The sequence below is a fragment of the Streptosporangium sp. NPDC049046 genome (genome assembly GCF_040649155.1).
Taxonomy (GTDB): Bacteria; Actinomycetota; Actinomycetes; order Streptosporangiales; family Streptosporangiaceae; genus Streptosporangium.
The window spans coordinates 170,860-228,530 of the sequence record NZ_JBEZEZ010000012.1 but is presented as its reverse complement, the minus strand read 5'-3'; the positions used below and the strand labels follow the sequence as shown (position 1 = coordinate 228,530).

The window sequence follows — 57,671 nt, the reverse complement described above, 5'->3', positions numbered from 1 at the left end:
GACACCTTCGCGTCGCCGATCCCACCGGCCACCCTGGAGGGGTTGCGCCGCCGTACCCGGGCGATGAACGGACGCTGCCAGGGATTCTTCTGCGGCGCCGAGGTCAAGAAGCTGCTTGAGGAGCACTAATGACACCGCTGACACCCCCGGTGGGGGCCACGTCCGGCGACGTCACCGTCCTCACCCCGGCCGTCGTCGTCATCGGCGCCGGCCCCTCCGGACTGAGCGCCGCCCGCGCGCTCGCGCCGAAGGTCGACGGCGACGTCCTCGTCCTGGAACGGGAGAGCGCGGCCGGAGGCATCCCCCGGCACAGTGATCATCCGGGCTACGGGATCAGGGACATGAGACGCTTCATGAGCGGTCCCGCCTACGCCAGGAGACTCGTCCGGCAGGCCGAGGCCGCCGGCGCGAAGATCCTGACGAACGCCACCGTGACGAACTGGGCCGGGGAACGCGTGATCGAGGCCACCACCCCCGAAGGGCGCGTCCGCGTCGAGGCGCGGGCCGTCATCCTGGCCACCGGTGCCCGGGAGCGCCCCCGCCCGGCCCGGCTCATCCCCGGAGACCGGGCCCACGGCGTCTACACCACCGGGCACCTGCAGAACCTCGTCCACCTGCGGCACGGGAAGGTCGGCAAGAAGGCCGTCGTCGTCGGCGCCGAGCTGGTCAGCTGGTCGGCCGCGCTGACCCTGCGCGAAGCCGGTTGCCGGACCGTTCTGATGACCACCGAGTATCCCCGGCCGGACTCCTACTCCCTGTTCAGCGTTCCCGGCAGGATCCTCTTCCGGACCAGGGTCGCCACCCGCACCCGGGTGACGAAGGTGATCGGCCGGCCACAGCTGCGGGCCGTCGAGATCGAGGACCTCGACACCGGAAGGAGGCGGATCGTCGAGTGCGACACGCTCGTCCTCACCGGTGACTGGATTCCCGACCACGAGCTGGCACGCGCCGCGGGGATCACCCTGGACCCCGGCACGAAGGGCCCGCTGGTCGACAACGCGCTCCGTACCGAGCGGCCGGGGGTGTTCGCGGTGGGCAATCTGCTCCATCCGGTGGACACCGCCGACATCGCGGCGATCGACGGCGCCCATGTGGCACGCTCCGTCATCGACTGGCTGGCCGGACGGAGCGCCCCGGCCGAACAGGTCCGTCTCTTCGCCGACGCGCCCTTCCGCTGGGTGGCGCCGGAGATCTTCCGTCCCGGAGACCCGGCCCCGGCCCGACACCGCCTGCTGCTGTGGAGCGACCGTTACATCCCGTTCCCCCGGATCGTGCTCCGGCAGGGGGGACGGGTCATCGCTCGCAGACGACTGTGGTGGCCCGCGGCCCCGGGACGGGTGTTCCGTATCCCGAGCGGCATCCTGAGGGCGGTCTCCCCGGAGGCGGGCCCCGTGCACATCGGGGTGGAGGGCTGACATCACCCTCCCGCCGCACCGCTGCCGTCTCTCAGGGGACCGGCCTGAAGCGCGAACGACTACGCGAACGCGACAACGGCGTATCTCTCGTCCTGGATGGCTCGTCCCCACAGGACGGGATCGGGCAGTGGCTCGACGCGGGCGGTGTCGACCAGTGGCCGCAGCGTCGCCAGGAGACGCTCCGCCTCGACCCCGCCCGCCCACGGCATCGGCTCCGACTTGCCCTCGTAGAGCTGGTCATCACCCGGTTCGGCCGACGCCCAACGTCCCTCGATGAGAACCAAACGCCCGCCGGGACGCAGCAGACCGATCCACCGGCGCAACGCCTCCCGCGGATCGGGCAGGGTCCACAACAGGTGACGGGAGAGGACCACGTCGAAAGACGTCCCGGCCCGCGCGGGCGGGTCACTCGCGTCACCCACCATCATCGCGGCGTCGAAACCGGCTGCCGTGAGCTTGCGCCGGGCCTGCTCGATCATCAGCGGGGCCAGATCCACCCCGACCGGCCGGTGCCCCTGCTCGGCGAGCACCAGGGACAACGAGCCGGTGCCGCATCCCACGTCCAGGACGTCGGCGGGCGAGGCGGGCATCCAGGAGCGTAGGCGTTCCGCCCAGGCGGTCCTGACGGCGGGGTCGCGAAGACCGTGGTCGGCCTCCTCGTCGAAGGAGGCGGCGAAGGCATCCCAGAAAGACGCGATCGAAGCACTTGGTCCGCTTTCGGCACTCGTCATATAGTCGCCCTTCGATGTGAGGGGAAGTAAATCCCGCTGACCGGGATGGTGCTGAGTAATGATAAGTTCCGAGACTTTCGAGAAGATCAGAAGGAAAGTCGTCCCTGCTGGAGCGGTAGACAGATCGGCGGGATATCCGGAAAATCTCAATCCTTATGATCGCCTCAATGGCCGCTGGACTCAATATGTTTGGCGACTTTCCAAAGTACGTTCAGGCGCATGGAGTCGTCTATTGAAAGAAGGGGAATGCTTGCTGCTTCCAATGCAGTGCCATATGCAGCATTTACTTGATGGGGATTTAGTGCTCTGGCGAGGACGCTGAGAGAATGGCTTGTCCTCTGCGCCTGCACAGCCTCTTCCTGTGCATTCGGTGTAGCGTTGCTACGCAATGAGCCTGCCTTTCTTTCTCCCTCTGATGATTGTTCGAACAACTTTGCTTGTAGCATTTCCCTTTCTCCCTTATGCTGCTCCCCGTGATTGAGTAGCCGTAAAACATCTTCTGCCAAAGGATTTTCTGAAAGAGTTGCAGAAACAACGATAGCGACGATCATGTTGGTGATGGTCGGCGCGATGGTAGGCGAGGGGTTCGCTAGGATTCGCGCAAACTCGGGCTCGTCTAGAAATGGAGCTCTCGGATCCAGGTATTCGCGAGGGATAAGTGGATCTTGGATCGGGTTGTTTATCTGGAAGGCAAACTTTGGGGAACGTAGAAATTCTGGAGTTATGGGCTGTCCGCTTATGGCCTCTCCCAGCGCCAGGAGTCGCGCTTTAAGGGCCGGAATCGACAACTCGTGGCCAATGCCTAGTTCTGTCATCATTTGATCCAATGCCTCTGGGGCGCTTCCCGACCGCCGCTCAAGGTCGAGTAGGGTAAACGATGTCAGGACGTGACCGTCAACTGCGTACATGATGGAGCTGTCCAATTCCACGTTCCAGAAGACGCTGAAGGCGCACCCGCCGATGGAAATGGATTCCATTACGGCCTTCCTTGCCCCCTCATGGCCATTGGGCTCAAACGCTATCGCCCACTTACCCAGTGAATCGAGTTCGATTAGAGATTCTGAGTCGTCCTCTGCTTCCATTTCCTCCAACTCATCAACCGGTGCCCAAAGTCCGGTTTCCGTGTCTGCGCCGAATTTACCGGCTATCTTCTCCAGATTGTCGCCCAGACACCAGGTAAGACATAGGTCGTCAGGTAGGCCCGCTTTAATTAACTCAGCATAACTTGCATCGACAGGGTTTATCGGGTGCTCCTGTAAGGGCTAGTGCGGCAGCCGCCATTTGCTTCGTAGGCTGGGACGATGCACGTCAGGTTGATGCGATCTTGTGATGACAATCCCGTGCAACGAAAGCAGCCGCTCATCTGTCTATTTCTATCAGGCCGCCCGGATTTGCCGCTGCCAAAGTAACCGCTGGTGGTGCGCGGTATCGCCCTGTATAGCATCCCAATGAGCAACCACCGGGCAACCGTGAACTACCCGGTCGGGCTTTACCGAACCGCAGGGGGGCGATCTCGACGCTGACCTTTACAAAGGGCTCGGCGGGCGAGGAACCAGGCTGGTCGGCCAGATCACTGGACGCTGTCCGGAATCGTTAGGGTCCCTCAAGCGTCACTTATGCCTTCGGCGCCCTCGGGGCCAGGTCGCTAGGACCGCGATAGAGCAGGCGGATCCCGGTGCTTGTGCGAAGGCGACGAGCACGCAACACGCCCTGGCGCTCGCGATTGAGGAGAATGGCGGCTTCTCCGAGCAGGTCGTAGCCTATGGACCAGATCTCAATTTTGCCTTGTCCGTCGTCAGTCACGCGCAGCCACGTATCCGGGTCGGGTACCGTCCCGTACCAGGTGACCTCCTGCAAGACCTCGGTTGTGCTCCTCCATTGAAGCGAGAGCCGTATCCGCGAAGGGGTCACGAATGCCTCCCAAGCTGACCGTGACTCTGGTGTCGGCCAGTCTTCGCTGAGGGCCTGCGCAGGGTCGAGGTCGTCAATCCACTGGCGCATTTCAGCAGCTGAGTTGAATGCGGCGCCGGTGCTCATGACTGCCGATATGGCCGCGAGGCGGTGATCGAAGCCAGAGCGTATAAGGATCGAGGCTGCCCGATTCAACGTCCCGGTCTCGATTGCGGATACTGCCGTACCCAACAAGGCGTCGGACGCGGAGCTGCCTTGGGCGGTCTCGTAGACTCTGGCAGCTTCCATTCCCCAGACCAGCCGGTAGATCACGTCGGCCTCGATGAACTGCGCTATCGTGACGCGGTCACCAGGAAGGTCGCCGAGGGCCAGGCCGCGAACCCAGTGCCTCAACACCCCGCGCCAGTCGCCGAGTGTCGTCTCGGGAGCGAAGACCTCCAAAGCGAACACGATTTCGGCGATCGCCACGAGCAGGTCGGCGGCCGTCTCGTGGTCTCGCTCGATGATGGCGGCTTCAGTTTGGCCCGCCAAAGCGATGATGCTTCCAGACACCTGAGAGAGCTCAGATCCGGCATCGGCCCCTAGCCCAGCCAAGAACCAGCCGCGGCGCTGCGACGGTGTGGACGTTTCCCACAAGTGCTTGGTCCGGCTATACACCAGTCCGCGCAAGGCAGTGGCTGATGTGTCGTTGTAGCGGCGAAGTTGCCGTTCCCACAGCGAATCGCGCAGGGCATCGGCGACGACCTGCGTCGCGGCGTCGGCTGCAGTGTACAAGTCGCTGTCTCCGACGACGCTCAGAATCCCGATATCGAGCAACGCGAGGTTCGAATGCCAACTCGCGGTGGCGGCGGCCCGTTCCTCATCGCTCTCCTGGGACACGATAGGGAGGGACCAATCGGGGGCGCCGGTGAGGTATTCGAGTAAGGGCTCTACCGAAGTGAGCCTCCGCGATGCGAGCATCCTTTTCAGGAGTTCGATGCCGATTTCGATGAGTCCCGATCGCAGGGCCTTGGCGCCGCCTTCCTGCGTGAGTGCGATCCACTCCCGCCGATGCCCTTGAGTCAGCTTGAAGCTCGGATAGAGAACAAGCCCTTCGGTGTCAACGAACGCGCGTCCCGCACGCCCGATCACATTCGCGAACTCGGAACCCTTGAGCAGGTCCCTGCCGCGGCGAAGGCCGTGGAAGAGTACCGCCGACGCAGACAGGTTCAGTCCTTGGGCCAGAGTGGGTGAGGCGATAGTTACCTTCAAGCTGCCCTGCTGCAAGAGTCGCTCGATCTCGCGCCGGAAGGGACCAGGGAGCGCCCCATGGTGGATGGCCACGCCCAGCCGAAGACACCTCAATATCGGATGGTCAGCACCGAACCACTCGGCGCCGACGGCAAGAGCGTTATTCAGGTCCACATCCTCGGGCAGGACGGAGGAAACAAGGCTTCTGCTGTAGAGATCGATGATCGCGCGGGCGTACGGCTCTACGGAATTCCGCTGGGGACAGAAGACAAGGACGGTTTGGCCTTCTTCGACCAGCCGCCACGCGGTGGCGATGACGTGTTCACGTTGATCCGCCGGGAACATCTTCCTGCGCCGGCCGCTTGGCTTCTTCGCCTCGAAGTAACGCGGGATGAACGGTTGGTCGGGCCCAAGAGTGATGGTCAGCCGAGCATGGTCTCTACGCCACTCGACAAGGCCGAATCGCTGCTGCGTCGGGCGCCACTCCTCGCGGTGCAGGCCGTCTGGGTCATCATCGGTGATCCATGCGACGAAGTCGTTGAGTTCGCTTCCGGACGGAAAAACGGCCGAGAGACACAGGACGCGGCGCGTTGAAGCGTCTGGACGACGCAGGAGTCGCTGGATCTGGGCTTCGTAGCGGACCTCACGCTCGGAGGCTCCGATCATGTGGCCCTCATCTAGGACAACGAGGCCGACGTCATCGAGTACAGAGGGATCGGATCGGAGGGCGAAATCCAGCTTCTCCGGGGTTGCCACGACAATTGCGCTGGAACGCAGGTTGTCTTCGTCGACGTCGCTCGTCCCCATGCTGCCGTAGAGGGACGAGACGCGGATGCCCAAGGGCGAAAAGGTCCGTGCCAGGGCTTGCTCGGTCTGGGCGGACAAGGCTCGCAGCGGGGTGACGTACACCGTGCGGCGCCCCTGAGCAAGACACGCCAAGATCGACAGTTCGGCGATACGAGTTTTGCCAGCGCTGGTCGGCAGCGCGACGACGAGATCCCGGCCGTCCCGGAAAATTCTGTCGACGACGTGGAGTTGGGAGGGCCACAGGTCTATCTCAGAGCGTTCCCGCGCCAGGAGCGACTCAACGAAGGTGCCCCTGAGGTAAGGCCACCGTTCGACGTTGTCAGCAACTCCTGGCGGTGGTTCGTTCGGGATGTTCGTCTCAAGGCTCGTGTCGAACAGGCCGCCGAGCAGATGTCGCGTGAGCCGGTAAACCCACCACGGCCCGGGGGCGCTCACGTCCGAGGACGCTCGTTCGCCAAGCCGCAACTCGTCAAGAGCCGATTCGAGCAGGTCCCGGCTTCCAATCTCGATCGCGAACAAGGCAGCCGAGACTGCTGAGAGATAGTTTTCACTGAGGAGAAGGACGACGGGGCCGACCTGGCCGGGTGGGCTGTCTTCCTCGATGCTCTCTGCCGCGGTGAAGTTCATCAACAGAGTGTCATCGGAGAGTTGGGAGGAGGAACGCAGCGACTGGGCCCGCCGCTCGACCGAACTCAAGTCGCGCAATATGAGGTCCGCCAGTGTCTGCTCCATCGGCGCTAACCGCCCCGACAGCAGGCTCGCTTGGATCAGCGAGAACGCCCGCGCGGCGTAGCCACCGAGATGGCTGGCCGCACCGGCGACAAGTCCATGGAAGACCAAGTCTGCATCGGGCGTCGCGTTCCGGGTGGCAGCCTCAAGTGCGTAGGAACTCTGGATAAATCCCTGCTGTGCAATCACGATCTGCTCGGTCGTGTCCTCTTCCGCGGACTCCAACAGCTCAAGACTCGTGGCTAGCAATGCGTACCCGTAGTTGAGCAGGTCCGCGTCCAGAAAGGGACTGAATGCGGGTGCGTCCTGCGGCAGCACGCCCTCGCGCCGAATCATAGATTGGGCCTGTCCACGGGCTAGTAGGCGCCCGCGGAAACCGGCGTCGGTGGCTGCAGCAAGACTTTCTGCTAGATCTCGCGCCTCACGAGCCATCGGCGATCACCTTTTCGTAAGCGTTCTCAATGAACTCTTGGTGGCCTTGGACCCGAAGTGTGATCGTCAGCTGTGGTACGGCGCCCGAGTACGCCTGGAGATCTGCTGTCACATGCTTACTCGGGTCGCTGCTCGTGAAGAGGAACATCAAATGACTGACGCGGTCGGGACGGACGCCTTCCAAGAGCTGCATATCGAGCACGGCCTCGCCGACGTCACTGTCGGCCGTGGACAGGAGCCGCTCGGCGAACTGGGTGAGTGAGTGCGGAGAAGGCAACTCATCGTTGCGTGCCAGACCTTCGCGAGCCTCCACGACGGTCGGCTTGCTCAGCGTGAGGCGGCTTTTCGCCTCGGCCTTGGCGATGTGGGGCTTGCCGTCGGCGTCGAGCCTTGCCCCAAGTACGTCATCCCCCCTCATCGCCCACTCTTGATGGTCACGCTGAATGAGGCGGCTTGGTCCAACCACATACCCGCGCTCTTCGTGAAGGTAGGCCGTCGCGAGGATCTCGCCCATGTCCCCGGATCGGGCGCTTGCCTTGGTGGGAAGCTTGTTGCGGAGAAACTTAGCCACCGCATGCTTGCCGTGTCGCTCCGCGATCTTCGCGAGCGACTCGGATGCGGCGTACGCGTCCGGCAGAGTCGCGGCGAGGGCTGCAACGCCCGCAGCATCGTCGTTAGACTCGATGATGCCGGCAAGGTGGTCGCCAACGGGCACGAATGTCTTGAGGGTGCACCAAGTCCCGAAGTCAGTCATGCTTCGCCCATACGTACATTCCCCTGGGGCCTAGTGATTCCTGGACAAACTGTACCTAGAAGGCAGGCTCCATCGCGTCCAGTTGCCTTCGCAATAGGGGCGTACGCAGTTGACGTGACACCGGAAGAACGTGCCGCCGCAAGCCCTTGACGTCAGGGCTTGGTCCAAGATCGTGGCGTATGAGTGGGCCGGGGTAATTATCGATAACACCATCCATCCAGCAAAACCTTGTGTCCGGCCCTTGATGACGTGCGCCTACCTCTGCTGTCAATAGAGCTGGAGGCGGGGTAAAGATGGAAGATCAGAACGCCGGTTCGTTTGCGTAGTCCGCTGCCGTCCAAGGGTCATTTCGAGGCGGAGGCACCTTCGAGCGGAGAGTGGGCGGCGGGAGATCGCCTTCGTCCTTGGCGTACGCACCGTCGTGCTCCTCGGCGAGAGTCCCCGTGACTCTCACGAGCCTGGCCGTCCGCAGGTCGCCGACATCGAACGTGCCATCTACCGGTTCAGGGGGCGGTACGGGGGCGGCGGGTGAGTTCGGTTTGGTCGGTCAGGGCGGTGCTGAGGCGATCGGGGCAGGCGCGTTGGAGAAAGTATTTGGCTCCGGCCTTGTGTTCCTGGACGGTGAGGGGATGGTGGCGCAGGGCGATCCAGCGGCCGAGGACGGGATCGTGGTCGATGTACCAGCCGGGGAAGGTCTGGCGTAGGGCGGTGAGCGGATCGTGGGGTGGAGCGGTCATGGGGGCTCCTGTCTGGGGGACGCGGGCGGGGCCGGGTGGGCGGACCTGCCTGCGTCGCGCACCGCGTCGCACTTGCGCGGTACGTCTTGGGTGGCACGGCGGTCTTTGACCGGGGAAGGGGCGGGACCGCCGTGCCTGCTCAGGATCGGCCGGTGGTGGGGAGTTGCCGGCGTTGGACGAGCGCGGTCGTCTCGGCCTCGCGCATCTGGGTCTTCAGCCCGTCGATGGTCCGGTCGCAGATGAGCACCGGCTCGGGGGTGGGCCAGGTGGCGATGGCGTGGAAGAGACGGCTGCCGGTGCCGTACAGGACGGACCAGCCGGGCCGGGTGATCTCCAGCATCGCGGCCTCGGCTCGGGCCTCGTGGTCCCAGGTGTAGCGCGGTACGAAGGCGATGACCACCCCGTCGCGGTGACGGCCCCGGGCACGGGCCAGAGTACGGCGGATCATGCGACCACCTGCCCGGCCTGCGCTTGCGGCTGCTCCAGTGTCCCCGGCTCTTGGGTCTTCGGGGCGGGAGCCTTCTGCGCTTCCTTTTCCCGTGCCGCCTGCTCCTCCGCCTCGCGGGCGAAGGTCTCCTGGCGGTCGGTCTCGGCGCGCAACGCCTCCAGGCTGTCGCCGTCGACGGTCCGCTCGGCTCCGGCATGGGCCGCGACCTCGGAGAAGGGCTCCTTCCGGCTGGCCCACAACCGCCCGGCGTCGCTGAGGATCAACCGCCAGCCGGGGATCGTCGTCTCGGGACTGGTGGACTCGGGGTAGGCGGAACTACCATCGCTCACTGATCGGACCTCCATCTGATCAAGGGCCCGTCCGGATGCTGCCAGCGTGGGGCGGGCCTGTTTTATGAAGCGGGGAAGGATCTGGAGGGGTTCGCCGTAGCGGCCGGGTGGCCGGTACGAGGACGGGGTGACCGCCGAGCGGTTCAGTGCGCAGGTGGTTGTTCGGTTGAAATGAGTCCTACGGTGACGTCCACGGCCGAGCCGCGACGACCTGGTGAGAGCGGACCTCGACGCCGGACGCAGACGGCAGGGCATCCTCCGAGGCGACGACGCCGGTACGGCAGGCACGATGGGTGGGGCCTGCTCGGGACGACGCTGAACGGGTACCGGTGCGACCGCCCGGCCGGGGATCTGCTCGGCGGGCCGCTGAGCGGGTATCGGCGAGGTCGTGGGGACGGACGGCTCAAAGCAGGGCAGGGAACGGTCTCCGGTACGACGGACCCGCAGCCGGATGTCCAGCAAAGCACCGGAGGGCTGCGCGTACTCGTGATCGGCGGGCCGGTCGGGACAGCCGTGCGCGTAGGGGGCGTGCCCGCAGAGGGCGCACCCCATCGGCATCGGCGGCACCTCGGCGAAACAGCCGCAGCCGCTGACCACCTGCCTGTCGAGGAGTTGCACGGAGCGGTCCGCGAATGTCATGGAATCCTCACCCTGAGTTAACGGACCAAGCCGTAGACAGCCGGCGATGGCAGTGGTGTCGCATGGACACCCTCACCCCGCCTGTCACTCTTAGTAGTTAAGTGACTCCTTGCAGTGTTGCGTGCAACTTACATGATCACAAGTGCCTTGTATAAATTTGCTCGGCGTACGACGGCTGTGATCAGGCATGCTTGTCGGCATGGCTTCTGCGAGTCCCACCGTTCGACACCGCCGCCTCGGCCGTGAGCTGCGAAGACTGCGCGAGAAGGCGAACCTCACTCTGGAAGAGGTGGCCACGCCGCTCGGTTGGTCCACGGCCAAGCTAAGCCGCATCGAGAACGCCCGGACCATGCCCAGCGACACGGACGTGGCTGACCTTTGTGATCTATACGATGTGGACCCGCCGACGAAGGCTGGGTTGATCCAACTCGGTCAGAATGCCGGTCGACGTGGCTGGTGGACCGCCTACAGCGATGTGTTCGCCGGCGCCTACGTCGGCCTGGAGGCCGAGGCGACGACCATCCACACCTGGGAGCCGCTCTTGGTGCCAGGCATTCTCCAGAGCGAGGAGTACGCTCGCGAGATCATCCACGCTGTGCACCCAGAACTCGCCAGCATTGAGTTGGACCGGCGAGTAGACGCCCGAATGGCCCGGAAGATCAACCTGCTTGGCGCACGTGCGCCGAGGCTGCACGCTCTTATCGACGTCTCCGCTTTGCGCCGTCCCGTTGGGTCGCCTGGTGTCATGGCTCGCCAACTCGACGACATTCTTCAGCTCGTAGACCGACCTACTATCGTGATTCAGGTCCTACCGCTTCATGTCGGGGCACATCCGGGCCTTGAAGGTGCTTTTTCTCTACTGTCATTCGATGATGAAGATCTGGAAGCGGGCTACGTCGGATGTCTGGGAGGGGAAATCTATGTGGAGGCCCCGGACCAAGTGCGAAATCTCAAACTGTCGTTTGAACGACTTGCCCGCGTTTGCCTGTCCCCCAAGGAGTCCGCAGCGGTCATCGCTGCGGTGAGGAGCGACCATGATCTCCCCTGATCTGTCTGCTGCCGAGTTCCGGAAGTCCAGCCTCAGTGGCGGTGGAGACAACTGCGTTGAGGTAGCCACCAACCTGCCCGGCCTCATCGCCGTACGCGACAGCAAGAACCCATCCGGCCCGATGCTGACCTTCTCCCCAGCGGCCTGGAACAACTTCCTGGCCGGCATCCGCAGCGAAGAGATCTGACCCACTCACGAGTGCCGCACGGCTGAGGTGCCTCGGGCGTGCCTAGCCGTGCGGCAAGCGCAGGACCTCGTCTGTGCGTCGCGTTGCCTGCCCCATCCCCGTGCGGTAGTGGATTTGCTACACGCGCGGCGTGGAGGAGTGGGAGATTCGCGTCACCAACGAGTTTCTGGCCTGGGTCAACGCCTTGGATGAGAGGTCCAAAGCTCAAGTGGTCGACGCTATCGACCGACTGGCCGAGGGAGGTCCCGGGCTGGGGAGGGCACTGGTTGACCGGCTGGAGGGCTCGCAAGTCCACAACCTCAAGGAGTTGCGGCCTGGATCGGCGGGACGCTCGGAGATCCGAGTCACCTTCGTGTTCGACCCCTGGCGGTCGGCGATCCTGCTGGTCGGCGGGGACAAATCGGGAGATTGGTCCGGCTGGTACCGGCGGGTGATCCCGCAAGCCGAAGAGCTGTACGCGCGGTATGTGAAGGAACGGGAAGAAGAGGAGGGCCGGCGATGACGAACTTTCCCAAGTGAAGCGACGTACGCCCCGGCATTGTCGCCGACGCCGGGGGCGAGCAGGTGGTCGCCGAAGCCCGCAAGCGCAACCAGGCATACATCGACGGCCACCGCCTCGCCGAACGCCGTACCGCATTGGACCTGACCCAGCTTGAGGTGGCCGAGAGGATGGGCGTCACCAAGAGCCGTGTCTCCCAGATCGAACGTGGCGAGGTTTCCGCCGTCGAGGCCATCGCCTGTTACGTCCAGGCCCTCGGCGGCCATCTCCAGATCTCCGCCGTCTTCGGTGACGACCTGTACATCCTGCGCGGCACTGACAGCCACGCTGCGTAACCCCTGCGCACGCCGTCAATGTCAGCTTTCTCAGTCTTAACAGCCAGGCCGACCTCGTAGCCCATTACCCAGATTTCTGTTGCGCCAGGGGGATGTAGCCAAGAACCTCGGGCATGAGAGAGCCTCGCAGATCTAGCCTGAGGAGGTCGAGCCCTCAGAAAAGGCAGGGTCTTATGAGCGACGTCGTCACGGGGCACATGATCAGACGCCAGCGTGAAACCAAGGGCATGAGCACCACGGCGCTGGCAACGCGGGCGGGCTGCACAACCCGGCACATCGAACTGATCGAGCAAGGCAAGCGAATCCCCTCGATACCGCTGCTGCGGCAGATCGCCCTCGCTCTTGGCGTACGCACCGCCGTGCTCCTCGGCGAGAGTCCTCGCGACTCCCACGAGCCCGGCCGTCCGCAGGTCGCCGACATCGAACGTGCCATGTTCACCTATCGGACACTGGCCGGTGATCTCGAACCACCGGATGCCGAACAGGTCGTCGAGCGGGTCACCGCGGTCCGCGAGGCGTGGTTCACCGCGCCCAACAAGTATTCGATCCTGATGCGGAGCCTGCCCGGCATTCTCGGCGACGCCGAGCAGTTGCTGCTCAACACCCCGAGCGGTGAGGATCGTCTGGCCGCGTGCCGGGCTGCGGCGGACGCCTACATCCTCGCGCGCGGCGTGCTCAAGCACCTGGGCCGCGTGGACCTGGCGCACCTGGCCGCAGACCGGGCGATGCGCTACGCCGAGGAGAGCGAAGACCCGTTGATGATGGCCCATGCCCAATGGAATCTCGGGCAGAGCCTTCTCTCCGACGACATGCATGACATCGCCTACGACGTCGCTCGCCACGGCATGGAGCAGCTCGAATCCTCGGTCGCTGAAGGCGACGACCGCCACATCAGCGTGTTCGGCGGCCTGCACCTGATGGCGGCGATCGCGCTGACCCGCGTCGGCGATGACGACTGTGCGCGGGAGCTTCTTCGGGGACCGGCCTACGACCTCGCCCAGCGCGTTGACGAGCGGCGGCCCATGATGGGCCTGTTCTTCGGACGGACGAACGTGGCGATCCACATGGTCAGTATCGAGTACGAGACGCGGCAGCCTGCGGCGATCGTGCGGCTCGCTGAGGAGATCGACCTCACCCAGACCATCTCGACGGAGCGCCGAACCACGCATCTGTCAGAGGTCGCGCGAGCCTGCGAGGACCTTGGTGACGACGCGGCCAGTCTCGTTCACCTTCTGCGGATCGAGCGGGAGTGCCCCGAGGAGTTGGACCAGAAGCGGTTGCTGCGGGAGATGGTCTCCTCTCTGGCGCGACGTGCGAAGCCCTCCTGGGCGCCCGAGGCTCGCCACCTCGCCGAGCGCCACAAGATCCTCGTGTAGGCGAACTCTGAGTTCGTTCGCATCTGTTCGGTTGCGGACGGTGACGGCTGTTTACGGTGTGGTCAATCAGTCAGCCGGACATCCGGAGCGACAATGACCTCACGTCCCGAGCAGCGCGATGCCGTCATGGTTTGTGTGCTCGACCCCGCACGCCGCGAGTTCCCCGGCGTAGATTTCGTCCGAGTGGACGGGCGGTGGCAAACCACCGTCAACGCGGAAGTCTTCAGCGCCGGGAGCGTCGCCGAGCTGTGCGGGAAGCTGCGCCGAAAGCTCCCGAAGCTCGCCATGGAGCAGCTGTGCCGTGCCTTGGCGGGACGCGGTACTCCTACCCGGGACTCCGACGTCATGAGAACGGCCGGTGGCCATTATGTGCTGAGTCTCGCTCCCGGCCTGCTTGTTTGGAGCGTTCCAAAAATGTTCCGCTGGTTCAACACCGGTCGTATGGTCCTGTATCCCTCGGCCGACCCCGCAGGTGCAGCCGACCTGCTGGTGGAGCTGTTCGACCGACAACCGTGGTTGCGGCAGGAGCGGGAACGCCTGGAGGCGCTTATCCGGCCCGGGGGCTCCGGGCCGCGAACGCCTCGGCCTTTGGATCTGGCCGACGTCGCACGCCGGATCACCGAACGCCTCTACGCCGCCTCGACCCCCTGATCGCGCGGCGACACGTGGAGCCGGACCTCAGCGTGCTGCCACGACCCACCCCGTCGGGGGCGCGATGTCGCACCCCGGGCCGTACGCGGAAGAAGCGGTCAGGTACCCCCGACGCACTCACACGTCGCCCCGGAAGGAGGAAACCATGCCCCTGCTCGGTATGTCCGACGTGTCGGCTGGGTCGACACCATGGATCCGTGACGGAGCCTGAAGCGCGCCGCCACGGTCCCCTTCCGGGCCTCGGGAGCCCGCAAGACGCACCAAGCGGTCAGATACCCCTCGTGGGCACGAGGGGTATCGCTCTCCGGCCGCCGGAGCACCCCGGATGATTCGCAGGTCCTCCCGCCGGGGCGTCTCCTCCCGCCCGCGGTTGCTCACGTGACAGCGGAAGTAAAAGGGGAAGGCATGAAGATCGGATTCAGTTTTTGGGGTTTTCTCGGCTCCGGCATCCTCGACACCCCGGACGGCGGCCGGTTCTGGCGCCGCCCGATCATCGACGAGCTGATCAGCCGGGGCTACGAGCTCGTGCTCCTGCAATCCAACCGGGATCTGCACGAAGCGGGGCAGGTGCTGCCCTACCGGTGGGACACAGGTTTCCCGGACATCGACCTGCTGCTGTGCGAGTACCGTTGGCCGCTGGCAGGTCGTAATACCACCCCTTGCGGCACACCAGGCCATACCTGTGACCTGCACCGTCAGCAGGCGCTGCTGTATCACTACACCCACAACCGGACCACCGCGACGGTGCTGTGGGACACCGACCGGCAGATGGCCCCCGACGACCTCCTCCGGCGCATGCCGAACGTGGTCGTCTGCGACACCGCTCGCCGACCCGCCGCAGGCGCGGCAGTGCTGTTCAACATGGTCCCTGACGAACTGATCGATGAAGCCGACCCAGAGCGGCTGGCTGCCCTGCCTCGGCCACTCGCCCTGGCCTACGTCGGCAACCAGTACGACCGCGACGAGGCGTTTGGGGAGTTCTTCGCCCCCGCCGCCGCACGCTTCCCGCACCGGGTCGCCGGGAAGTGGCCGCGTACCGAGTCATGGCCGAGGGTGAACTTCACCGGCCGTTGCCCCTTCGGTAATGTGCCCGGCGTCTACCGTACGGCGCTCAGCACCGTGCTTCTGCTTCCCGACCGGTACGCCACCGTCGGTGCCATCACCCAGCGCGCGGGCGAGGCGGCGACCGAAGGCTGCCTGCCGCTCACCCCCACGACGATCGCCTGCGCCGACCAAGTCATGCCTTCGGCGCTGCACGTCGCCGATCGACATGAGGTCGTCGAACGCATCGAGTGGTTACGCAGCATCGCAGGCACGTCCGAACACGCCGAGCTGATCGACGCATGCCTGCGGTACCTGAAGCCGATGCGGGTCTCGCACCAGGTGGCCGCCCTGGACCGGATCATTACGGACCTGGCCGAGGCACGGCACTCGGCCGATGAGGGGAACTGTTGATGCTGCGGCCTGCGGTGTTCGCGGCGTTCCATGACGCCTACCGTGCGGTGCTGGATCTGGTGGTCACCACCCCCCAGTACACAATCTCCTCCCGAGGCAACCGCTCGCGCGAGGTGCTGAACGTCTCGTTCACTCTCACCGACCCACGCCGCCGCACCCCGGCCCTGGCCACGCGTCGCACCAACATCATTTTCAATCTCGCTGAGGCGTTGTGGTACCTGGCCGGACGGGACGACCTCGACATGATCGGCTACTACGCGCCACGGCTGCGCAGCCTGGCCGTAGACGGTGCGCGGCTGGGCGGCACCGCCTACGGGCCCCGGCTGTTCGCCCCGAGGGGCAGAAGTCAGTTCGATCATGCGGTCAAACTTTTGACCGCTGACCCCGACAGTAAACGCGCAGCCATGACAGTCATGCGACCATTCGAGTTCGCGGACTTGAGCAACCCCGATGTCGCCTGCACCCTCGCTGTGCAGTTCCTAATTCGTGAGGGCCGTCTGCACACCGTGGTGTTCATGCGCGGCAACGACGCCCTGCTCGGCCTGCTCTGCGACGCGTTCTCCTTCACTTTCATCGCCGAGTTCACCGCGCTACAGCTCGGCGTGCCACTGGGCACCTACACCCATCAGGTGTCCTCCATGCACGTCAACGAACCCGATTTGCCGCGCGTACAGGCGATTCTCGCTGAGCGCACCCGGCCGCCGGTGATGGCTCCCGCCATGCCGGCCACCACCACCTGGCACACCATCCAGAAGGTCTTGGACTGGGAGGAGGCGCTGCGTGCCAACCGGCGTCGCCTGAGCGCCGACGCGATCACCGATCTGCCGTTGGAACCGTACTGGCAGCAGGTCGTGCTGTTGCTGGAGGTCTACCGGCAGATCATCCACCAGCCGGACGTGCCGGTCGATGACGACGTGCTGGCCGCGCTGGACCGCTACTACCGGTGGCTGGTGGCCTGCCGCTGGCCCACTCACCTTACGAAGGACTGATCGATGGCGATTTTCTCCGACTGGTCCGCCTGGACCGTGATCCTCCTCAAACCCGACTGCCTGGTCCGCGGCCTGACCGACGACGTGCTGGCCTGGGTCGCCCGCGAGGTCCACGTCACCGCCCGCAGGGTGATCCATCCGACCGAGCAGCAGATCTTCGCGCACTATGACGACATGCTCGCCCCGGAGATCTCTCGCGAGTTCGGCCTGGACGTGCCCGCCGAGCTGCGTCGCATCTACGTCGGCAACCCAGCGATGGTCGCCCTCGGTCATGGGCCGGACGCCGCCGCTCGGGTGCGTGCTCTACTCGGCGCCACTGACCCCGCTACCGCCGGACTCGACACGATCCGCGGCCACTTCGGCACCGACAACCTGACCACGGCTCGCGCCGATGGACGGCTCATCAACAACCTGATTCACACGTCCGATCACACCGGCGTCGTCGAACGCGACTTCGGTATCTGGTACGGCCTCGACCAGCGGCACCTGCTCACCATCACCGAAGACAGGAGCACCGCATGACCGACATTCCTCACGCTCGGCGCCGCCCCCTGCCGATCCTGACATCCGAGCAGATCGCCGCCCTCAAGCCGCAGCTCGCCGACGTCATCGAGTATCGCAAGTCCGGGCTGTCGCTTAATCACATCGTCGGCTGCCCGCTGGAGTGCGGCTACTGCGTGCGGCACCTGTTCGACAACTTCGAGATGAAGACCCCGCGCGCGCTGATGAGCGACGAGGCCGCCGTCGAACTATTGACTGGCCACCACTACTTCCAGCCGCACCTGACACCGATCCAGGTGTTCAACCGGGCCACCGACCCCATGCTGCCCGTGGTCAAACCCCACACCTTCACCGTTCTGCGACTGCTGGACGAGTGCGGCCTGACCAACCACGTGCTGGTCATCACCCGCTGGCGCGTCGATCCCGACGACTGCACGATCCTCAACAGCTTCCGCAACATCAAGCTCACGGTACTGGTGACGCACTCCGGCATCGACCATCCCGGCATCGAACCGGTGGACTCGGCCATCGCCGCGGCCAGCCTGCGCGTCTTGTACGCCCGCGCCGACCGCTACCGCACGATCCTGTACTGGCGGCCTATCGTGCCGGGCCTCAACGACTCCGACGAACACCTGAAACGGGCGGTGGAGCTGTCGCAGCATGCGCACGCCACGGTGTTCACCGGCCTGTTTTTCCGCAAAGAGATCGCCGCTTACTATCGCGCTCACGGCCTGCCAGAGCCATACTCCGGCACCGCCCGTCGCAAGATCATGCCGGAGGAGTCCGAGCACCGGATCCTCAAGGCGTTCCACCGACCCGCCGACCGTGACGCGCCGTGGGGGCCGCTGTTCCGCAAGACGAGCTGCGGTGTCGCCTATGCCCACGGTGAGGCCGACTACAACGGCCACTACGGCATCCGTGAGCTGTGCGACATCTGCCCCGTCAACCAGCTCAACCTGTGCCGCAGTGCCTGGAAACGTCCCGATGAGGCTGTCGTCACTGCCCAGGCGCGCGAACTCGGCGCGGTCGGCAGCGTGGAGGTCACCAACCGCGCCATCATGGTCGAAGGTCTGGACGAGCCGCCGCGTTACTTTCTTCAGCACACTCACGGCTACCAGGTTCACGACCGCACCAAGCCACACCACTACCGCAGGCACGGCCGGGCGGACATCGGCTGGCCGGCCACCTAGGAGAGACCATGGACTTCGGTACCTGGCCTGAGCTGTTCGTCGTCGATGTGGAGGGCAACGGCGCCACCCCGCCGGATCTGGTGGAGGTCGCCGCTGTCCATATCGCAGACGGCCGACCGGTGCCGACGCTGTGCACGCTGGTACGGCCGCCGCGGCCGATCACGTCCTTCGCCACTCGCGTGCATCGCATCACCAACCATGACGTGGCCGAGGCTCCCCGCTGGGAGCAGGTCGCCCCGGCGTTCCAGACATCCCTGCAGGGGGCCTGGATCGCCGCACACAACGCGCACGTGGACTATGCGGCACTGAGCCGCCACCTGCCTGATTGGGAGCCCGCCGGGGTCATCGACACCCTTCGCCTGGCCCGCGCCATCTACCCGGACGCGCCTGGCTATGGCCTCGATGCGCTCCTGACCTATACCGCCATCCCGTTGGACGGACTCTCCGGCAGTCGGCACCGGGCCGATTTCGACGCTTACACCACTGCGCTACTCCTGCTTGATCTAGCTGGCCACTATCCCACCTGGCAGGCTCTCGCTGCGGCAGGCGTCCCCGCGGGCATGCCTGGTGCCGCCGCCCCTGACCACGAGGAACAAACCCTATGGTGACCTCTTCTATCCACCTCGGTATCGCCGGAACCCACGGCACCGATACCACCCACCTGGCCCGTCGCGTCGAGATGGAGCTGCGTGCGGTCGGCCTGACCGTGACTCGAGTTGGGGGCCTGGCCAAACGAGCCGCCGATCTCGGGTTCCCCAAGATGACCCGGCATACCCTTACCTCCACCGAATGGATTATCGCGTTCGGAACTGCCGCCGTCCTGGAAGCGGAACTGACCTCGGACGTCGTCATCGCTGACGGCACCGCGCACACCGCCTTGGCCTACTACCTGGCCGCCGTCGAGCATCGCGGCCAGTTGCCTGCCCCTGCCGATCTCGATCGCCTGACCGCCCTGACAGAGCTGCACACCAGTCGCCAGGCACTGATTCTGGCGACTGTCCTCGACCCCGCCGCCCCGTTCGACACTCCCGCTGGTAAGGATCCCGACTACTCCGACACGGCATTCCGGGCTCGTGTCGACCGGCACCTACACAAAATCCTCATAGAGCAGCGGCCCGACTATCTGCCCGTTCCTCGCCCCGAGCACGCCGTCGCGGTGCGGACCACCGTGGCTGCCATCCTCGACACGCTGGAGACGCCGTGACCACCCTCCCGCCCGGCGGCGTCATCACCATCGCCGGCAAGCGCGTCTCCCGCCTGGGCCTGGGAACCATGCGCCTGACAGGCCCCGGCACCTGGGGATTGCCTACCGACGTTGTCGTCGCCCGCACGGTGCTGCGCACCGCGAGCGAACTAGGCATCACCCACTTTGACACCGCCGACGCCTACGGCCCGCACACCGTCGAAGATCTCATACGCCGCACCCTGCACCCCTACCCGGACGAGACCCTGCTGGCCACCAAGGTTGGGATGATCCGTCCTGCTCCGAATATCTGGAAACCGCTCGGTCGACCGGACTACCTACGCGCCGCTGTCGAAGCCAGCCTGCGGCGCTTGGCCGTCGACCGCATCGACTTGTGCTACCTGCACCGGATCGACCCCGCGATCCCGCTGGACGACCAAATCGGGGAACTCGCTGCTCTCCAGAGCGAAGGGAAGATCGCCGCGATCGGTCTGTCCAAGGTGACGCCTGAACAGATCCACCGCGCCTCCCAGGTAGCGGCCATCGCCGCCGTGCAGAACTGTCTCAACCTTCACGAACCCGGAGATCCGGCCTTGGCTTACTGCGCTGAAAACGGCATCCCCTACATTCCTTATCGGCCGTTGAACGCTGGCCGCCTCGTAACCACTGCTGGCATCGACAAGTCGCTGGGGTGGCTACTGGCTCTTGGCGAGCATGTTGCCCCCATCCCTGCCACCAGCAGCCCGCAGCACCTGCACGCCTTGGTGCAGGTCACCACCGAGACCTGCGCTCAGCGCAACGAGATAGGTTAGCCAGCAGAAGAAATCGATGCCGGTGAGATCCTTGGAACGTTCGACTGGATCGTGGCGATGGTGTCGCTACGGCCCGTCCCCGCCTCCTGGCTGAGCGCGCTCAACCCGGGAGGTCGTCTGACGACGACCATCGCCGGCACCTCCCTCATCGTGTCGGCCACCAGGACCGACGACGGTGGTGCCGTGGGGCAGGTGGAGCGGGACTGGGCGATGTTCATGAAGACCAGGACCGGCGCCGACTACTCGCCTGGCCCGGCCGGCCTGACGGAGACCGCGAGTACGGCGGACGGCGAGGATGTCTCGACCGGCCGACATCCCGTGATCGACATCGAGGAGAACGCCTGGGAGCTGCGCTCCATGTTGGAGATCATGGCTCCCGGCATCGAACACGACTACCGCGAGAACGGCGACACCCGGATCGCGCTCATGGTGCACGGGGACGGATCCTGGGCACGCGCCGAGCAGACCGGCCGCGAACTCCCGACCGTGCACCAGGGCGGACCGCGACGCTTGTGGGACGTGCTCGACGAGGCCCGCGACCACTGGCTGTGGGAGGGATCGCTGCCGCTGTACGGCGCGAACGTCCGTATCGGTCCCGAGGGGACGATCCACCTGCGGCGCGGTCGATGGAAGGCCACCATCGCCTGACTCTGGAAGCTCACATCACCCCGTCCTCTTCCAGAAGGGCGGGGTGTTTTCGTGGCTCAACCAGGTGCAAGGGCGGAGCGGGTGATGTCCGTGTCCTCCGGGCGACTTCGCTGTGAACGTCTTGCTGGCAAAAAACTTGCATACTAAGTTCACAAAATTTATTCTCGACTTACTTGCCACAGCGAGAAGTGAGTGGGGCGGGCTATGAGATCTCTGCGTGACGGACGGTCGATCCACCTTCTGGACATCGAGAACCTGACGGCGTCCTCCGCGCCGACGACGGCCGAGGTGAGGCAGACGATGAACGAGTATCGGGAGCGCGTCCCGATCGGCTCCATGGACCAGTTCATCGTCGCGATGAACCCCCGCTCCATGGTGAGTGCGGGGATCGTGATCCGTGGGGCGCAGTTGCTGATCCGCCCGGGGACCGACGGAGCCGACAGCGCTCTCGCGGAGGCGGCGGTGAGCGGCAGGATCGACCTGCGGTTCGAGCGGGTCGTCATCGGTTCGGGAGACGGCTACTTCGCCGACCTGGCCGTCTGGCTGGCGCGGGCGGGGCTGCGTGTGAACGTGGTCAGCCGTCCCGCCTCGCTGAACTGGCGCCTCTACATCGCCGCCGGCGACATCACCTACCTGCCCCCGACGCTGGCTCTGGCCGCCTGACATCCATCGTGCCGCCCGATGTGCACCGAGGCCGTCCGGACCGCCGGGGGAGCCTCAGAGCAGGGGGACGGGCAGTCGCGCGATGTGATCGGCGGAGTGCGTCAGGTGTTCCCTGAGTCCGTCGGAGCGGACGCGTTCTGTTTGCGGGCGTACTCCCGCAGGTCCTTCTCGGAGATGACCTCGTCGGCGGGCGGGGCGGTGATGACGAGACGGCATCCCCAGTCGGTGTAGCGCGTGTCGCTCCGCTTGACCAGCGGCTCTTTCCCCGCTCCCGCGCTGTCGGCGGTGACCAGGCGCTTGGGCAGGCCGTCACGGTCGGTCCAGAGTCGCCAGGAGACCTTTCCCTTGCTCTTCTCGCCGATGCGCTTGCCTGAGGTCCAGGCGATGGGGGGACTCTTGGAGATCCTGCGCAGTTCCTGGTAGCTCACGGTGCCTCGGTAGAGGAAACCGCCGGAGACGGCCTTGCTCGCCGAGCGCTTCAGTACGGCCCTCATCATGGACGGGTCGTAGATGTCGATCGGCTGCAGGCTGGCGCCCTTGGCCATGTCCCGGTTCATCCGTCCCCGGTGCTCGTCCGGGAACCGGACCCACTTCTTGCCGTCCGGGACGGGGCCGGGGTATCGGGTGGCGTCGTCGTAGGTCTTCTTGCCGACGCGGATCACCCGGTAGGGGTTCGATTTCTTGGACGGGGTCCCCTTCTTCGGCCGGGAGAGATCCCACCAGGTGAAATCCGCGGCCACCGGACCCGACGGGGACAACTGGAGACGGCCTCTGATCAGGATCCCGTTCCCGGAGACCGTCGACTTCTTGCCGTAGAAGAAGCGGTTGGTCTCGGAGATCCGAACGCCGTGCTCGTTTCTGAACTGCTGCTTGAGCGCGCGTGCCGGATCGGGAGCGGCCGCCTGCGCGGCGGCGGGAGTCATGGTGCCCGACATGGACGCGATCAGTACGGCGACCCCGAGGGCAGCCCATCGTCTCATCGAGAGTTCGTCCTTTTTTAAGCGTTCGGGGCACCGGACAAAAGTGGAGTTCGGCTTGTTCGTGCGGATTTTCTCACGGTGACGCCGTGGCTGCCAGAGAGCTGCGACGAACGCGTGGACACCGAAAACCTTTTGCGTGGTGGAGGGGAGGGCCGACACACTCTCGGGGTGGTGGAGAGCAGGAGCATCGACGGACGCGCCGGCATCGACGCGGGGTTGGTGAGGCGGCTGGTGGCCGCCCAGTTCCCCCGGTGGAGCTCCCTTCCCGTGACACCGGTCGAGGTCGACGGATGGGACAACCGCACCTACCGTCTCGGTGACGAGATGACGGCGCGCCTTCCCACCGCAGCCGGTTATGCCCCTGCGGTCGACAAGGAGGACCGGTGGTTGCCGGTGCTCGCCCCGTCGTTACCGGTCGACATTCCCGTTCCCCTCGCGAAGGGGGTTCCCGGCGAGGGATACCCGTTCAACTGGTCGATCCGCGGCTGGCTGGACGGCGAGACCGCGACCCCTGAACGCGTTGACGACCTGTCCGAGTTCGCGGCCTCGGTCGCCGAGTTCGTCCTCGCCCTGCAACGCGCCGACGCGACCGGCGGGCCGGTGGCGGGCGCGCACAGCTTCCACCGGGGTACGCCACCGGCCTACTACGACGAGGAGACACGCCGTACCCTCGCCGCCCTGGAGGGCCGCGTCGACACCGTCCGGGCGGCGGCCGTGTGGGACGCCGCGCTTGAGGCGACCTGGTCCGGGCCGCCGCTGTGGTTCCACGGCGACATCGCGAGCGGGAACCTGCTGGTTCGGGATGGGAAGCTGAGGGCGGTCATCGACTTCGGGACCTCGGGCGTCGGGGATCCCGCCTGCGACCTGGTGATCGCGTGGACGATGTTCTCGGGAAAGAGCCGGGAGGTCTTCCGCGACATCGTCGCTCAGGATGCCGCCATGTGGGCGCGTGCTCGTGGCTGGGCACTGTGGAAGGCGCTGATCACCCTGGCCCAGAACATCGACGGGGACGAGCGGAAAGCCGCGGAGCACCGTCATGTCGTCGACGAGGTCCTGGCCGACCACGATCGGGCCGGCTGACTCATCGGGACCGGTACTCACCCGGCGGCCGTAGGGGGCACGCTCGCCGCCGCTGGGCACACAGCGGCGGCGAGCGGGTTGTGGCGGCTCATACGGTGACGAGGAGCCGGTGCGTGCTGTGATCAGGTGCGGTTCCACCGTTGGTTGGCGGCGCCGTTGCACGTCCAGATCTGGGTCTTGGCGCCGTTGGCCGTGGAGCTGCCGACGACGTCCAGGCACTTGTTCGCGCCGAGGGCGGTGATGGTTCCGTCGGCGTTGAAGCGCCACTTCTGGTTGTTCTGGCCGTTGCAGTCCCAGATGATGACGGTGGTGCCGTCGGCGGTGCCGTTGTTGTTGACGTCCAGGCACTTGTTGCCGTAGACCCGCAGCTCACCGGCGGCCGTGGTGGTCCACTGCTGGTTGGTCTGGCCGTTGCAGTCCCAGATCCCCACCTGGGTCCCGTTGGTCTGGGAGACGCCGGTCACGTCGAGGCACCGGCCCGAGCCCACCCCCTGGATCCGGGTCGTGGACGAGGGCGTGGGGGAGGGCGTGGGGTTGGGCGTGCCGCCGCTCACCCGGAACACGACGGTGCCGTGGGCGGGAACGCTCGCCGAGATGGCGCCGGTGGTCGAGGTGACGGCGTTCGTCCAGGCGTCGCGCAGGTTGAAGGAGTTGCCGGACAGGCCGATCGCGGAGGCGGTGGTGCTGATGGTGGTGGTGCTGCCGCCCTGGTTGAACAGGGCGACCGCGACGTCGCCGTTGCTCAGCCGCTTGGCGAGGATGCGGCGGGTGCCGTCGTTGCTGATCTGGGCTGCCTGAAGGCCGAGGGTGTCCTGGTTGATGGCGATCAGGTTCTGGTTCTTCATGATCGTGGAGGTCGCGTTGTCCATGTTCCGGACGTCGTTACCGGCGATGAGGGGCGCGGCCATGATCGCCCACAGGGCGAAGTGGCTGCGCATCTCGGTGTCGTTCATGCCGCCCCGGCCGACCACCATCATGTCCGGGTCGTTGAACTGCCCCGGTGCGGCGTAGCCGGAGAGGGGGGCGTTGACGTTGACGATGTTCTGGATGCCCATCGGGTAGCCGTTGGTCTGATTCGTGTTCCAGGCGTTGGTGATGTCCTCGGTGGTGCGCCAGATGTTGGCGACGTCGCCCCAGTTGCGCTGCGGGCCGGTCTTGGAGTGAATGCTGTTGGGGTTGATGCTGTAGAGGATCGGCCGGCCGGTCGCGGCCAGGGCGTCGCGCATCTTGGCGAAGGTGCGCACCTGGTCGTCGATGCTGCCGGTGGGCGAGCACCAGTCGTACTTGAGATAGTCGACGCCCCAGGCGGCGAACTGCCGGGCGTCCTGGACCTCGTGGTTGAGGCTGCCGGTCGCGCCGGGGTAGGAGTTGAAGTACTGGGCGCAGGTCTTGTCGAGGGGGGCCTGGTAGAGGCCGAACTTCAGGCCCCTGGCGTGCAGATAGTCGCCCAGGGCCTTCATCCCGCTGGGGAAGCGCGACAGGTTGGCCTGGAGGTTGCCCGCCGAGTCGCGGTTGGGATCGAACCAGCAGTCGTCGACGACGACGTACTGGTAGCCCAGGTCGCGCATGCCGTTGTTGACGAGCGCGTCGGCCGTCTGCTTGATCAGCGTCTCGTTGATGTTGCAGCCGAAGGTGTTCCAGGTGTTCCACCCCATCGGCGGGGTGCGGCCCACGCCGTTGTTCAACGCCTGCGCGGGGGTGGCCGTGGAGAGCGCCACGGCTCCCATCGCGAGGGCCAGCGTCACGGTGACGACCGGGGCGATTAAGGCCCGTAGCCGGTTCTTTCTCATTGAGATCGCTCCTCAGGGGTGGGGGGTGGGCGCGGCGCCAGGGGCCCGCCGGTCGGGGGATCGACGATCGGACCCCTGGCGAGGGGGCCGGTTATTGGAAGGAGGCGTCGTCGATGTAGAGGCCGTCGGTTCCCGCGGCGGTCTCGACGTAGAAGGAGGCGTTGGTCAGGGTGCCGGTCCACGACACGGTCGCGGTACCGGTCAACTGGGTCCAGCCGTTCGCGTTCACCGTTTGCGCGGGGGTGAGTTGGAGGTAGTTCGTCGTGCCGTTGGCCGTGTACGTCAGGGTCGCCTTCGCGCTGGGGGTGCCGCTTTGCGAGCGCACCCAGACGCTCGTGGTGTAGCTCTTGCCGTTGGTGAGCAGCGAGGTCACGTTCTGGTGGGGGCCCTGCCAGGCCGAGGTGCGTCCGGAGTTGAGCAGGGAGCGGCTGCCGGCGTAGGCGACGTTCGTGGCCGACGACAGGGTGCCACCCGAGGCCGTCCACCCGGTCGTGCCGTTCTCCATGTTCCCGTTGGTGAGCAGGTTTCCCCCGGTGCCGCCACCGGCGGTGAACTGCCACCAGTTGAGGTTGAACAGGTTGCCGCTGCCGCCGGTGAAGCGGAGATACAGGTCGCGGGTTCCGGTGGCCCCGCTCACCGGGCAGGTGACGCTGGTCCAGTTCTGCCACCCGCCGGTCCCCGGGACGGAACAGGTGCCGACCAGGGTGCCGGTGGCGCTGCCCAGGCGGAGTTCGATGGTGCCGCCGCTCGCCGCCGAGGCCACCCGGGCGGTGAACGACGAGGCGCCCGTGCCGAAGGCGACGCCCTTGACCTTGATGTTGTCGCCGTTGCTGATGAAGCCGACGTTCATGCCGCCTTCGCTGGAGGGCTCGGTCTCGACGCCGTTCGCCCAGGCGATGGTCTCGGCCTCCTGGCGTACGAACGGGTTCAGCGTTCCCACCTGCGGGGGGCCGGCGGTGGTCATGTTGATGGTCGGGATGGTGCCGTCGGCGTTGTAGGTGAACTTCTCCACGGCGACCGAGCGGGTGTAGCCGCCGCCGCCCGGCAGCGCGCCGTTGTGGTAGAAGAAGTAGGATCCGCCGTTGAAGTCGATGATCCCGGGGTGGTTGGTGAAGCTGCTGCCCTGGCGGGGCATGATCGTTCCCCGGTAGGTCCACGGTCCGGTGGCGCTGGGCGCTGTGGAGTAGGCGATGAACTCCGAGCAGCATTCGGCGGCGAACACGTTGTAGTAGAGGTTGCCGCGCTTGAAGACCCAGGGCCCCTCCTCGTAGAGGGTGGGCCGGCTCGCGTTGCCGTTGCGCGTGCCGAAGCCCGCGGTGGTGAGCGGGATCTGGGTCGCGCTGCCGGAGAAGGAGATCATGTCGGTGTTGAGCCGGACGTACCAGAGACGGGGGTTGCCCCAGTACAGGTAAGCCTGGCCGTTGTCGTCGATGAACGCGTGCGGGTCGATCTCGCCGTTCTCGACGAGCGGGCGGCCCAGCGCGTCGCGGAAGGGCCCGGTGGGGCTGTCGCCGACCGCGACTCCGATCGCCATCCCGCCGGTCGCCCGGTTGCGCACCGGCACGTACCAGTAGAACTTCCCGTTGCGGGGGACGACGTGGCCGGCCCAGGCGTTGGCGTCGGCCCAGGCGAAGGTGGCCAGGCTCATGGGCGAGCCGTGGTCGGTCCAGTTGGCCATGTCGGTGGAGGAGAAGACCCGCCAGTCGCGCATGGTGAAGTACGTCGAGCCGTCCTCGTCGTGGCCGGTGTAGAGGTAGACACGGCCGTTGTGGACGAGTGGCGCGGGGTCCGCGGTGTAGATGGTCTGGACGATCGGGTTGTCCGCCCTCGCGGAGAGCGGGGACAACGCGATCAACATCAGCAGGCTCAGTGTCCACAGGACCAGGCGGCGAGCTTTTCTTCTCGCCGTGCGAAGTGCGGGTCTCACCGGTCGTCTCCCTCAGGCGGTGTTCGTTGGGGGGGTGTTGGTGGCCCCGGACGCGGCGGCTCGGCGTCTCCGACGCGTCCGGGGCGGTTCAGAGGGGATCGGTCTCGCGCCGTTCCGGCTCGAACCGGTCCTGATCGCGTGCCGTGACGACGTTCACCCGATGGGGTGTGCGCCTTCGCGGTGAGCGTCGGAGACGTTCGAGCCGGATCGGTGTCATGGTGTTATCGCTGCAGGGTGAGCAGGCCGGGGCGGTAGGGCAGCAGGCCGTAGTCGACTCCGTTGGAGTTGGGGTTGCGGCCCTGGTAGAGCAGCTGCAGGTTGCAGGGGTCGATGGTCATGGTCTGGTCGGCGTTGGTCCGCAGCAGCTCGCCGTGGCTGATGTCGTTGGTCCAGGTGGCGCCGCTGTTGGCCTTGCCCGCGAAGGGGTTGCTCTCGGTCGCGGCCTGCGGGGTCCAGTTGCCGCCGAGGCTGGTGGCGGTGAAGGACCGGAAGTAGCGGCCCTGCGAACCGATCGCCTCGACGATCATGAGGTAGCGGTTCTCGTTCTGGATCTTGTAGACCTGGACGGCCTCGAACAGGTTGTTCGTGGTGTCGCTCATGATGGTCGTGTAGTTCGAGCCGAAGTTGCCGGGGAAGTTGCCGATGGGCATGCTGGCCCGGTAGATCTTGCCGTTGTCGCCGGCGAAGAACAGGTACATGTTCTGGCTGTCACCGATGAGCGCCTGGTCGATCGGGCCGGTGCCGGAGCCGGTGATGCTGCCGGTGAAGAGCGTCTGCGCCGCCGACCAGCCGTTGGGGTTGGTGGGATCGGTCGAGGTCTTGTAGGAGAACGCCGCCCCGCCCCACTGGTAGGCGAGCACCCAGATGTTCTTCGGCGCGAAGTAGAACAGCGACGGCGCCACGGTGCCGGAGTTCATCGCGTTCTGGCTGGCCGAGGCCATCTCCGAGTAGTTGGTGAACAGGCTGAAGTTCATCGAACCCCAGCTGGTGCCGAAGTCGTGGGTGGTGGCGTAGACGAGCTGCTTGCCGTTGTAGGGGGCGACGGTGAAGTCCTTCAGCGAGACCCAGCCCGACCTCGGGTTCGCGAGCACGCCCGAGGAGGTCCAGCGGTACGTCGAGGGAAGGGTGCAGGTGCCCGGCGTCGGGGTCACGGTGGGGGTGGGGCTCGGGTTCGTTCCGCCGACCTGGACGAGCTGCCACTGCTGGTTGTTGCCGCCCCAGTCGTCGTACTGGACGATGTTGCCGCCGTCGGCGGTGGAGGCGCCCTGCACCTCCAGGGCCTTGTTGCTGTTGCGGCTGATGAAGCGCACGTAGCCACCCGCCGAGTCGGCGAGGCGCCACTGCTGGTTGGTGCCGTTGAGGTCGGCCCACTGGACGATCGCGCCGCCGTTGGCGGTGGAGAAGTTGTGCACGTCCAGCACCTTGCCGGAGTGGCGGGACTTGATGCGGTAGTAGCCGCCACCGGAGTCGACGAACTGCCACTGCTGCTGGTTGCCGTTGTTACGGGTCCACTGGGTGATGCGGGCGCCGTCGTTGGTGGCCAGGTTGTAGACGTCCAGGGCCTTGCCGCTGTTGCGGTTGACCAGTACGTACCAGGCGTTCGTGTCGACGGTCGCCGCGTTCGCGGTCTGGACGGCCACGAACAGGCTCATCAACAACGTGGCCGCCGCCATGATGACGGCCATGGGTCTGAATCTCAAGATTTACTCCGATTTCATCCGGTGAGAAGCGGAAGGGCTGCTCGGGTCGGTTCTTACGGGGTCGTGAGGTCGAAGCGGCGCACGGTCACCGCGCCGCCGAGGGCCTGGGTGGCGTGGTTGAAGATCCCGAAGCGGTTACCCATGAAGAACTGCCAGGCGTTGTTCATCGTGAAGGCCGGTCCGAGCGTGGTGAAGTTGGTCCCGTCGGTGCTGTAGGAGAAGCGGGCCTGCCGTCCGGAGCCGGGCCGGATGTCGGCGTTGACCCTCAGCCAGATCCGGCCGCCCGAGACGTTGGCGCTCGCCGCCTCGGTGCCGGTTCCCGTGGTCTGCCAGCTGCTGTTCATGGTCAGCCCGTTGGTCATCACGACGCGGGTCGCCCCGTTGTCGCGTTTGATGCCGATCCAGGCCGACTGGTCACGCAGGATGGCGAGGCCGCTGCGGTCGCCGTTGGCCATCTGCGAGTAGTCGAGTTCGATCGTCGCGGTCGACGACGGCCCCTGGATGCGGTGGGTCAGGGTGTTGCGGGCGTTGTACAGGTCGTTCGTCACGGTCGCGGTCTGCAGGCGCAGGCCGCTGCCGGTCGACCAGCGCGAGTTGTCGGGGTTGTGGTTCCACTCCCACCGGTGGCCGAGCGAGGGGGAGGTGAAGGTGTCGGGGCCGATCATCGACTGAACGGTTTTGTTGGTCTGGATGTTCGGCTTGGGGTAGTTGACGCCCCAGCCGCCGTTCACCGTCTGGATCGTGGGCCAGCCGTCGCCGGTCCAGGTGATCGGCGCGAGAGCGGGCACCCGGCCGCCGGGGTAGGCGTCGACGAACGACATGTAGTACCAGGCGCCGTTCTGGGTCTGCACCAGTCCGCCCTGGTGGGGCACGCCGCCGCCGGAGATCGGGCCGGGCATGTTCAGCAGGACCTGGCGCATCTCGTACGGGCCGAACGGGCTGGTCGAGCGCAGCACGTACTGGCCGTTCGCGGGCTTGGTCAGCCAGATGTAGTAGTAACCGTTCCGCTTGTAGAAGCGGGCGCCCTCAAGGGTGCCGCCGACGCTGGAGGGGGTCTGGAACACCTGCTGGGCGCGCACCTGGCTGAGGCCGTCGGCCGAGAGCTGGGCGACGCTGATCGTGCCGTTGCCGTAGGCGACGTACATCGTGTCGTTGTCGTCGACGAGCAGGCCGGCGTCGTAGTAGCAGTTGTTGATCTGGGAGCGCTTGGTCCAGGTGCCGTCGACCGCCGAGGCGGTGTAGACGTAGGTGCGGTTGAACTCGATGCAGCCCATCCAGTAGTAGGTGCTGTTGCTCGGCCGGTAGTTGAGGGTCGAGGCCCAGATGCCCTTCACGTACGCCCGGCCGCCGTTGAGGTCGTAGGCGTTCGAGTTGAAGTCGAGCCGGGGGACCGAGTGGCCCGCGTACTCCCAGTCGACCAGGTTGTAGGAACGCAGGATCGGCGCGCCCGGCGAGTAGTGCATCGTCGAGGCCGAGTAGTAGTAGGCGTCGCCGACCCGGATGATGTCGCCGTCGGCGAAGTCCTGCCACACGACCGGGTTGGTGTAGTTGCCGCCGGGACCCGGCGTCGGAGTGGGGGTGGGGGTGGGGTTCGGCGTCGGGTTCGTTCCGCCGACCTGGACGAGCTGCCACTGCTGGTTGTTGCCGCCCCAGTCGTCGTACTGGACGATGTTGGCGTTGTCGGCGGTGGAGGCGTTCTGCACCTCCAGGGCCTTGTTGCTGTTGCGGTTGACGAATCTCACGTAGCCGTCAGGGGAGTCGGCGAGGCGCCACTGCTGGTTGGTGCCGTTGAGGTCGGCCCACTGGACGATCGCGCCGCCGTTGGCGGTGGAGAAGCCGCTGACGTCCAGCACCTTGCCGGAGTGGCGTGACTTGATGCGGTAGTAGCCGCCGCCGGAGTCGACGAACTGCCACTGCTGGTTGTTGTTGTTGTTACGGGTCCACTGGGTGATGCGCCCGCCGTCGGCGGTGGAGAGGTTGTAGACGTCCAGGGCCTTGCCGCTGGTGCGGTTGACCAGCACGTACCAGGCGTTCGTGTCGACGGTCGCCGCGGTCGCCGCGGGGCTGGCGAGCGTGAGCAGGGCGCCGGTGAGCATGATCGAGGTGATGGCGGCCAGCAGCATGCGCAGGCGATTTCGCCTGATAAAAGGCATACGTCCTCCCCTGGAGGTCTTTGTTAGCGTTAACATGGCGATCATGACGTCACCCTGAACGTGGCGTCCTGCCGGTCGGAGGTACTCGACGACGCGTTGATCGGGTCGATGCGCAGCAGGTTGTTCTGGTGCCGCAGGTGGTGGGTCGGGAAGTTGTACGACCGGAACGACGACCAGCTTCCGTCGGCGAGCCCGGCCACGCGGTAGAAGGTCGCGTCGGCACGGAAGGTCGTGGAGTTGTCGTTCGGGTCCAGCCGCATCGCGTAGTTGTTGTGGCGCAGGAAACTGCCGGGCACGCTCACCGCCTCGAACGACACCCCGGCCGAGTCGGCCAGGCCCGGCACCATCCGCCACAGCTGCTCTCGATACGGGTCGAACGGGTAGGAGTCGATCCGCCCGATCCGGTTGGCGTGCCGCACGAAATAGTCGGGAAGGTTCGACGACTTCAGCCGCACCCAGTTCGGCAGGCCCCACCGGGAGACGAGGGCGTTGTACTCGGCGTCGGTGATCCCGGCGATCGAACCGTGCTTGGAGTTCAGCGGCGGGGTGTAGTCGCGCTGGTTCACCGCCGACCACGCGTTCGCGCCGATGTTCGACGACGACCACAGGTAGTAGTCGTTGTTGACCGGGCTGAAGGAGTCACCCCACAGGCGCCAGCCGCCCTCGTTGGTCTTCTGCAGCAACGGCGCCTCGATGGCGTTACCGATGCGGATCCCGCTCGTGTAGGTCGTGAAGCTGTTGGGCTGGCCCGTGGAGGAGCGGGAGCCGTACAGGTTTCCGTCGTTGAGGTTCTTGTAGTAGAGGTACGTCGTGGAGCCGTCGACCACGATGTCGCCGTCCAGCACGTTGAAGCTGGGGCTGAAGAAGGTTTGCTGCGCGCTGACCGACTGGAAGTCGGCAGTGTAGTTGACCGCCAGGATGTCCCTGCCGCCGGTGTTGAACGAGTAGACGATGCCGTACTGCCCGCGAGAGTTGTCGCGGAAGACCGTCGGGGCCCAGGTATGGCCGCCGGTGGTGTGCATCCGCAGGCGGCGGTAGCCGGTGAAGTCGGTGAGGTTGACCGAGTCCCAGACATGCAGGTACTGGCTGGGCGTACCGAAGTTGAGGCCCTTCAGGTCGGTGGCGACGACGACGAAGGTGCCGTCGAGCTTCCGGAAGATCTGCGGGTCGCGCAGGCCCAGCTGGCCGGCCGTGGGGGTGACCACGGGGTTGTTCTGGTTGAGGGGGGTCCAGTTCAGGCCATCCCGGCTGACCGCCAGGTGCAGGCCGTAGTCGGCGGCCTGCTGGCTCGGGGACTCGGTGAAGTAGCCGAAGACGTACGCGGCGTTCGCCGCGTACGCCGCTCGGGGGAAGCCGACCACGCCGGTGGTGGCGAGGGCGGCCGACGTCAGGGCGGCCTTGCCAAACTGCCTACGGCTCAGTGACACGGCGTTCCTTTCTGTGGTGTTGCAGGTGGGGGGGTGCCCGGTCCCGTCGTCCGGTGGACGACGGGACCGGGGGCGCGGGGTGAGGTCAGGTCACACCGCAGGTCCGGCCGTTGGGGGGAGAACGAGGTGGAGCTGCCGGATTGCCGTTGTGATCGGGCTGGAGGCCGAGGCCGCCGGGTCGCCGGTGGTATGGCCGTCCGCCCGCCGATCCCGGGCGGACGGCCTCTCCCCACCGGGAGGTCAGGCTCGGGAGCAGGTGTTTCCGTTGAGGGTGAAGGAGGAGGGCGCGGAGGTGTTGCCGGTGTGGTTGGCCTGGAAGCCGATGTCGACCGAGCCGCCGGCGGGGATCGAGCCGTTGTAGCTCACGTTGCGCGCCGTCACCTGGCCGCTGGAGGGCGAGTAGGTGGCGTTCCAGCCCGAGGTGATGGTCTGGCCGGACGGCAGGCCGAAGACCAGCGACCAGCCGTTGATCGCGGAGGAGCCGGTGTTGGTGATGGTGATCGACGAGGTGAGTCCGGTGTTCCAGGCGTTGAGGGTGTACGCCACCCGGCACGGCCCGCCCGGGCCCGGCGTGGGAGTGACCGTGGGGGTGGGGGTCGGGGTCGGGGTGGGCGTGGGGGACGGGTTGGGGGTGACCGAGTTGAGGGTGTTCAGGACGGAGGTGTAGGCGGCCTTCTTGTTGCCCGAGGCGTCGAAGAGGAGGGGGTTCTGGCCGGTACGCCAGGAGTCGCTGTCGCGGATGCCCCAGACGGTGATGCCGTTGCAGCGGGCGACGTTCAGGCAGGCGCGGGTGACGGCGGCGTAGGCGTTGGCCTGGTTGGAGCCGGAGATGTCGAGTTCGGTGATCTGGACGTCGACGCCGAGGTCCGCGAAGCGCTGGAGGTTGGCCTGGTAGTCGCTGGGGGCGGAGTTGGTCAGGTGACTCTGGAAACCGACGCAGTCGATGGGCACGCCGCGTGCCTTGAAGTCGCGGACCATGTTGTAGATGCCGGTGCTCTTGGCGTTGATGCCGTCGGTGTTGTAGTCGTTGTAGCAGAGTTTGGCACCGGGGTCGGCGGCGCGGGCCGCGCGGAAGGCGGCTTCGATCCAGTCGTTGCCGGTTCGCTGGAGGCTGGAGTCACGGCGCCCGCCGCCTCCGCCGTCGGCGAAGGCCTCGTTGACGACGTCCCAGGAGTGGATCTTGCCGCGGAAGTAGGTGGCGACCTGGGTGACGTGGTTGATGGCCGCGTTGCGCAGGTCGGAGCCGGACAACCCCTGGGCCCAGCCGGGCATCTGCTGGTGCCACAGCAGGGCGTGCCCGCGAATCGACTTGCCCTGGCCGATCGCGTGGTTCACGATGCGGTTGGCGTTGTTGTAGTTGAAGTTGCCGCGCTGGGGTTCGGTGGCGTCCCACTTCATCTCGTTCTCGGCGGTGACCGAGTTGAACTCCCGGTTCAGGATGTTCACATAGGTGGAGTCACCGAGCCTGCCCGCCGCGATGGCCGCGCCGAAGTAACGGCCCGACTGGGCGGCGGCGGCTCCGAGCGTCGCCTCCGCGGCGGAGGCGGTCTGCTGGACGGCCACCACGACGCCGGCCCCGAGGGCGGCGGCGATCGCGATGGTGATGGTTCGTCGTGCTTTCGAGGCGATGTCTGGGATCGCGGTGAAGAGCATGCCGGTTCCTTGGGGGGGTGATGAGGCGTCAGCGGATGGAGTCGGTCCGGAGGAGCAGGCCGGGCTTCGAGAGCGGGTAAGAGCCGATCAGAGCCGTCGTCGCGAGGTGGGCGGGTCGCCGCCGACACACCGGGAGACGGGCCAAAGGTCCGTCCTGGGCTCGCGTTCGAGGTGAGACGGGCATCCAACGCTCCTTGGCCAGGTCGAGGGGGCAGTGGCCATCGAGATTTGTTATCGCTAACATCTGGGCTTCCAGATCTCCATGGCCTGCTCCTGTAAGTGCGTTGTCGGGGAGTACATCCGACGGTCCGATCCACCGTCAACGAGTCACAACCCTCGCTGACCTGGGCATTGCTAACGAAACGTTTCCCGGCCTGGGCATTCGTCCAGAGGGAGATCGCGTCGCGTTGCCTGCGAATGTGAAAGTTTCACAGAAGTTACCGGTTGGCAACCATGGAATTCTGACCGAATACAGCTGACTTCCTCAAGACCCCTGGTTGACAAGTTGGGGAGGAGGGACCGATCGGTGAAAATCTTCTCGCCCACTCCCGGTGTCCGCCGGATCGACGGTCGTTCCACGTGTCCGGCGGGGGAGGGGGCGCCTCAGTGGAGACGAGAGGCGCGGGCGCCGAGCTCCCGGCTCATGAGGGCGCGCCCCTCTTTTGGGAGGGCCGAAAACCCCGGTGCAGTCCGGGCAGGTTTCTGTGATGTGAACGATTGACGCGGCCGTAACGCGGGCCTTACATTGCTCGCAGCAATGTTAGCGCAAACACTCATATCGCACCGATCGGCCCTCGATGCCCGGCTCGCCGTCGCCCGAGCGGCTCTCCGGCCGTAGGTGATTTCGAGGGCGGTCCGGGACGTTCGCCGACGCCGTCCCGGCGCCAAGATCCTCGGCCTGCCCTGACATGTGCGGGCCGGTTGCCCGCGACAGGCCGGCGCTCCGGTCTTGAGGTCGCGGCTGAAGGCCCGCGGGCCCCTCCACGGCGCGAGCGCGCGTTGCCCCCTTCCGCTTTCGCCGCCCGGCTCGCCGCGCACCGGAGACCGGGACGACGCGAGGCTCGCTCCGGCGTTTCACCCTCGTGTTCGCCGGGGCGTCGGCCGTCTGGACGGTATCGCTCCGCACGCACATCACCCGCGGAGTCTTCGCGGGCGGAGCGAACCATCTTCCCCTGATCTTTTCCGGCATCGTGACCGCGGGCGCCCGGACGCGTGCCCGCGCGGCCATGGATCCCAGTCGCTCGCGTCGCATCGGAGTGGGCCGTGCGTTACGGAACATCGCAATGATCCATGACACACATTGCAAGAATCTGTGAGGTGTCCGCAGGTATAGAGCAAGATTACGAAACTATTTCACAAGACTCTTGTGGGGTGAGGCGCCGGAGTCCTACTGTCGCCTCACCCTCGTGGCGTTCGCTCCGCCCCGAGCGTTTTCAGGTGTTCCCCCGAGAGAAACGAGCATCCGAATGTCACGGAGCATCACGGAAGCCGCGGCGAGACGGACAGGCGGGCCACCGCGAAGGGCGCCGCGAAGAGGACCGGCGGCGATCGCGGCGGTGATCGTGGCCTTCACCGGCCTCGGCGTCGTGCCCGGTTCCCCCGCCCTCGCCGGCACGGGCGGTGCCCCGGCCCCCGTGGTGACGCGCGCCGCCCTCGACCCGTCACTCGTCGCGGGGCGGGGCGCCGATGTCGCCTTCACCGAGCAGGAGGCCGAGAACGCCACGACGAACGGCACGACCATCGGCCCGGACCGCGACGCGTACACGCTCGCGGGGGAGGCGTCGGGCCGTAGGGCGGTCAGGCTGACGCCGGGGCGGCACGTCGAGTTCACGCTGCCGAAGGCGGCGAACGCGATCACCGTGCGTTACAGCATTCCGGACGCCCCCAACGGCGGTGGTATCACCGCGCCGCTACATGTCACGGTGAACGGCGGCGGCGGGAAGGTGATGACCCTCACGTCGCAGTACTCGTGGCTGTACAACCAGTATCCGTTCACGAACGATCCGAACGCCGACCTGCTGCACCCCGACTGGTGGATCACCGAGTGCGCCTGCGTGCCCAGTGCCACGACGCCCACTCCGACGATCACGAAGCCGTTCCGGCCGACCCACTTCTACGACGAGCAGCGTCTCCTGCTCGGCAGGACGTACCGCGCGGGTGACAGAGTGCGGCTCACGGTCCCGGCCGGGAGCAACGCGGCGTGGACGGTGATCGACCTGCTCGGCTCGGAGCTCGTCGGCGCGCCGCACGTCAGGCTCGTCGCGGCGAACGTGCTGGCGTTCGGCGCCGACCCGCTCGGCAGGCGCGACTCCGCCGACGCGATCGACAGGGCGATCGCCTTCGCCAAGCGCGGCCGCCTCAAGGTCTACATCCCGCCGGGCGTCTACCAGGTGAACCGTCACATCGTCGTCGACGATGTGACGATCGAGGGCGCCGGCAACTGGTACACGATCATCAAGGGCAGACAGGTCGCCCTTCCCTCCCCGGCCCCCGACGGCTCGGTGCACACCGGCGTCGGCTTCTACGGCAAGGACGCGTCAAAGGGCGGCAGCAGGAACGTGCACCTGTCCGGCTTCGCGATCGAGGGCGACGTCCGCGAGCGCATCGACACCGACCAGGTGAACGGCATCGGCGGGGCGCTGAGCGACTCGACCGTCGACGGCCTCTACATCCACCGCACCAAGGTGGGCATGTGGTTCGACGGGCCGATGAAGAACCTGAGGATCACGAACAACATCATCGTCGACCAGATCGCCGACGCCCTCAACTTCCACGGCGGCGTCACGGACTCGGTCGTGTCGAACAACTTCATCCGCAACACCGGCGACGACGGCCTCGCCCTGTGGTCCGAGAAGATCGCCAACGCCCGCAACACCTTCGACCGCAACACCGTGCAGACGCCGACCCTCGCGAACGGCATCGCCGTCTACGGCGGCACGGACAACACCGTCTCGGGCAACCTCGTCGCCGACCCGATCCGCGAGGGCAGCGGCATCCACGTCGGCTCCCGCTTCGGCGCCGAGGCGTTCGCGGGGAAACTGGCGATCAAGGACAACACCACGGTCCGGGCCGGCACGTACGAGCTGAACTGGAACATCGGCCTGGGAGCCATCTGGCTCTACGCGCTCGACAAGAACATCGAGGCCGACATCCAGGTGGTCGGCAACCACTTCCTCGACAACACCTACAACGCGATCATGCTGGTCAGCGAGTGGGGGGTGAAGGACCTGTACTCGATCACGAACGTCCACTTCAAGGACATCAGGGTCGACGGCACCGGCACCTCCGTGGTGAGCGCCCGGGTGAAGGGATCGGCCTCCTTCGAGAACGTGGACGCCCGCAACGTCGGCGCGGTCGGCGTCAACAACTGCGGTTCGTTCAACTTCCCGCCCACCGGCTCGGAGTTCTCCCTGACCGACCTCGGCGGCAACGACGGGGGCGGCACCACCGGGGCCTGGCTCGCCCCGTGGATGCTGCCCAATACCATCACCTGCGACGACCGCCCGCCGGTGGTCGCGCCGCCGGCGCCCTCCCCGTGGTGATCGTCCGGTCGTAGCGGCAGAGCGTACGTCGCTCTTCGAAACCACCGGCCCCTCCATAGCGGGCGCCGGTGTCACGGCGGCACCGGCCGAACGGTCGGTGCCACGGTTCGCGGGGCCGTCGGACCGCGGGGAGATCCCTCCCCGCGGTCCGGGTTCCGGTACGGGCGGTGGTCACCGGAGACAACCGAATGCCAAAAGGCGCGCCCAGCACGATAAGTGTGATTTTCGACAAAAGTGCATTTAATAGTGAAATACCGCAGAAACTGCTGAGCCAGGAGTGGAAGTCGGTCTCTTTTTCATCACATGGTCTGATATGGCAGCGTGGACCGTTCCCACCTGCCACTCTTGTCGAGCCGCACCACGGCCTTCCCTTCTTTCCTGGAGTTCCATATGCGTTTCAAGACGCCTCTGGCGATCGCGGCTACCGCGGTTCTCGCGGTCGGCATGTCCAGCATCACCACCGCCTCCGCCGCCCAGACCTCAGGCGCCGACCTCATCTACGCGTGCAAGCTGAAGAGCACCGGTCTGGTGCGTCTGGTCTCCGCCACCACCAAGTGCAAGCCGACCGAGGTCAAGACGTGGTGGGCCAAGCAGTCCGCCCAGGGCCAGAGCACGGTCGCCGGCCCCGGCCCCCAGGGACCCGCCGGGCGTGACGGCAAGGACGGCAGGGACGGCAAGGACGGCGTCGGAACCCAGGGGCCGGCCGGACCTCGCGGCTACCAGGGGAAGACCGGCCCGCAGGGACCCGCCGGGCCGAAGGGCGCCCCCGGTGAGACCGGGCCTGAAGGACCCCAGGGTCCCGCGGGGGAGGACGGCGGGCTTCCCGCCGTCTACGCCTACAAGGTCGGTCCGGTCTGGACGACGTGCAAGCTGCTGCCCGGGTACGCCATCGCCGCCTACGACTGCAAGGTCACCAAGGAGCCGGCGAAGGAGCGCCCCGCCCCCACTCCGACGCCCACCGCCACGCCCTCGCACACCCCCACCCCCCAGTAGTCGCGCACCCCGAAGAGCCTCGTCCTTCATCTCGAAGACGGGGCTCTTCGGCTTTCCATGCGGGTCGGGGGCGGGCCGGGCCGGCTCGCCCCCGACCCGCGCGCAGGGAACCGGCCCGGCCTCGGTGCCCGCTCCCGAAGGTGCCGAGGTCAGATGCCGCGGCGCATCGACCTGGTGCCCATCGCGAGACCGACCGCGGCGACGGCGCAGGCCCAGAGCGTTCCGTACAGCACCGAGGCGTCCGCGAAACGGCCGGAGAACAGCGCCCGCTCCGCGTCGACGATGTGGGTGACCGGGTTCAGCGTGGCGGCGACCTGGAGCCACGCCGGGCCGAAGTCCATCGGCAGCAGCACGCCTGAGAGCAGAATCAGCGGAAACAACACCAGCTGGGTGACCCCGTAGAACAGGTTGCCGCTCGGAGCGGAGGCGACCGCGAGGGTGAAGGAGAGCGCGCCCAGGCCGATCCCGAACACGGTCAGTATCACCAGCCCGGTCAGCACACCCGGCAGGTGCGGGCGGAAGCCCAGCGGCACCGCGAGAACGATGATCAGCACGGCCTGGGCGAGCAGGATCACGAACTCCTTCATCGTCCGGCCGACGAGCATCGCCGTGCGGTTCAGCGGGGTGACCAGCATGCGCTCCATCGAGCCGCCGATCAGCTCCACCAGCAGCGAGTATCCGGCCATCATCGGCCCGGACAGGCACATCATGATCAGGATGCCTGGCACGAACCACTGCCACGGCGAGCCCTCGAAGCTCCGCGTTCCCCCGAGCAGCGGGCCGAACAGGAACAGGAAGAGCAGCGGCTGGCCCATGGTGAACAGGAGGCCGAGGGGTTCGCGCGGCACGGGGGCGAACTCGCGGGAGAACACGGTCACGGTGTCGCGGAGGAAGGATCGTACGCGCACGGGGCGGCCTTTCTTGCCGGCGGGGAGAGGGCTGTGGGGGTGAGGGCCGCGTGGGTCGTGGTCGTCGGGCGCGGCCGGTCGGTGTGAGGGGTTGTGCGGGCAGGGATGTGCGGGTCACGGTCATTGGGCGTGGCCGGTCGGTGTGAGGGGCGCGGTGCCATGGGTCAGGCGTCGTGCGGGCCGGCCGAGTCTGAGCGAGGGCTCTCGTCGCTCTCGCGCAGGCTGCGGCCGGTCAGCGCGAGGAACACGTCGTCCAGGGTGGGCCGGGCGGTCTCGGCGGTGGCGACCTTCACCCCCGATGCCTCCAGGTGGCGCAGATACTCCGGCAGCGCCGCGCCCGCGTGGGGGACCCGCAGCCGCACCGTCCTGCCTGCGACGGTGACCGCGTCCGATCCCGCGATCCGCGCGGCGACCTCGGCGGCCCTCGCCGCCTGTGGCTCGTCGTGGACGGTGACCGTGACGCGGTCACCGGCCAGATCGCCCTTCAGCCGATCGGCGGTTCCGTCGGCGATGATCCGGCCGTGGTCGATGATCACCACCCGTTCGGCCATGGTGTCGGCCTCCTCCAGGTAGTGGGTGGTGAGGAAGAGGGTCGTGCCGTGCAGCTCACGCAGCCGCAGGATGTGCTCCCAGATGTGGGCGCGGCTCTGCGGGTCGAGGCCGGTCGAGGGCTCGTCCAGGAAGAGCAGGCCGGGCCGGTGGATGAGCCCCAGGGCGATGTCGAGGCGGCGGCGCTGGCCGCCCGAGAGGGTGCCGGGTTTGCGGGTGGCCAGGGACTCCAGGTCCAGCAGGCCGAGGACCTCGTCGGCCCGCCGGTGCGCCTCGGACCGGCGAAGGCCGTAGCAGCGCGCCTGGGTCACCAGCTCGTCGCGGACCCGGAAGTTCTCCCCCGAGCCGTTCTTCTGGCCGACGTACCCGATGCGGGCGCGGACCCCCGCCGGATCCGACACGACGTCGCGGCCCGCGACGATCGCGGTTCCCGACGTCGGCGGGAGCAGGGAGGTCAGCATGCGCAGGCTGGTGGACTTGCCCGCGCCGTTCGGACCGAGGAAGGCCACCAACTGGCCCTCCTCCACATCGATGTCGAGGCCGCGCACGGCGTCGACGACTCCTTTCCCGACCTTGAATCGCCGGGTCAGCCCTCGGGCATGGATCATCGTCCCCTCCTCGGGGTGGGCGGTCGGTGGCATGCCGAAGAAACCCCTGGTCGGGGGCCCGGCTGGAAGATGACTCATCCTTACCCATGCGATCGGGGCTAGGCAAACGTGAAAGGTACATTCACATTTGCTCTGACCTGCGGAAACGCGGGCTCACTCGACCGGTGGGAATCTTCTCTCCGAAACTCCTCGGAATAAGGACCCATGGGCTGGCCTGGGCTTTTTCCCCATCGGGCCGGGGCGATGGGAAACGGTGTGATTTTTTTCTTTCCGCCGGAGATTCCGGGACCCGGTGCCGCCCTCCGGGCCGCTTGAACGCGAGAGAGCCCTGGGCGCCGGATCGGTGCCCAGGGCTCGGTGGTCAGGTCTCCGCGCGGTCGTGGGCCGTCGGCCGGGGTCCGCGGGAGGCGAAGGTCAGGAGTCCTGCCACGACAGGGCCAGGGTGGTGTGGCGCTTGCGCAGAACCAGTACGCCGGGCGGAGGGGCGCCCCGGTAGGCGTCGATGTGGAGCCCTGTCGTCATGGGCCGGTCCGCCATGTCCCACGCCTGGATGTGGGCGACCATCTCACGCGCCAGCCGCACCCTGTCGGGCCCGTGGCCGCGCGCGATCAGGGTTCCGTCCGGTGACGGCTCCAGCAGACAGAGATTGTCGCCCTCGACGATGCCGACGGCCATCCTGAACCCCGTCGTGTCGAGCGGGGGCGAGGCCAGCCACCCGGGCCGAGCCTCCGAGATCGTGCACCAGCGGGGCTCGTGCACCGCGAGCCACAGACTCAACCCGTCGAGGAGCTGGGGGAGGCTGACGCTGATCTCGGTGGACAGCTCGACCACCGGCCCGTCGAGCGCCCCCAGCACGTCACCGATCTCGCCCGCCTCGGGCAGTGAGATCATCAGGTCGGACTCCCGGTCCAATACCAGGGTCGTCTCGGGGCCCGCGAAGGGGCCGCGCATCCGCATGAACCCGCAGGGCAGCACCGAGCGGCTCGTCCAGTGTCCGTTGTCTCGTTCCATCGCCACCGAGCGCTGCACCCCGCGCAGGTCCAGTGGAACGACGAGGCGTCCGCCGGGCGCGAGCTGCTCCAGCCAGGCCGGGGCGAGGTCCCACACGCCCACGGTGGCGATCACCCGGTCGTAGGGCGCCCCCGGTGCGAACCCCTCGGATCCGTCGCCGCACACGAGTCTCACCTCGGGGTGTCCCGCGGCCGACAGGTGCTCCCCGGCGAGCGCCACCAGGTCGGGGTCGATGTCGACGCTCACCACCTCTCCCTCGGGCCCCACCAGGTGGGCGAGCAGGGCGGCGTTGTATCCCGTCCCGGTCCCGATCTCCAGCACCCGCTGTCCCGGCTCCACCCCGAGTTGGTCCAGCATCAGAGCCATGATCGCCGGCTGGGAGGAGGAGCTGATCGGAAGGCCGTCCGCGTCGCGCTTGGTCACGATCGCGTCGTCCTGGTAGACGGCCTGAGCGGGAAGCTCGGGCAGGAAAACGTGTCGTGGCACCGCCAGAAACGCGTCGGCCACGGCCTGGCTGATCCCGCGGGTGCGTACTCGCGAGACCATTTCCTCCCGTAACGCGTGCCACCCAGTCATCGTTGACCTCCGTGCCGTATGCGTATGTGGCGGCCTGAGCCGTATGCCCCGTCAGGTGAAAAGCGTCCGTTTGTTAGATGTCGTATGAGAAAACGAAGCCTGAGGGCCGTGACGGTACCTCGCATAGGGGAGCCACGCAACGTCCACGCGGGCGGGAAATTCTGTTGCCCGACCGGCTGGGAATGTCGTGAAACGGCTTTAACATCTCAGCATGAACAGTGATTTCGACTTCCTGCACGGCACCTGGGACATAGACAACCGCAGGCTCCTCAAGCCGCTGAGCGGGGACGACGAGTGGGAGGAGTTCCCCAGCGTCGCCGTCTGCCACGGCTTTTTCGACGGCGCGGGCGTTTTCGACGAGATCACCTTCCCCACGAAGGGCTTCAAAGGGGCGTCGATACGAACCTTTGACGTCGAACGCGAACTTTGGGCGATTTACTGGGTCAACAGTGAGACCGGCGTCCTCCACAATCCCGTCTTCGGCCGGTTCACCGACGGGAAGGGCGTGTTCTCCGGCGACGAAACCTACGAGGGCACACCCGTCCGGATGCGATACACCTGGTCGGAGATCACGCCGACCTCGGCCCTGTGGGAGCAGGCGTTCTCCGCGGACGGAGAGAAGACCTGGGAGACCAACTGGACGATGAGGCACACCCGCCGCGCATGACACGGCACGGGTGAAGGGGTGGTGGAGGGCGGAATCGGCCGCCCTCCACCTGTGGCCCCGGAAACGTGGACCGCCGTCCGGCATTCGGGGGACGGAGCCGGACAGCCATGAATCTATGCGTCCACCAGCATGATGTATGCGTAGAAATGCACGCTTATTGCAGGCAGAACTCGTTGCCCTCCGGATCGGTCATGACGCTCCAGTATTCGCCGTTCTCCTCCGCCGTGCGGACCTCGACGGCGCCCAGAGCGACGAGCCGTCCCGCCTCCGTCTTCACGCGCTCGCGGCGCTCCTCCAGCGACGTGCCGGGTGAGCCCCCCACGTTGACGTCCAGATGGACGCGGTTCTTGGCGGTCTTCCCCTCGGGCACGCGCTGGAAGTAGAAGCGAGGCCGTCCCTCGGCCGGGTCCACGATGGCCGACCAGTTGGAGCGCCGCTCCTCGGGGATGCCCTCGGCCTCCTCCCATGCCTCCCAGCTGCCGAACCCCTCGGGGGGCGGCTGAAGACGGTAACCGAGGGCCTCGGCCCAGAAGGCGGCGAGCGACGGCGGGTCGTTGGCGTCGAAAGTGATCTGGATCTCCATGGGGATCCCTATGCCCATTCGGCGAGAATCCTGGCCTCCTTCTCGGGATCGATGCCGTGGTTGCGGAACGAGCGCTCCGCGGGAGGGACGTCGCGGAGCCACGCCCAGGTGTCGCGGACGGTCTCGGCGACGGGGCGGCAGGTCAACCCGGCCGCGATGGCCTTCGCCGACGACGGCAGCCAGACCGCGGCGAAGTCGGCCCCGGCCGGCACCCAAACCGGGAACTCGCTCCACGGCGCCACCTCGCGGTCGAGCAGGAACCGGTCGTCGACCCAGACGAACTCGGCGTCCGAGCCGGTCGCCGCCCGGCACTCGGCCAGCCAGCCGCCGTAGGTGATGTTGCCCCGCACCCCGGAGGCGAGGAAGCGGTCGGCCTTGCCGGCCTCGGTGCGGTCGAGGACGAACGCGGCGAGGTCACGGACGTCGATGAGCTGCATCGCGCGGTCCGGGTCGCCGGGCGCGAGCACCCGCCCGCCCCGGGAGATCCGGTCCAGCCACCAGGGCAGGCGGCCCACGTCCTCGTACGGGCCGAGGATGAGACCCGGCTGGACGATGAGCGCCTCGCCCTCGAAACCCTCCTCCACCGCCCGCTCGCACCCCGCCTTGAGCGTGCCGTAGTCGCCGTCCTGCGGGCCGGCGTCCGGGGCGCACTCGTATCGGGGCGAGCTCTCGTCGCACTCCCGCACCGGGAAGTCGGCGATCGCCGAGATGCTGGAGATGTACGTGTAGACGCCCGCGTGGCCGTTGAGCCTGCGCACCGACTCACCGACCACCCTCGGGACCCTGCCCATGACGTCGACGACGGCGTCCCACTCCCGGCCCTCCACCAGGCGGTCCAGGTCTTCCGGCACCTCGCGGTCGCCCCTCACCGCCTCCACGCCCGGCAGGTCCACCCCGCTGCGCCCCCGGTTGAACGTCGTGACCTCGTGCCCGCGCCGCAGCGCCTCTTGAGTGATGGCCCGGCCGAGGAAGACCGAGCCACCGATGATCAGGATTCTCATGCGCCCCATCCTGGGCGCCCGGCAGGTGCGCGGCTACCGGCGTTCACCCCCGGCGCAAGCCGTCCGCTCAGAGCAGACGGCTCGCGATCGGGGGGTGCTCCAGCAGGTGCACCCGGGCGGTGCCGATGTCGAAGTACAGGCCGACCAGTTCCAGGTGCCCGGCGCGGAACAGCCGGTCCACCTGCGGGTAGGTCCGCAGGTTCTCCAACTGCTGGATCACGTTGACCCGGCAGAGACGGTCCAGCGGTCCGTCGTCCTCACCGGCGCTCTCACCCGCGATGAACCGCGCCAGCGTGTGGTTGCCGTGGCGCAGCCAGCGGCCGAGCGCGGGCAGATCCGCCGCCTTCTCGCCGCCGCTGAGCATCGTGGCCATCGCCCCGCAGCCCGAGTGCCCGCAGACCGTGATGGTGCGGACGTTGAGCGCGTTCGTCGCGTACTCGATCGTCGCCGCCACCGAGTCGTCCGCCGGTACCGACCCCAGCCGGGGCACCAGGTTGCCGATGTTGCGGACGGTGAACAGGTCGCCGGGGCCACTGGCGGTGATCAGGTTCGGCACGATGCGGGAGTCGGCGCAGGTGATGAAGAGATGCGAGGGCTCCTGCCCGCGGGCCATGTCGTGCAGAAGAGGGCGGACCAGCGGTGCCGTACGCCGGTGGAACTCCCGCGCCCCGGCGAGCAGATTGGGCACGGCGGGACTGTCGCCGCGGGGCGCCTGCCGGGCGGCGGCCTGCGGCCCGCGGCCCGTCCCCTGCCCGTTACGCCGGTGCGACCAGGGCAACCACCACCGGTCGGGGGCGCGCGGCGGGGTCTTGGCCGGGAACACCCTGGCCCCGCTGGCCGCCATGGCGTACCACTCGTCATGGATCTCGTCGATGTCCACGGTCCCGCCGCCGCGCTCGTGCTCGTTCCGCCAGTTGTGAATGGCCTCGAAGGCCGCGTTGTCCATGAAGTCGATGTTCAGATCGAGGTCGACCGCGGTCCCCGCGGGGATGGCACGCAACTCCGAGGTGAGCGTGGGCACCCCCAGGAAGGTGAGGGAGCCGCCGATCACCACGTGCCAGCGGCCGTCCGGCTCGGCCGTCGCCCGCACGGTCACCCGGGTGAGGCGGCGCAACGCGAACAGTGCGGCGAGGCCGAAACCGACCAGCACGCCCTCGGCGAGGCCGAGCAACACCACCCCGGCCATCGTGACGACGTACACCGGAACCTCGCTGTGGCCGCGCAGGTTGCGCAGATGCCCCATGTTGACCATCTGCACACCGATGAAGACCAGCAGCGCGGCCAGCGCCTCCATCGGGATCAGCGCGATCATCCATCCCAGCCCGACCGCGAACAACAGGATCCAGAACCCGTGCATGATCGTGGACCAGCGGCTTCGGGCACCGGCACGGACGTTGGTGGTGCTGCGGACGATGACCCCGGCCACGGGCAGTCCGCCCAGCGCGCCGGTCACCATGTTGGCCACGCCCTGGCCGGTGAGCTCCCTGTCGAGGTCGGAGCGCCTGCCGTCGTGCAGTTTGTCGACCGCCACCGAGCAGAGCAGCGACTCCACCCCGGCCAGCAGGGCCACGAGCAGCACCGCCCCGATGATCCCGTGCCAGTCGCCCTTGGGCCAGACGGGTCCGGCCCAGGCGTCCAGGCCGGCCGACAGATCGATCCTGGTGACCTCCCAGCCGAGCGCCCAGGCGGTCACCGAGGAGGCGAGCAGGGCCGCCAGCGGCGCGGGGATGGTCCGCAACTGCTGCGGCAGGCGCGTCCAGGCGATCAGGACCGCGATGGTGAGCAGGCCGACGAAGACGGCGTGCGTGTGGTTGTGGATGATCTGCTGGGGCAGCTCGATCAGGTTCTCGATCGCGGAGCGCTGCGGGCTCCCGCCGAGCACCACGTGCAACTGGGCGAGGGCGATCACCACCCCCACCCCCGCCAGCATGCCGTGGACCACGGCGGGGGAGACCGCGAGCGCGGAACGGGCGACCCGGCAGAGACCCAGCAGTAGTTGCAGAACGCCCGCGAGTAAAGTGATCATGCAGGTGGCCCGCCAGCCGTACGTCACCACAAGATCGGCGACCACCAGGGAGAGCCCTGCCGCGGGCCCGCTCACCTGCACGACGGAACCGCCCAGGAAACCCGCCACCACGCCGCCCACCACGCCGGCGACGAGGCCCGCCGCCAGTGGCGCTCCCGAGGCGACCGCGATGCCCAGTGAGAGGGGCAGGGCCACCAGGAAGACCACCAGGGAGGCGGGCAGATCATGCCTCAGTACGGCGCCAAGGCCACTCTTTGTCAGAACACCGTCGCTCTTCGTGTCCGTCTCCATGGGGCAGACCTTACGGTGCTGCCCCGCGACACCTGGGTGTTTACCCGAGGCCTTTACGGAGGACGGAAAGAATCAGCGGTAATAGTCGGGGAAGTCGGGCTCCTGGACCCGGTGGTGGTTGCCGCGCGAGTTCGCCCGGCCTCGTGCGTCGGTGCCGGTGGCCCCCGAGGCCGCGGCCTCGGGGGTCGGTGCCGTGCCGTAGAGCTCGCCGTAGCTCGGCCAGCTCGTCGCGTCGCTCCCGTTGGGGGTGCCGGGCTCGGGCCACGCGGCCGGGCTGGCCGGGGTGGCGGGCCGGGGCTCGTAGCCGTATCCGCCCGCCGCCCCGCCCCGCGCGTCGGCCGGACGCTCAGGGGTGGGGGAGAAGGTCTTGGAAGGACCGGTGGAGGTGGAGACCGCCGGGCTCGGGCCGGTGACCGCGTCGTCCTCGAAGGTGGCCCAGCCCGAGCTGACCTCGTACGAGCCCGCGGGCGGAGCGCCGTACACCGGTGTCTGGTACGAGGAGTAGGACGGGGCGGGGTCGTCGAGGATGTCGGCGGTGTTGGCCGCCGGCCAGCCCCCCGACGAGGGGTTGGTGGCCTGCGCCCACGCGTTGTCCGTCACGTTGTCGACGGGCTTGGGCGGCTGCGGCGGGTTGCGGTAGGAGGCGGCGAGCGGGTCGGTCGCGGCGGGGAAGCCGCCGCTGGTCGTGGGGCCCATCGGGGGCATCGGGGGAGGCGTCGGGACGCCGCCACCGGCTGGACGGCCACCGGCGGGACCGGAGCGGGCGCCGGGGGTGCCGTTTGCCGGGGAAGCCGGGGAACCGGCGCCGCCGGGCCGGGAGGCCGCGTTCGCCGTGGAACCCGCGCCACGGCGGGAGTAGGGGCCGCCGAGAGGGTCGTTCAGCGGGTCGGGCCGGGACGGGCCACCGGCCGGGGTGGACCGGGATGTGCCGCCGCCCGAGGTGGGCCGGGGCGAGCCGCCGCCCGGGGTGGACTGGGCCGCCGGCTGGGAGGCCGCCCTGCTGCCGCCGCGACGGGAACCGGACCGGGAGGAGCGGGACTCGCCGAAGGCGCCGGGGGTGGGAGCCGCGAAGGTCACGGTCTTCTGCTCGGCGAGCGAGGCGGCCGTCGGAGCCGGGTTCGGCTGGACCGGGGCGACCAGGTCGGAGAGACCCGAGGGCAGGGAGGAGGAGGCGATGGCCGGCTCGGGGGTGGGCCTGGCCGGTGCGGCCGGGGGCCGCTGCGGGGTGTTGCGGGACGGCTGGGGCCTGGTCGGCAGCGGAGCCTGCACGGTCACCGCGTCGGCATCGACCTTCTGGCCTTCCTGCTCGACGGGACGGCTCGCGCCCATCCGGGCCGCCAGGGATCCTCCGAAACCACCCTCGTCGGCCTGGAGCCGTGTCCAGTAGTCGTCGTCGTAGTCGTCCACCTGGCCGAACTCGTTCATCCCTCGCTTGCCCCGAGAGCTCGGCGGCCGCGGCTGGCGCGGCGGCTTCGGCTCGTCGAACGGGGTCAGGTCGGGGGTGAAGTGGTTCATCTTCGGTTCTCTGGTGGCGAAGTCGTCGCTGGACATGGTCTGGGTCAGCGCCTCCTTCTCCGCCATCTCCCGCAGACGCTCCGGGGGAAGGGCGCTCTCTCTGCGGTTCATCGACCGCATTCCCAGTGCCACGACGACGAGCACGAGGAGCACGACGGCGACCAGGCTTACTACGACCGCGATCATTGCACCACCCTCAAGGCCATGGCCTTACAGCGGCGCCGGTGAGGTCGCGCGGCCATCGACGCGACCTTCCCCCATGCATCACCTGCGCTTGGACATTGGATCTGATTGTGTCGGACCACTATGAGCGTTGTCACACCCTAAGTGAAGAATTGGTAACCATTACTACCTCCGGTGTTTGGCCGGTCACTCGATGTGCGCCGCGGTGAGCCGTCCCCAGGCGATCGTCTTGTCCGCGATGCTCTTCAAGGTCTCCTCGAGGAGGGCTCCCTTACGAAGCTCGACCTTGCTGGTGAGCGCGTAGACAGTGAAACGATAGTTCTCCTGGGCGTCGCACGGAGGGCTATAGCCCACCTTGCCGTTCGTCGTGCTCCCTTCGACGGCGCCCACCGGAACGCTACCCTCTGGTAACTCGTTGGTGCGCGGATCGATGTCGAAAACGACCCAGTTCACCTCGCCACCCGTCCGGGAGTTGCTGTCCACCACGATCGCGACGGACTTCGTGCCCTCCGGCACACGCGACCAGCGCAGTGGCGGGTTGCCGACCGAACCCTTGCACGAGTAGTCGGACGGCAGGGGGCCACCGTCTCTGACCTGAGGACTGGAGACGCTGATCGGCTCCAGTTGCAACCGTTCGGCGGAGGCCATGCCGCAGCCCGAGGACATGACGACGAGCGCCGTGGCCACCGCCACTCTCGGGGTGTGCCACGGGCGGCGCGTAGACGTTTTCGGCTGCCCCATGCCCGATGATGCTACGCGTGTCTGGAAGATGCGCAGACCGGATCGCGAGGTTCGGCGGCGGGAAAAAAGCCGGAAATCAGGGTAAATCGAGGGATGGAAGGGGTTGGAGTGACTTCCAAAACGAGTTTCATCGGACCGCTCGAGGGCCACGGTGACTCGTCGGCGTCCCACCGGTGGCCCATCGCTGATCCGAGGTGAGCCCTGAGGGCCTCAGTCGCCGCCCAGCTCTCGGTAGGGCTTCCTGAGCAGGTCGACCAACGGGATGTGCCGCACCTTGACCGCGGGTGGTTCAAGGGCCCGCAGCAGCAGGTCGGCGGGGGCTCCGGTGCTGTCGGGCCGGGGGCGCAGGCGGTGCAGGGAGACGGCGGGGGAGTAGAAGTCCCCGATCCGCTCCTCGAAGGTCCGCTCGCCGAACGGCCTGTCGCCGGATCCGGAGTCGTTCACGTCAGCTCACCGCCCCGGGACCGAGCAGGAACAACTCGCGCAGCTGGTCGGTGGACAGGTCGGTGATCCAGTCCTCGCCGGCGCCGACCACGCTCTGGGCGAGGGCCTTCTTGCGTTCGATCATCTCGTCGATCCGTTCTTCCAGGGTGCCGAGGCAGATGAACTTTCTGACCTGGACGTTTCTGGTCTGGCCGATCCGGAAGGCCCGGTCGGTGGCCTGGTCTTCGACGGCGGGGTTCCACCAGCGGTCGACGTGGACGACGTGGGTGGCGGCGGTGAGGTTCAGGCCGGTGCCGGCGGCCTTGAGCGAGAGCAGGAACAGCATCGGCTCGTCGTCGTTCTGGAAGCGCTCGACGAGCGCCTCGCGCCTGTTCTTGGGCAGTGCGCCGTGCAGCCACAGCACCGGCCGGTCCAGGTGGGCGGCGAGATAGGGCTGCAGCATGGCGCCGAACGCGGCGTACTGGGTGAAGACCAGGGCCTTGTCGCCCTCCTGGACGATCTCCTCGGCGAGCTCCTCCAGCCGGGCGAGCTTGCCCGACCGGCCCGCCAGCCGTGAGCCGTCCTTGAGCAGCTGGGCGGGATGGTTGCAGACCTGTTTGAGCTTCGTCATGGTCGCGAGCACGTTGCCCCGCCGCTCGATGCCCCTGGAGGCGTCGATCCTGTCCAGCATCTCGCCGGTCACCGCCCTGTACAGCTCGGCCTGCTCGTGGGTGAGCGTGCACCAGACCTTCATCTCCTGCTTGTCCGGCAGGTCGGAGATGATCGACCGGTCGGTCTTGAGACGCCGCAGCACGAACGGGCCTGTGGCCCGCTTCAGCGCCGCGGTGGCGTCGGGGTCACGCCGCGTCTCGATCGGCTCCTGGTAACGGGTCCTGAAGCGCCTGGCCGGGCCGAGCAGGCCCGGGTTGCAGAATTCCATGATCGACCAGAGCTCCGCCAGATGGTTCTCCACCGGCGTGCCGGTCAGCGCGAGCCGGGTGCGGGCCGGGATGGAGCGCACCGCCCTGGACTGCCGCGCCGAGCTGTTCTTGATCGCCTGCGCCTCGTCGCAGACCACCCGCTCCCAGCCCAGGCCCGCGAGCGCCCCCAGGTCCCGCAGCGCGGTGCCGTACGTGGTGACGACCAGGTCGGCCTCCCGCACGGCGGCGGCGAGCTCCTCGTCGCGCCTGCGCGCGCCGCCGTGGTGGACGTGGACACGCAGCGAGGGGGCGAATCTGGACGCCTCCTTCTGCCAGTTGCCGAGCAGCGACATCGGGCAGATCAGCAGCGTCGGGGCGGGCGTACCGCTCTCGCGCTCGGAGAGCAGGAGCGAGAGGGTGGAGACGGTCTTGCCGAGCCCCATGTCGTCGGCGAGGATTCCCCCCAGGCCGAGCCCGGAGAGGAAGCTCAGCCAGGACAGGCCGCGCTCCTGGTAGGGGCGGAGAGACCCGCGCAGCGCCCGTGGCGTGGGCACCGGGGTGAGGCGGCGGTCGGCCTCGCCGGAGAGAAGATCCCCCAGAAGGCCGTCGGCGTCGACCGCGATCAGCGGCAGCCTCTCGTCGCCGCCCTCCACGACCTCGCGGATCACCTCGCCGACGGTCCTCTCGCCGCCGCCGTGCTCCCCGATCACCTTCAGAGCCGCCTTGACCTGCTGGTCGTCCAGCTCCACCCAGCGGTCCTCGACCCGCACCAGGGGGATGCGGAGCCCGGCCAGCTCGGCCAGCTCCTCCGCGCCGATCGTATGGTCGCCGACGGCGACGTCCAGCCGGACGCTCACCCGCCCGCCGAGCCCGGCCCCCTCGCCCTCGCCGCCGGTGAGCGCGCGGGTGGTCAGCTTCAGGCCCAGCCCCTGGCGCCCTGCCCAGGAGGGCAGCCGTACGCCGTATCCCGCGGCCCTGAGCATGGGCGCGCCGTTGCGGAGGAACGAGAACGCCCACGCCGTCTCGACCGTGAGGGTGACCGGCTCGGGTGCGCGCAGCGCGATGTGGAGGTCGGGATGGAGACGCACGGCCCGGCCGAGATCGGCGCGGATCAGCTCCTCGGGCCGCTCGGGCAGCCACGGCGCCCGCTCGCCGGCGCGGATCCGCTCGACCGGCAGGTAGGCGTCCGGGTCGCCCACCGGTGCGAGGCCGAACTCGACCCTCCAGGAGTCGCCGTCGCCGGCGGGCTCGATCAGCCGGAAACAGACCCTGACCGGCCCGCCCAGCTCGTGTGCCGCGTCGAACCAGCCGGTCAGGGCCTTGCCGAGCGCCGCCACCTCGTCCGGCCTCGCACCGGGGAGCGAGGCGTCCTCGGCGGTCAGCGCGTACAGCCAGCGATCGGCCAGGGCGGTCTTGGGGCCGGGACGGTTGCCGAGGATGAGCCGGCCGGGCAGCGACAGCCGCGCCGCGCCGTCGACCAGGCCGTCCAGTGCCTCGGCCAGCACCTCCCTCGGAGGTCTCTCGTGGGCCACGGCCCTGCACACCGGTGGCATCGCGTCGGCGAGGCCGGGCAGCGCGGCCAGGTCGGCGCCGGTCAGCACCGGGCGCCAGCGGGCCGCGTGGACGTCCCCCTCGAAGGCGAGCTGAGGCAGAATCCGGCCGCGCCTGACCAGGCCGCGAGCGTGCTCGGCGACCACGGCGAGGTAGCGCAGGGAGAGGGCGGGCTCCCACACGGGCTCCCACGTGGGGTCCTCCGCGCCGCGTCCGCTCCCGGAGACGAGATCGGAAGGGGTGGGGCCCGGATCCGGCAGCGAGCCGAGCAGACGAAGCGCGTCGGCCGGATGGAAGAGCAGGGCGGGCACCCGCCAGGCAGAGATCCTGGGTCTCCGCGCCCGGCTCGCGAGGCCGGACTCGGGAGAGGGCAGAGGGCCCGAGGCCGAACCGGGAAGCAGGACGACGAGTTCCCCTTCGACGGCCGTGGTGTTGGTCAGGACCGTGACGGTCCCGGTGCCCGTGACGCCTGGGAGGTGTGCGGCGGCGGGGACGCCCGCGACGGCGGGGATGCCCGAGATGCCCGGGACGGCCCCCTGAGGCGCCGTCCCGCCCCCGCGGGCCCCGTCGGCACCTCGGGGAAGGGGGGCGTCCGAAACCTTGCTCAGAGTGGCATTTAGCGCCTCTCCGTAATGATCACCTGGAATTCCGCCGATTCCGCTCAGGGCCGCGGCCAACGCGGCCGTGGACGCCGCGAAGGGATGCGGGCGAAGAGCGGCGCGGGAAACGGACGTCGAGGTCTGGGCGGTGTCCTCGGCCCAGACACCCACGAGCCCGTTCACCCACGCGCCATGGACCACGAGCACCTGACCACACCCCTGGTTCTGCTGATTCCGGTTCGTCACCATGTGGCGGACGCGAACACCCCCGCGAGTCCGGCCTGCCGACAGATTAGACGTGGCTGCGGAACGCGCGGATCGCCAGAGGCGCGAAGACCAGGGCGAAACCCGCGGCCCAGAGCAGCGAGAAGAGGGTGGCCTGGCCGATGTCGCCACCGATGAGAAGACCGCGGATGGCGTCCGCCAGGTGCGTGACGGGATTGATGTCCGACCAGGTCTTCAGCCAGGACGGGAAGGTGGCGGAGGGCACCAGCGCGCTGCTGGTGAAGGTGAGCGGCATCATCGTGGAGAAGGCGATCATCTGCACCTTCTCGGGACTGGAGGCCTTCAGGCCGATCAGCACCGACATCCAGGACATGGCCAGGGCGACCACGACCAGCAGGGCGAGGGCACCCAGCAGGCCGAAGACACTGGTGGTCACCCGAAAACCCAGCACCATGCCGAAACCGATCAGCAGGGCGAACGCCCACATCTGCTTGACGGTGTCGGCGATGATGCGCCCCGACAGCGGCGCGGTGCGGGCGATGGGCAGGCTGCGCAGCCGGTCGAAGACCCCCTTGGTGATGTCGGTGTTGAGGCCGATGGCGGTGGACAGGGTGTAGAACAGGGCGTTCTGCACGAGCAGGCCGGGCAGGGCGAACTGCAGGTAGTCGCCGGTGGACCCGGAGATGGCGCCGCCGAAGACGTAGGTGAACAGCAGCAGGAACATGATGGGCTGGATGCTCAGGTCCAGCAGCTCCCACGGGTTGTGCTTGATCTGGACCAGACTGCGCCAGGCGAGCGTCATGGTCTGCTGCAGCGTGGCCAGGGGCGTGACGCGCTTGGCGGCCACCTGCGGGATGGTCGTCGTCAGCGTGGTCATGCGAAGGCCTCTTCCTTGCGCGGGCTGTCCTCGCCGTCGGGGGCACCGTCCTCGTCCGGCAGGTGGCCGGTGAGGGACAGGAACACCTCGTCCAGGCTGGACTTGCGCAGCGCGAGCTCCGAGGCGGTGACGCCCCGGTCGTCGAGGAGGCGCACGATCGCGGGGACGACGGCGGGGTCGTGAACGGCGGCGGTGGCCTTGCCCCCGCCGAGGTCGGGCATCTCACCGAGCACGTCGGCCATGATCGTGCCGACGAGCTGGAGGTGCTCGGTGAGCATGGGGCGCACCTCCAGGACCTGGGCGCCGGTGGTCGCCTTGAGCTCGTCGGAGGTGCCGGAGGCGATGACCTTGCCGTGGTCGAAGACGACGATGTCGTCGGCGAGCTGGTCGGCCTCCTCCAAATACTGGGTGGTGAGCAACACGGTCACGCCGTCGGCCATCAGGCCGCGCACCACGTTCCACAGATCGGTGCGGCTGCGCGGGTCGAGCCCGGTGGTGGGCTCGTCGAGGAAGAGCACCTGAGGACGGCCGACCAGGCTGGCGGCGAGGTCAAGGCGGCGGCGCATGCCGCCGGAGTAGGTCTTGGTGGCACGTCCTCCCGCGTCCGACAGGTCGAAACGCTTCAACAACTCGCCGGCGCGCGCCCGGGACTCGGCACGCGTCTGGCCCAGCAGGCGGCCGATCATCATCAGGTTCTCGACGCCGGTGAGCATCTCGTCGACGGCGGCGTACTGCCCCGTCAGGCCGATCAGCGAGCGCACCTGGTGGGCCTGGCGCGTCACGTCGTAGCCTCCGACGCTGGCGGTGCCCGCGTCGGGACGCAGCAACGTCGCCAGGACGCGCACCGCGGTGGTCTTGCCGGCCCCGTTGGGGCCCAGCACGCCCAGCAGACGTCCCTGCGGTACGACGAGATCCACCCCGTCGAGCGCGCGGGTCTTCCCGTAATGCTTCACCAGGCCCTCGGCCTGGATCGCGTAGGTCATCGTTCACGCCTCTCCGTAGTCACGGATCTCCAGCATGCCCTGTGCCACCGACACTTCTTCGACCTCCGGCCGGGGCGAAGGCGGTGAATCGCCCCGCCTTCGCCCCGGTGTCCGCGGGAGCCCCTTCCGTGACACGACCGGAACGCCCTTCGGGACAGGAGCGTTTAGGCTGACAGCGTGAGCGACCGAGTCGATGAGCACAGCGCGACCCTCGGGGGAAGCGAGAGGGCCGAGGCGGGCGATCCGCCGGGTGGGCGCCGCCTGGGTGTTCCCCTTCGCGCCCCCGCCAACCCGGTCTCCCGCAAGGCCATCGTTCTGTGGCTGCTGGACGGGCTGTTCTGGTCCGTGCTTCTGGTCGTGGGCTCCTTCACCCTGGCCGGGTGGATCGCCGACGACCGGTGGCCCTGGCTACCCGGCTGGGTGCTCGAGAACATCGGGTGGCTGCCGTGGCTGATGGTGTTGCTGCTGATCCCCGGCACGCTCGTCGAGCCGTTCTGGCGGTACGCCGTGCACCGCTGGGAGCTCAGCGGGGACGTCGTCTACGCCCGTTCCGGGTGGCTCAGCAGGGAGTGGGTGTTCGTCCCCGTCAGCAGGATCCAGACGGTCGACAAGGCACAGGGCTGGTTCGAGCGCATGCTGGGGCTGGCCACGGTCGAGATCCGCACCGCCTCGCACGCGGGCTCGTCCACGATCAAGGGTCTTGAGTACGGGGTCGCCGCCGAGCTGGCCGAGGGCCTCGCCCGGCGCGCCGAGGAGCTCAGGGACGACGCGACGTGACCGGCTCCTCCCCCGATTCCCCCGATCGTCCACCGGCAGGGCGTACGCCCGGCGAGCGCCCACCGGCCGGATCCGGTCCGCGGACCGGGCCGGCCGGTCCAGAGGCGGGCGCGTGGGTCGCGCCCGACGGAGGCGGGCCGGACGCGCCGCATTCGCCGCCCGTCCGAACCGGTGCGGGACCGGAGCATCCACATGTGCCCGACGGTGACATGGGCGATGGCAAGGACGGTGGCGCGGCAGGCGTCCCACCTGGCCGAGACGGTGCCGGGCCGGGTGGCCCACACCTCCAGGGTGGCGCCGGGCCCGGTGTCCCGCACGGCCGGGCCGGCGGCGGCCCGGGTTTCCCGCGTGGGCCGGGCGGTGACATGGCCGGACCGGGAGCAGGACCGGGAGTCCCGCCGACGGAGAGACCTCTGAGGCTCAGCCCGAAGGTCCTGCTGACCGATCCGATCCGGATGCTGCCCTCGCTGCTCCTGCCGCTCGCCGGTCTGCTGTTCCTCGGCGGCTTCTCCCCGGGATCCTTCGGGTGGGCCGGGACGGCGGTCGTCGGCTCCGTCGTGTTCGCGGCCGCGCGCTGGCTCACCTTCACCTACCAGATCGTCGGTGACCGGCTGGAGCTCACCCGGTCACTGATCAGCAGGTCGGTGCGGACGATCCCTCTGGAGCGGATCCGCGGCGTCGACGTCAGCGCCCCGCCGCTGCACCGTCTGCTCGGCATCGCCGTTCTCAGGATCGACACCGGCGCGAGCGGCGACGAGAAGCAGGAGGGCGAACTCGACGGGGTCACCGTCGAGGAGGGGGAGCGGCTCAAGGCCGTGCTGCTCTGGCACGCCCGTGCCCGGACGGCGAGACGCGTCCAGGCGCGTGGAGCGGCGCCGGCGGCCGGTGCCGGCTCCGATGAGCTCGCGGCAGGTGCGCCCGATCCATCCGGTGTGTCCGCCGGGGTGCGGGAGGAGCCGGCCGGATCCTCCACCCGCCACGAGGTGGGCGACACGACCCCCGAGCGGGTGTTCTTCGTGATGCCGAGGAAGTGGCTCGTGTACGGCCCTCTCTCCGGCGCCTACCTGCTCACCCCCTTCGCGCTGGTGGCCGGTGCCGTGGGCGCGGCGTTCCAGTGGGGCAGCGAGCTCAGAGTCGACAGACGGGTCGTGCTGGACTTCGGGGAGTGGCTCTGGGGGCATCCGCTCCTGCTCGTCGCGGCCCTGATCCTGCTGTTCCTGGCGATGCCGGTGATCGCCGCGATCATGTACGCGGTGTTCAACTGGAACTTCACCCTCCGCGCCGCCGAGGGATACCTGATCGCCGGGCGCGGTCTGGTCACGCACAGGAACGTCTCTCTGGAGCGGCGCAGGGTGCGGGGATTCGAGTTCGTCGAGGGGCCGGCCGAGCGCTGGGCGGGGCTGGGCCGCGCGTGGGCGATCGTGACCGGTCTCGGCGACTCGGAGACCAGGGGCCAGCTGATGCCCGTCGCCCCGAGGGACACCGTGCTCGAGGTGGTGGGCGAGGCGATCGGCCCGATCGCCTCGGGGCTGCGGCCACACCCGCCGGCGGCGCGCAGGCGCAGGCTGTTCAGGGCGATCTTCCCGTGGCTGGTGATCGCCGCGTGTGCGGTGACGGCCGCCTGGACGTGGTCCGGGTTCTGGTGGGCGCTCGCGGTGCCGGCCCTGCTTCTCGCGCTGCTGGGCGTCCCGCTCGGTCTCGATCGCTACCGCT

At 67.7% G+C, this 57,671-nt stretch carries 49 protein-coding genes (2 of these 49 only partly in view); 23 read left to right on the top strand and 26 right to left on the bottom strand.

What is annotated here, in order from left to right; all coding sequences use genetic code 11:
* Positions 1 to 129 carry the end of an NAD(P)/FAD-dependent oxidoreductase gene (locus AB0B96_RS19560; protein ID WP_362900405.1) on the top strand. 1,242 nt of this gene lie to the left of the window's left edge, so the window shows 129 of its 1,371 coding nt (coding positions 1,243–1,371); the start codon falls outside the window, past its left edge; the stop codon is at positions 127 to 129.
* On the top strand, positions 129 to 1,415 hold the full coding sequence (locus AB0B96_RS19555) for an FAD-dependent oxidoreductase (protein WP_362900403.1): 1,287 nt from the start codon (positions 129 to 131) through the stop codon (positions 1,413 to 1,415). Before AB0B96_RS19560 ends, AB0B96_RS19555 begins: the two co-directional genes overlap by 1 nt.
* A 59-nt stretch (positions 1,416 to 1,474) precedes the next feature.
* Here AB0B96_RS19555 and AB0B96_RS19550 read toward each other — a convergent pair whose 3' ends face one another.
* The 7 genes from AB0B96_RS19550 to AB0B96_RS19520 all read right to left on the bottom strand — a co-directional run bounded on the left by AB0B96_RS19550 (position 1,475) and on the right by AB0B96_RS19520 (position 10,162).
* Positions 1,475 to 2,146, bottom strand: a complete 672-nt coding sequence (locus tag AB0B96_RS19550) for a class I SAM-dependent methyltransferase (protein ID WP_362900401.1) — start codon at positions 2,144 to 2,146, stop codon at positions 1,475 to 1,477.
* 164 nt (positions 2,147 to 2,310) lie between these two features.
* Positions 2,311 to 3,237, bottom strand: a complete 927-nt coding sequence (locus tag AB0B96_RS19545) for a DUF6461 domain-containing protein (protein ID WP_362900399.1) — start codon at positions 3,235 to 3,237, stop codon at positions 2,311 to 2,313.
* Positions 3,238 to 3,760: 523 nt separating this feature from the next.
* Positions 3,761 to 7,141, bottom strand: coding sequence for a DEAD/DEAH box helicase (locus tag AB0B96_RS19540; protein WP_362900397.1), 3,381 nt, complete (start codon positions 7,139 to 7,141; stop codon positions 3,761 to 3,763).
* 103 nt (positions 7,142 to 7,244) lie between these two features.
* The gene (locus AB0B96_RS19535; protein ID WP_362900395.1) at positions 7,245 to 8,009 is read right to left on the bottom strand and encodes a Hachiman antiphage defense system protein HamA; all 765 of its coding nucleotides are present in this window, start codon (positions 8,007 to 8,009) and stop codon (positions 7,245 to 7,247) included.
* 503 nt (positions 8,010 to 8,512) lie between these two features.
* Positions 8,513 to 8,746 carry a hypothetical protein gene (locus AB0B96_RS19530; protein WP_362900393.1) on the bottom strand — a complete coding sequence of 78 codons (234 nt, stop codon included), beginning with the start codon at positions 8,744 to 8,746 and terminating at the stop codon, positions 8,513 to 8,515.
* Positions 8,747 to 8,885: 139 nt separating this feature from the next.
* A complete protein-coding gene (locus AB0B96_RS19525; protein WP_362900391.1) occupies positions 8,886 to 9,194 on the bottom strand; it encodes a hypothetical protein in 309 nt (102 codons plus the stop codon).
* Entirely contained in the window at positions 9,191 to 10,162 is a 972-nt protein-coding gene (locus AB0B96_RS19520; protein WP_362900389.1) for a hypothetical protein, read from the bottom strand. Before AB0B96_RS19520 ends, AB0B96_RS19525 begins: the two co-directional genes overlap by 4 nt.
* A 199-nt stretch (positions 10,163 to 10,361) precedes the next feature.
* Between AB0B96_RS19520 and AB0B96_RS19515 the strand changes: the two genes are divergently transcribed.
* The 15 genes from AB0B96_RS19515 to AB0B96_RS19445 all read left to right on the top strand — a co-directional run bounded on the left by AB0B96_RS19515 (position 10,362) and on the right by AB0B96_RS19445 (position 21,699).
* Complete coding sequence (locus AB0B96_RS19515; protein WP_362900387.1) at positions 10,362 to 11,210, top strand: helix-turn-helix transcriptional regulator; 849 nt, start codon at positions 10,362 to 10,364, stop codon at positions 11,208 to 11,210.
* Entirely contained in the window at positions 11,197 to 11,397 is a 201-nt protein-coding gene (locus AB0B96_RS19510) for a DUF397 domain-containing protein (protein ID WP_362900385.1), read from the top strand. Before AB0B96_RS19515 ends, AB0B96_RS19510 begins: the two co-directional genes overlap by 14 nt.
* A 130-nt stretch (positions 11,398 to 11,527) precedes the next feature.
* On the top strand, positions 11,528 to 11,899 hold the full coding sequence (locus tag AB0B96_RS19505) for a type II toxin-antitoxin system RelE/ParE family toxin (RefSeq protein ID WP_362900383.1): 372 nt from the start codon (positions 11,528 to 11,530) through the stop codon (positions 11,897 to 11,899).
* A gap of 62 nt (positions 11,900 to 11,961) precedes the next feature.
* Positions 11,962 to 12,231 (top strand): helix-turn-helix transcriptional regulator, encoded by a 270-nt coding sequence (locus tag AB0B96_RS19500; RefSeq protein WP_362900381.1) that lies wholly within the window; start codon positions 11,962 to 11,964, stop codon positions 12,229 to 12,231.
* Positions 12,232 to 12,404: 173 nt separating this feature from the next.
* On the top strand, positions 12,405 to 13,607 hold the full coding sequence (locus AB0B96_RS19495; RefSeq protein WP_362900379.1) for a helix-turn-helix transcriptional regulator: 1,203 nt from the start codon (positions 12,405 to 12,407) through the stop codon (positions 13,605 to 13,607).
* Positions 13,608 to 13,700: 93 nt separating this feature from the next.
* Entirely contained in the window at positions 13,701 to 14,258 is a 558-nt protein-coding gene (locus AB0B96_RS19490; protein ID WP_362900377.1) for a hypothetical protein, read from the top strand.
* Positions 14,259 to 14,663: 405 nt separating this feature from the next.
* The gene (locus tag AB0B96_RS19485) at positions 14,664 to 15,713 is read left to right on the top strand and encodes a hypothetical protein (protein WP_362900375.1); all 1,050 of its coding nucleotides are present in this window, start codon (positions 14,664 to 14,666) and stop codon (positions 15,711 to 15,713) included.
* The gene (locus AB0B96_RS19480) at positions 15,713 to 16,702 is read left to right on the top strand and encodes a thymidylate synthase (protein WP_362900373.1); all 990 of its coding nucleotides are present in this window, start codon (positions 15,713 to 15,715) and stop codon (positions 16,700 to 16,702) included. The genes AB0B96_RS19485 and AB0B96_RS19480 overlap by 1 nt, the downstream gene beginning before the upstream one ends.
* Positions 16,703 to 16,705: 3 nt before the next feature.
* Positions 16,706 to 17,224 carry a nucleoside-diphosphate kinase gene (locus AB0B96_RS19475; protein WP_362900371.1) on the top strand — a complete coding sequence of 173 codons (519 nt, stop codon included), beginning with the start codon at positions 16,706 to 16,708 and terminating at the stop codon, positions 17,222 to 17,224.
* Entirely contained in the window at positions 17,221 to 18,393 is a 1,173-nt protein-coding gene (locus tag AB0B96_RS19470; protein ID WP_362900369.1) for a hypothetical protein, read from the top strand. The genes AB0B96_RS19475 and AB0B96_RS19470 overlap by 4 nt, the downstream gene beginning before the upstream one ends.
* Positions 18,394 to 18,401: 8 nt before the next feature.
* Entirely contained in the window at positions 18,402 to 19,001 is a 600-nt protein-coding gene (locus AB0B96_RS19465) for a 3'-5' exonuclease (RefSeq protein ID WP_362900367.1), read from the top strand.
* Complete coding sequence (locus AB0B96_RS19460; RefSeq protein WP_362900365.1) at positions 18,995 to 19,597, top strand: hypothetical protein; 603 nt, start codon at positions 18,995 to 18,997, stop codon at positions 19,595 to 19,597. Before AB0B96_RS19465 ends, AB0B96_RS19460 begins: the two co-directional genes overlap by 7 nt.
* The gene (locus AB0B96_RS19455; protein ID WP_362900363.1) at positions 19,594 to 20,388 is read left to right on the top strand and encodes an aldo/keto reductase; all 795 of its coding nucleotides are present in this window, start codon (positions 19,594 to 19,596) and stop codon (positions 20,386 to 20,388) included. Before AB0B96_RS19460 ends, AB0B96_RS19455 begins: the two co-directional genes overlap by 4 nt.
* Positions 20,389 to 20,439: 51 nt before the next feature.
* Entirely contained in the window at positions 20,440 to 21,036 is a 597-nt protein-coding gene (locus tag AB0B96_RS19450; protein ID WP_362900361.1) for a hypothetical protein, read from the top strand.
* Positions 21,037 to 21,240: 204 nt separating this feature from the next.
* The gene (locus AB0B96_RS19445; RefSeq protein ID WP_362900359.1) at positions 21,241 to 21,699 is read left to right on the top strand and encodes a hypothetical protein; all 459 of its coding nucleotides are present in this window, start codon (positions 21,241 to 21,243) and stop codon (positions 21,697 to 21,699) included.
* 101 nt (positions 21,700 to 21,800) lie between these two features.
* On the opposite strand, the gene AB0B96_RS19440 is transcribed toward AB0B96_RS19445, so the two are convergent.
* Positions 21,801 to 22,679, bottom strand: a complete 879-nt coding sequence (locus AB0B96_RS19440; RefSeq protein WP_362900357.1) for a hypothetical protein — start codon at positions 22,677 to 22,679, stop codon at positions 21,801 to 21,803.
* 168 nt (positions 22,680 to 22,847) lie between these two features.
* Between AB0B96_RS19440 and AB0B96_RS19435 the strand changes: the two genes are divergently transcribed.
* Positions 22,848 to 23,759: an aminoglycoside phosphotransferase family protein gene (locus AB0B96_RS19435; RefSeq protein WP_362900355.1), complete on the top strand. Its 912-nt coding sequence runs from the start codon at positions 22,848 to 22,850 to the stop codon at positions 23,757 to 23,759.
* A 122-nt stretch (positions 23,760 to 23,881) separates the two neighbouring features.
* Here the strand turns inward: AB0B96_RS19435 and AB0B96_RS19430 are convergent, their stop codons facing one another.
* From AB0B96_RS19430 to AB0B96_RS19405, 6 genes are all read right to left on the bottom strand, one after another.
* Entirely contained in the window at positions 23,882 to 25,549 is a 1,668-nt protein-coding gene (locus AB0B96_RS19430) for a lectin (RefSeq protein ID WP_362900353.1), read from the bottom strand.
* A 91-nt stretch (positions 25,550 to 25,640) separates the two neighbouring features.
* Positions 25,641 to 27,476 (bottom strand): family 43 glycosylhydrolase, encoded by a 1,836-nt coding sequence (locus tag AB0B96_RS19425; protein WP_362900351.1) that lies wholly within the window; start codon positions 27,474 to 27,476, stop codon positions 25,641 to 25,643.
* Positions 27,477 to 27,697: 221 nt separating this feature from the next.
* Positions 27,698 to 29,161, bottom strand: coding sequence for a non-reducing end alpha-L-arabinofuranosidase family hydrolase (locus tag AB0B96_RS19420; protein WP_362900349.1), 1,464 nt, complete (start codon positions 29,159 to 29,161; stop codon positions 27,698 to 27,700).
* Positions 29,162 to 29,229: 68 nt separating this feature from the next.
* Entirely contained in the window at positions 29,230 to 31,329 is a 2,100-nt protein-coding gene (locus AB0B96_RS19415; RefSeq protein ID WP_362900347.1) for a family 43 glycosylhydrolase, read from the bottom strand.
* A gap of 41 nt (positions 31,330 to 31,370) precedes the next feature.
* Complete coding sequence (locus AB0B96_RS19410) at positions 31,371 to 32,756, bottom strand: glycoside hydrolase family 43 protein (RefSeq protein WP_362900345.1); 1,386 nt, start codon at positions 32,754 to 32,756, stop codon at positions 31,371 to 31,373.
* Between the two features lie 240 nt (positions 32,757 to 32,996).
* Positions 32,997 to 34,409 carry an endo-1,4-beta-xylanase gene (locus tag AB0B96_RS19405; protein WP_362900343.1) on the bottom strand — a complete coding sequence of 471 codons (1,413 nt, stop codon included), beginning with the start codon at positions 34,407 to 34,409 and terminating at the stop codon, positions 32,997 to 32,999.
* A gap of 1,556 nt (positions 34,410 to 35,965) precedes the next feature.
* On the opposite strand from AB0B96_RS19405, the gene AB0B96_RS19400 reads away from it, so the two are divergent.
* Together AB0B96_RS19400 and AB0B96_RS19395 are read left to right on the top strand one after the other, a co-directional pair.
* Complete coding sequence (locus tag AB0B96_RS19400; RefSeq protein WP_362900341.1) at positions 35,966 to 37,951, top strand: glycosyl hydrolase family 28-related protein; 1,986 nt, start codon at positions 35,966 to 35,968, stop codon at positions 37,949 to 37,951.
* 390 nt (positions 37,952 to 38,341) lie between these two features.
* A complete protein-coding gene (locus AB0B96_RS19395; RefSeq protein WP_350950380.1) occupies positions 38,342 to 38,944 on the top strand; it encodes a hypothetical protein in 603 nt (200 codons plus the stop codon).
* A gap of 149 nt (positions 38,945 to 39,093) precedes the next feature.
* Here the strand turns inward: AB0B96_RS19395 and AB0B96_RS19390 are convergent, their stop codons facing one another.
* The 3 genes from AB0B96_RS19390 to fxlM form a co-directional block, all read right to left on the bottom strand.
* Positions 39,094 to 39,852 carry an ABC transporter permease gene (locus AB0B96_RS19390; protein WP_362900339.1) on the bottom strand — a complete coding sequence of 253 codons (759 nt, stop codon included), beginning with the start codon at positions 39,850 to 39,852 and terminating at the stop codon, positions 39,094 to 39,096.
* Between the two features lie 164 nt (positions 39,853 to 40,016).
* The gene (locus tag AB0B96_RS19385) at positions 40,017 to 41,009 is read right to left on the bottom strand and encodes an ATP-binding cassette domain-containing protein (protein WP_362900463.1); all 993 of its coding nucleotides are present in this window, start codon (positions 41,007 to 41,009) and stop codon (positions 40,017 to 40,019) included.
* Positions 41,010 to 41,423: 414 nt separating this feature from the next.
* Positions 41,424 to 42,596 (bottom strand): methyltransferase, FxLD system, encoded by a 1,173-nt coding sequence (fxlM, locus tag AB0B96_RS19380; protein WP_362900337.1) that lies wholly within the window; start codon positions 42,594 to 42,596, stop codon positions 41,424 to 41,426.
* A gap of 211 nt (positions 42,597 to 42,807) precedes the next feature.
* Here fxlM and AB0B96_RS19375 point away from each other — a divergent pair, with 211 nt between their 5' ends.
* Positions 42,808 to 43,263: a hypothetical protein gene (locus AB0B96_RS19375; RefSeq protein WP_350946623.1), complete on the top strand. Its 456-nt coding sequence runs from the start codon at positions 42,808 to 42,810 to the stop codon at positions 43,261 to 43,263.
* A 154-nt stretch (positions 43,264 to 43,417) separates the two neighbouring features.
* Here AB0B96_RS19375 and AB0B96_RS19370 read toward each other — a convergent pair whose 3' ends face one another.
* From AB0B96_RS19370 to AB0B96_RS19330, 9 genes are all read right to left on the bottom strand, one after another.
* A complete protein-coding gene (locus AB0B96_RS19370) occupies positions 43,418 to 43,864 on the bottom strand; it encodes a VOC family protein (RefSeq protein ID WP_350946624.1) in 447 nt (148 codons plus the stop codon).
* Positions 43,855 to 44,847: an NAD-dependent epimerase/dehydratase family protein gene (locus AB0B96_RS19365; RefSeq protein ID WP_362900334.1), complete on the bottom strand. Its 993-nt coding sequence runs from the start codon at positions 44,845 to 44,847 to the stop codon at positions 43,855 to 43,857. Before AB0B96_RS19365 ends, AB0B96_RS19370 begins: the two co-directional genes overlap by 10 nt.
* 67 nt (positions 44,848 to 44,914) lie before the next feature.
* Positions 44,915 to 47,164 (bottom strand): bifunctional SulP family inorganic anion transporter/carbonic anhydrase, encoded by a 2,250-nt coding sequence (locus AB0B96_RS19360; RefSeq protein ID WP_362900332.1) that lies wholly within the window; start codon positions 47,162 to 47,164, stop codon positions 44,915 to 44,917.
* Between the two features lie 72 nt (positions 47,165 to 47,236).
* A complete protein-coding gene (locus tag AB0B96_RS19355; RefSeq protein ID WP_362900330.1) occupies positions 47,237 to 48,865 on the bottom strand; it encodes a hypothetical protein in 1,629 nt (542 codons plus the stop codon).
* Between the two features lie 183 nt (positions 48,866 to 49,048).
* Positions 49,049 to 49,603 (bottom strand): YbhB/YbcL family Raf kinase inhibitor-like protein, encoded by a 555-nt coding sequence (locus AB0B96_RS19350; protein ID WP_350946628.1) that lies wholly within the window; start codon positions 49,601 to 49,603, stop codon positions 49,049 to 49,051.
* Positions 49,604 to 49,813: 210 nt separating this feature from the next.
* Complete coding sequence (locus AB0B96_RS19345; protein WP_362900328.1) at positions 49,814 to 50,047, bottom strand: hypothetical protein; 234 nt, start codon at positions 50,045 to 50,047, stop codon at positions 49,814 to 49,816.
* Position 50,048: 1 nt separating this feature from the next.
* Positions 50,049 to 53,303, bottom strand: a complete 3,255-nt coding sequence (locus AB0B96_RS19340; protein ID WP_362900326.1) for a DEAD/DEAH box helicase — start codon at positions 53,301 to 53,303, stop codon at positions 50,049 to 50,051.
* Positions 53,304 to 53,388: 85 nt separating this feature from the next.
* On the bottom strand, positions 53,389 to 54,198 hold the full coding sequence (locus tag AB0B96_RS19335) for an ABC transporter permease (RefSeq protein ID WP_350946631.1): 810 nt from the start codon (positions 54,196 to 54,198) through the stop codon (positions 53,389 to 53,391).
* Positions 54,195 to 55,181, bottom strand: a complete 987-nt coding sequence (locus AB0B96_RS19330) for an ATP-binding cassette domain-containing protein (protein WP_362900323.1) — start codon at positions 55,179 to 55,181, stop codon at positions 54,195 to 54,197. The genes AB0B96_RS19335 and AB0B96_RS19330 overlap by 4 nt, the downstream gene beginning before the upstream one ends.
* A gap of 177 nt (positions 55,182 to 55,358) precedes the next feature.
* Here AB0B96_RS19330 and AB0B96_RS19325 point away from each other — a divergent pair, with 177 nt between their 5' ends.
* Positions 55,359 to 55,958 (top strand): PH domain-containing protein, encoded by a 600-nt coding sequence (locus AB0B96_RS19325; protein ID WP_362900321.1) that lies wholly within the window; start codon positions 55,359 to 55,361, stop codon positions 55,956 to 55,958.
* A 365-nt stretch (positions 55,959 to 56,323) separates the two neighbouring features.
* Positions 56,324 to 57,671, top strand: partial view of a PH domain-containing protein gene (locus AB0B96_RS19320; protein ID WP_362900320.1) — the 5' portion only. It continues 335 nt past the right edge of the window; 1,348 of the gene's 1,683 nt are visible here — the first part of the coding sequence; it begins with the start codon at positions 56,324 to 56,326; its stop codon lies off the right edge, out of view.

Excerpts from the sequence above, each read along its gene's own strand:
- AB0B96_RS19480 (WP_362900373.1), top strand. The coding sequence starts at position 15,713 with ATGCTGCGGCCTGCGGTGTTCGCGGCGTTCCATGACGCCTACCGTGCG.
- AB0B96_RS19420 (WP_362900349.1), bottom strand. The coding sequence starts at position 29,161 with ATGGCCGTCATCATGGCGGCGGCCACGTTGTTGATGAGCCTGTTCGTG.
- AB0B96_RS19495 (WP_362900379.1), top strand. The coding sequence starts at position 12,405 with ATGAGCGACGTCGTCACGGGGCACATGATCAGACGCCAGCGTGAAACC.
- AB0B96_RS19360 (WP_362900332.1), bottom strand. The coding sequence starts at position 47,164 with ATGGAGACGGACACGAAGAGCGACGGTGTTCTGACAAAGAGTGGCCTT.
- AB0B96_RS19370 (WP_350946624.1), bottom strand. The coding sequence starts at position 43,864 with ATGGGCATAGGGATCCCCATGGAGATCCAGATCACTTTCGACGCCAAC.
- AB0B96_RS19365 (WP_362900334.1), bottom strand. The coding sequence starts at position 44,847 with ATGAGAATCCTGATCATCGGTGGCTCGGTCTTCCTCGGCCGGGCCATC.
- AB0B96_RS19485 (WP_362900375.1), top strand. The coding sequence starts at position 14,664 with ATGAAGATCGGATTCAGTTTTTGGGGTTTTCTCGGCTCCGGCATCCTC.
- AB0B96_RS19465 (WP_362900367.1), top strand. The coding sequence starts at position 18,402 with ATGGACTTCGGTACCTGGCCTGAGCTGTTCGTCGTCGATGTGGAGGGC.
- AB0B96_RS19460 (WP_362900365.1), top strand. The coding sequence starts at position 18,995 with ATGGTGACCTCTTCTATCCACCTCGGTATCGCCGGAACCCACGGCACC.
- AB0B96_RS19475 (WP_362900371.1), top strand. The coding sequence starts at position 16,706 with ATGGCGATTTTCTCCGACTGGTCCGCCTGGACCGTGATCCTCCTCAAA.
- AB0B96_RS19530 (WP_362900393.1), bottom strand. The coding sequence starts at position 8,746 with ATGACCGCTCCACCCCACGATCCGCTCACCGCCCTACGCCAGACCTTC.
- AB0B96_RS19550 (WP_362900401.1), bottom strand. The coding sequence starts at position 2,146 with ATGACGAGTGCCGAAAGCGGACCAAGTGCTTCGATCGCGTCTTTCTGG.
- AB0B96_RS19415 (WP_362900347.1), bottom strand. The coding sequence starts at position 31,329 with ATGCCTTTTATCAGGCGAAATCGCCTGCGCATGCTGCTGGCCGCCATC.
- AB0B96_RS19445 (WP_362900359.1), top strand. The coding sequence starts at position 21,241 with ATGAGATCTCTGCGTGACGGACGGTCGATCCACCTTCTGGACATCGAG.
- AB0B96_RS19395 (WP_350950380.1), top strand. The coding sequence starts at position 38,342 with ATGCGTTTCAAGACGCCTCTGGCGATCGCGGCTACCGCGGTTCTCGCG.
- AB0B96_RS19375 (WP_350946623.1), top strand. The coding sequence starts at position 42,808 with ATGAACAGTGATTTCGACTTCCTGCACGGCACCTGGGACATAGACAAC.
- fxlM (WP_362900337.1), bottom strand. The coding sequence starts at position 42,596 with ATGACTGGGTGGCACGCGTTACGGGAGGAAATGGTCTCGCGAGTACGC.
- AB0B96_RS19525 (WP_362900391.1), bottom strand. The coding sequence starts at position 9,194 with ATGATCCGCCGTACTCTGGCCCGTGCCCGGGGCCGTCACCGCGACGGG.
- AB0B96_RS19430 (WP_362900353.1), bottom strand. The coding sequence starts at position 25,549 with ATGAGAAAGAACCGGCTACGGGCCTTAATCGCCCCGGTCGTCACCGTG.
- AB0B96_RS19350 (WP_350946628.1), bottom strand. The coding sequence starts at position 49,603 with ATGGGGCAGCCGAAAACGTCTACGCGCCGCCCGTGGCACACCCCGAGA.
- AB0B96_RS19440 (WP_362900357.1), bottom strand. The coding sequence starts at position 22,679 with ATGAGACGATGGGCTGCCCTCGGGGTCGCCGTACTGATCGCGTCCATG.
- AB0B96_RS19335 (WP_350946631.1), bottom strand. The coding sequence starts at position 54,198 with ATGACCACGCTGACGACGACCATCCCGCAGGTGGCCGCCAAGCGCGTC.
- AB0B96_RS19405 (WP_362900343.1), bottom strand. The coding sequence starts at position 34,409 with ATGCTCTTCACCGCGATCCCAGACATCGCCTCGAAAGCACGACGAACC.
- AB0B96_RS19535 (WP_362900395.1), bottom strand. The coding sequence starts at position 8,009 with ATGACTGACTTCGGGACTTGGTGCACCCTCAAGACATTCGTGCCCGTT.
- AB0B96_RS19510 (WP_362900385.1), top strand. The coding sequence starts at position 11,197 with ATGATCTCCCCTGATCTGTCTGCTGCCGAGTTCCGGAAGTCCAGCCTC.
- AB0B96_RS19330 (WP_362900323.1), bottom strand. The coding sequence starts at position 55,181 with ATGACCTACGCGATCCAGGCCGAGGGCCTGGTGAAGCATTACGGGAAG.
- AB0B96_RS19355 (WP_362900330.1), bottom strand. The coding sequence starts at position 48,865 with ATGATCGCGGTCGTAGTAAGCCTGGTCGCCGTCGTGCTCCTCGTGCTC.
- AB0B96_RS19490 (WP_362900377.1), top strand. The coding sequence starts at position 13,701 with ATGACCTCACGTCCCGAGCAGCGCGATGCCGTCATGGTTTGTGTGCTC.
- AB0B96_RS19515 (WP_362900387.1), top strand. The coding sequence starts at position 10,362 with ATGGCTTCTGCGAGTCCCACCGTTCGACACCGCCGCCTCGGCCGTGAG.
- AB0B96_RS19555 (WP_362900403.1), top strand. The coding sequence starts at position 129 with ATGACACCGCTGACACCCCCGGTGGGGGCCACGTCCGGCGACGTCACC.
- AB0B96_RS19470 (WP_362900369.1), top strand. The coding sequence starts at position 17,221 with ATGACCGACATTCCTCACGCTCGGCGCCGCCCCCTGCCGATCCTGACA.
- AB0B96_RS19520 (WP_362900389.1), bottom strand. The coding sequence starts at position 10,162 with ATGACATTCGCGGACCGCTCCGTGCAACTCCTCGACAGGCAGGTGGTC.
- AB0B96_RS19385 (WP_362900463.1), bottom strand. The coding sequence starts at position 41,009 with ATGATCCATGCCCGAGGGCTGACCCGGCGATTCAAGGTCGGGAAAGGA.